The organism is Caulobacter sp. 05L422, from assembly GCF_056397765.1.
The window spans coordinates 111,754-169,424 of record NZ_JBFTOB010000008.1 but is presented as its reverse complement, the minus strand read 5'-3'; the positions used below and the strand labels follow the sequence as shown (position 1 = coordinate 169,424).

At 69.1% G+C, this 57,671-nt stretch carries 44 protein-coding genes (2 of these 44 only partly in view); 24 read left to right on the top strand and 20 right to left on the bottom strand.

Going from position 1 to position 57,671, the window contains the following annotated elements; genetic code table 11:
* Nucleotides 1-342 carry the 3' end of an alpha/beta hydrolase family protein gene (locus AC1DMQ_RS10000; protein WP_477033406.1) on the top strand. The gene continues 963 nt to the left of window position 1, outside the view, so only the last 342 of its 1,305 coding nucleotides appear in the window; its start codon lies beyond the left edge, outside the window; its stop codon occupies nucleotides 340-342.
* A gap of 18 nt (nucleotides 343-360) precedes the next feature.
* The gene (locus AC1DMQ_RS09995; RefSeq protein ID WP_477033405.1) at nucleotides 361-1,371 is read left to right on the top strand and encodes a cupin-like domain-containing protein; all 1,011 of its coding nucleotides are present in this window, start codon (nucleotides 361-363) and stop codon (nucleotides 1,369-1,371) included.
* A 9-nt stretch (nucleotides 1,372-1,380) separates the two neighbouring features.
* Here AC1DMQ_RS09995 and tpiA read toward each other — a convergent pair whose 3' ends face one another.
* The 9 genes from tpiA to AC1DMQ_RS09950 all read right to left on the bottom strand — a co-directional run bounded on the left by tpiA (nucleotide 1,381) and on the right by AC1DMQ_RS09950 (nucleotide 10,614).
* A complete protein-coding gene (tpiA, locus tag AC1DMQ_RS09990) occupies nucleotides 1,381-2,136 on the bottom strand; it encodes a triose-phosphate isomerase (protein ID WP_477033404.1) in 756 nt (251 codons plus the stop codon).
* Nucleotides 2,137-2,202: 66 nt separating this feature from the next.
* Nucleotides 2,203-4,053 (bottom strand): phosphoenolpyruvate carboxykinase (GTP), encoded by a 1,851-nt coding sequence (locus AC1DMQ_RS09985; protein ID WP_477033403.1) that lies wholly within the window; start codon nucleotides 4,051-4,053, stop codon nucleotides 2,203-2,205.
* A gap of 293 nt (nucleotides 4,054-4,346) precedes the next feature.
* A complete protein-coding gene (locus AC1DMQ_RS09980; RefSeq protein ID WP_477033402.1) occupies nucleotides 4,347-4,946 on the bottom strand; it encodes a flavin reductase family protein in 600 nt (199 codons plus the stop codon).
* Between the two features lie 4 nt (nucleotides 4,947-4,950).
* The gene (locus tag AC1DMQ_RS09975) at nucleotides 4,951-6,045 is read right to left on the bottom strand and encodes an LLM class flavin-dependent oxidoreductase (RefSeq protein WP_477033401.1); all 1,095 of its coding nucleotides are present in this window, start codon (nucleotides 6,043-6,045) and stop codon (nucleotides 4,951-4,953) included.
* Between the two features lie 91 nt (nucleotides 6,046-6,136).
* Complete coding sequence (locus AC1DMQ_RS09970) at nucleotides 6,137-6,778, bottom strand: glutathione S-transferase family protein (RefSeq protein WP_477033400.1); 642 nt, start codon at nucleotides 6,776-6,778, stop codon at nucleotides 6,137-6,139.
* A gap of 12 nt (nucleotides 6,779-6,790) precedes the next feature.
* Nucleotides 6,791-8,368: a rhodanese-like domain-containing protein gene (locus tag AC1DMQ_RS09965; RefSeq protein ID WP_477033399.1), complete on the bottom strand. Its 1,578-nt coding sequence runs from the start codon at nucleotides 8,366-8,368 to the stop codon at nucleotides 6,791-6,793.
* On the bottom strand, nucleotides 8,365-8,988 hold the full coding sequence (locus tag AC1DMQ_RS09960) for a cysteine dioxygenase family protein (RefSeq protein WP_477033398.1): 624 nt from the start codon (nucleotides 8,986-8,988) through the stop codon (nucleotides 8,365-8,367). Before AC1DMQ_RS09960 ends, AC1DMQ_RS09965 begins: the two co-directional genes overlap by 4 nt.
* A gap of 16 nt (nucleotides 8,989-9,004) precedes the next feature.
* Entirely contained in the window at nucleotides 9,005-9,808 is an 804-nt protein-coding gene (locus AC1DMQ_RS09955; protein WP_477033397.1) for an ABC transporter ATP-binding protein, read from the bottom strand.
* Entirely contained in the window at nucleotides 9,805-10,614 is an 810-nt protein-coding gene (locus AC1DMQ_RS09950) for an ABC transporter permease (RefSeq protein WP_477033396.1), read from the bottom strand. Before AC1DMQ_RS09950 ends, AC1DMQ_RS09955 begins: the two co-directional genes overlap by 4 nt.
* Nucleotides 10,615-10,743: 129 nt before the next feature.
* Here AC1DMQ_RS09950 and AC1DMQ_RS09945 point away from each other — a divergent pair, with 129 nt between their 5' ends.
* Nucleotides 10,744-11,577 (top strand): LysR substrate-binding domain-containing protein, encoded by an 834-nt coding sequence (locus tag AC1DMQ_RS09945; RefSeq protein ID WP_477033395.1) that lies wholly within the window; start codon nucleotides 10,744-10,746, stop codon nucleotides 11,575-11,577.
* 14 nt (nucleotides 11,578-11,591) lie between these two features.
* Here the strand turns inward: AC1DMQ_RS09945 and AC1DMQ_RS09940 are convergent, their stop codons facing one another.
* Nucleotides 11,592-12,929: an LLM class flavin-dependent oxidoreductase gene (locus AC1DMQ_RS09940; protein WP_477033394.1), complete on the bottom strand. Its 1,338-nt coding sequence runs from the start codon at nucleotides 12,927-12,929 to the stop codon at nucleotides 11,592-11,594.
* A gap of 272 nt (nucleotides 12,930-13,201) precedes the next feature.
* On the opposite strand from AC1DMQ_RS09940, the gene AC1DMQ_RS09935 reads away from it, so the two are divergent.
* The 6 genes from AC1DMQ_RS09935 (at nucleotide 13,202) to AC1DMQ_RS09910 (ending at nucleotide 20,392) form a co-directional block, all read left to right on the top strand.
* Nucleotides 13,202-14,047, top strand: coding sequence for a TauD/TfdA dioxygenase family protein (locus AC1DMQ_RS09935; RefSeq protein WP_477033393.1), 846 nt, complete (start codon nucleotides 13,202-13,204; stop codon nucleotides 14,045-14,047).
* A gap of 97 nt (nucleotides 14,048-14,144) precedes the next feature.
* The gene (locus AC1DMQ_RS09930) at nucleotides 14,145-16,808 is read left to right on the top strand and encodes a TonB-dependent receptor plug domain-containing protein (protein WP_477033392.1); all 2,664 of its coding nucleotides are present in this window, start codon (nucleotides 14,145-14,147) and stop codon (nucleotides 16,806-16,808) included.
* 11 nt (nucleotides 16,809-16,819) lie between these two features.
* Nucleotides 16,820-17,767, top strand: coding sequence for an ABC transporter substrate-binding protein (locus tag AC1DMQ_RS09925; RefSeq protein WP_477033391.1), 948 nt, complete (start codon nucleotides 16,820-16,822; stop codon nucleotides 17,765-17,767).
* A gap of 2 nt (nucleotides 17,768-17,769) precedes the next feature.
* Nucleotides 17,770-19,332: an FAD-dependent oxidoreductase gene (locus tag AC1DMQ_RS09920; protein ID WP_477033390.1), complete on the top strand. Its 1,563-nt coding sequence runs from the start codon at nucleotides 17,770-17,772 to the stop codon at nucleotides 19,330-19,332.
* Nucleotides 19,332-19,721: a 4Fe-4S dicluster domain-containing protein gene (locus tag AC1DMQ_RS09915; protein WP_477033389.1), complete on the top strand. Its 390-nt coding sequence runs from the start codon at nucleotides 19,332-19,334 to the stop codon at nucleotides 19,719-19,721. Before AC1DMQ_RS09920 ends, AC1DMQ_RS09915 begins: the two co-directional genes overlap by 1 nt.
* Nucleotides 19,718-20,392 carry a peroxiredoxin-like family protein gene (locus AC1DMQ_RS09910; RefSeq protein ID WP_477033388.1) on the top strand — a complete coding sequence of 225 codons (675 nt, stop codon included), beginning with the start codon at nucleotides 19,718-19,720 and terminating at the stop codon, nucleotides 20,390-20,392. The genes AC1DMQ_RS09915 and AC1DMQ_RS09910 overlap by 4 nt, the downstream gene beginning before the upstream one ends.
* Nucleotides 20,393-20,402: 10 nt before the next feature.
* On the opposite strand, the gene aceB is transcribed toward AC1DMQ_RS09910, so the two are convergent.
* From aceB to AC1DMQ_RS09895, 3 genes are all read right to left on the bottom strand, one after another.
* Entirely contained in the window at nucleotides 20,403-21,983 is a 1,581-nt protein-coding gene (gene aceB, locus AC1DMQ_RS09905; RefSeq protein ID WP_477033387.1) for a malate synthase A, read from the bottom strand.
* A gap of 48 nt (nucleotides 21,984-22,031) precedes the next feature.
* Entirely contained in the window at nucleotides 22,032-22,265 is a 234-nt protein-coding gene (locus AC1DMQ_RS09900; RefSeq protein WP_477033386.1) for a hypothetical protein, read from the bottom strand.
* Nucleotides 22,266-22,341: 76 nt separating this feature from the next.
* Nucleotides 22,342-23,961, bottom strand: a complete 1,620-nt coding sequence (locus AC1DMQ_RS09895; protein WP_477033385.1) for an isocitrate lyase — start codon at nucleotides 23,959-23,961, stop codon at nucleotides 22,342-22,344.
* 158 nt (nucleotides 23,962-24,119) lie between these two features.
* Here AC1DMQ_RS09895 and AC1DMQ_RS09890 point away from each other — a divergent pair, with 158 nt between their 5' ends.
* Complete coding sequence (locus AC1DMQ_RS09890; RefSeq protein WP_477033384.1) at nucleotides 24,120-25,544, top strand: helix-turn-helix domain-containing protein; 1,425 nt, start codon at nucleotides 24,120-24,122, stop codon at nucleotides 25,542-25,544.
* Between the two features lie 145 nt (nucleotides 25,545-25,689).
* A complete protein-coding gene (locus AC1DMQ_RS09885; RefSeq protein WP_477033383.1) occupies nucleotides 25,690-27,168 on the top strand; it encodes an AMP-binding protein in 1,479 nt (492 codons plus the stop codon).
* A gap of 22 nt (nucleotides 27,169-27,190) precedes the next feature.
* Here the strand turns inward: AC1DMQ_RS09885 and AC1DMQ_RS09880 are convergent, their stop codons facing one another.
* Nucleotides 27,191-27,883, bottom strand: a complete 693-nt coding sequence (locus tag AC1DMQ_RS09880) for a TetR/AcrR family transcriptional regulator (RefSeq protein ID WP_477033382.1) — start codon at nucleotides 27,881-27,883, stop codon at nucleotides 27,191-27,193.
* Nucleotides 27,884-28,166: 283 nt separating this feature from the next.
* Between AC1DMQ_RS09880 and AC1DMQ_RS09875 the strand changes: the two genes are divergently transcribed.
* From AC1DMQ_RS09875 to AC1DMQ_RS09845, 7 genes are all read left to right on the top strand, one after another.
* Nucleotides 28,167-30,710: a TonB-dependent receptor plug domain-containing protein gene (locus tag AC1DMQ_RS09875; protein WP_477033381.1), complete on the top strand. Its 2,544-nt coding sequence runs from the start codon at nucleotides 28,167-28,169 to the stop codon at nucleotides 30,708-30,710.
* A gap of 102 nt (nucleotides 30,711-30,812) precedes the next feature.
* Entirely contained in the window at nucleotides 30,813-32,084 is a 1,272-nt protein-coding gene (locus tag AC1DMQ_RS09870) for a serine hydrolase domain-containing protein (protein WP_477033380.1), read from the top strand.
* A complete protein-coding gene (locus AC1DMQ_RS09865; RefSeq protein ID WP_477033379.1) occupies nucleotides 32,084-33,409 on the top strand; it encodes a spinster family MFS transporter in 1,326 nt (441 codons plus the stop codon). Before AC1DMQ_RS09870 ends, AC1DMQ_RS09865 begins: the two co-directional genes overlap by 1 nt.
* Nucleotides 33,406-35,067, top strand: a complete 1,662-nt coding sequence (locus AC1DMQ_RS09860) for a carboxylesterase/lipase family protein (protein ID WP_477033378.1) — start codon at nucleotides 33,406-33,408, stop codon at nucleotides 35,065-35,067. The genes AC1DMQ_RS09865 and AC1DMQ_RS09860 overlap by 4 nt, the downstream gene beginning before the upstream one ends.
* Before the next feature lie 138 nt (nucleotides 35,068-35,205).
* Entirely contained in the window at nucleotides 35,206-37,464 is a 2,259-nt protein-coding gene (locus AC1DMQ_RS09855; RefSeq protein ID WP_477033377.1) for a TonB-dependent receptor, read from the top strand.
* 106 nt (nucleotides 37,465-37,570) lie between these two features.
* On the top strand, nucleotides 37,571-38,287 hold the full coding sequence (locus AC1DMQ_RS09850) for a TetR/AcrR family transcriptional regulator (protein WP_477033376.1): 717 nt from the start codon (nucleotides 37,571-37,573) through the stop codon (nucleotides 38,285-38,287).
* Between the two features lie 42 nt (nucleotides 38,288-38,329).
* A complete protein-coding gene (locus AC1DMQ_RS09845; RefSeq protein ID WP_477033375.1) occupies nucleotides 38,330-39,130 on the top strand; it encodes an SDR family oxidoreductase in 801 nt (266 codons plus the stop codon).
* Between the two features lie 6 nt (nucleotides 39,131-39,136).
* Here AC1DMQ_RS09845 and AC1DMQ_RS09840 read toward each other — a convergent pair whose 3' ends face one another.
* Both AC1DMQ_RS09840 and AC1DMQ_RS09835 read right to left on the bottom strand, forming a co-directional pair.
* Complete coding sequence (locus AC1DMQ_RS09840; RefSeq protein WP_477033374.1) at nucleotides 39,137-40,471, bottom strand: glycoside hydrolase family 1 protein; 1,335 nt, start codon at nucleotides 40,469-40,471, stop codon at nucleotides 39,137-39,139.
* Nucleotides 40,472-40,547: 76 nt separating this feature from the next.
* Nucleotides 40,548-43,595 carry a TonB-dependent receptor domain-containing protein gene (locus AC1DMQ_RS09835; RefSeq protein WP_477033373.1) on the bottom strand — a complete coding sequence of 1,016 codons (3,048 nt, stop codon included), beginning with the start codon at nucleotides 43,593-43,595 and terminating at the stop codon, nucleotides 40,548-40,550.
* Between the two features lie 218 nt (nucleotides 43,596-43,813).
* Here AC1DMQ_RS09835 and AC1DMQ_RS09830 point away from each other — a divergent pair, with 218 nt between their 5' ends.
* A complete protein-coding gene (locus AC1DMQ_RS09830; protein ID WP_477033372.1) occupies nucleotides 43,814-44,491 on the top strand; it encodes a TetR/AcrR family transcriptional regulator in 678 nt (225 codons plus the stop codon).
* A 13-nt stretch (nucleotides 44,492-44,504) separates the two neighbouring features.
* On the opposite strand, the gene AC1DMQ_RS09825 is transcribed toward AC1DMQ_RS09830, so the two are convergent.
* Nucleotides 44,505-45,830, bottom strand: coding sequence for a spinster family MFS transporter (locus AC1DMQ_RS09825; RefSeq protein WP_477033371.1), 1,326 nt, complete (start codon nucleotides 45,828-45,830; stop codon nucleotides 44,505-44,507).
* A 257-nt stretch (nucleotides 45,831-46,087) separates the two neighbouring features.
* Here AC1DMQ_RS09825 and AC1DMQ_RS09820 point away from each other — a divergent pair, with 257 nt between their 5' ends.
* The 5 genes from AC1DMQ_RS09820 to AC1DMQ_RS09800 all read left to right on the top strand — a co-directional run bounded on the left by AC1DMQ_RS09820 (nucleotide 46,088) and on the right by AC1DMQ_RS09800 (nucleotide 52,814).
* Nucleotides 46,088-47,752: a carboxylesterase/lipase family protein gene (locus tag AC1DMQ_RS09820; protein ID WP_477033370.1), complete on the top strand. Its 1,665-nt coding sequence runs from the start codon at nucleotides 46,088-46,090 to the stop codon at nucleotides 47,750-47,752.
* Between the two features lie 26 nt (nucleotides 47,753-47,778).
* A complete protein-coding gene (locus AC1DMQ_RS09815; RefSeq protein ID WP_477033369.1) occupies nucleotides 47,779-49,362 on the top strand; it encodes an AMP-binding protein in 1,584 nt (527 codons plus the stop codon).
* A 107-nt stretch (nucleotides 49,363-49,469) separates the two neighbouring features.
* Nucleotides 49,470-50,363 (top strand): SDR family NAD(P)-dependent oxidoreductase, encoded by an 894-nt coding sequence (locus tag AC1DMQ_RS09810; protein WP_477033368.1) that lies wholly within the window; start codon nucleotides 49,470-49,472, stop codon nucleotides 50,361-50,363.
* A complete protein-coding gene (locus tag AC1DMQ_RS09805; RefSeq protein WP_477033367.1) occupies nucleotides 50,363-51,535 on the top strand; it encodes an acetyl-CoA C-acyltransferase in 1,173 nt (390 codons plus the stop codon). Before AC1DMQ_RS09810 ends, AC1DMQ_RS09805 begins: the two co-directional genes overlap by 1 nt.
* A 73-nt stretch (nucleotides 51,536-51,608) precedes the next feature.
* Entirely contained in the window at nucleotides 51,609-52,814 is a 1,206-nt protein-coding gene (locus AC1DMQ_RS09800; RefSeq protein ID WP_477033366.1) for a DUF3089 domain-containing protein, read from the top strand.
* A 92-nt stretch (nucleotides 52,815-52,906) separates the two neighbouring features.
* On the opposite strand, the gene AC1DMQ_RS09795 is transcribed toward AC1DMQ_RS09800, so the two are convergent.
* The 3 genes from AC1DMQ_RS09795 to AC1DMQ_RS09785 form a co-directional block, all read right to left on the bottom strand.
* Nucleotides 52,907-53,470 (bottom strand): hypothetical protein, encoded by a 564-nt coding sequence (locus tag AC1DMQ_RS09795; protein ID WP_477033365.1) that lies wholly within the window; start codon nucleotides 53,468-53,470, stop codon nucleotides 52,907-52,909.
* A 98-nt stretch (nucleotides 53,471-53,568) separates the two neighbouring features.
* On the bottom strand, nucleotides 53,569-54,975 hold the full coding sequence (locus AC1DMQ_RS09790; RefSeq protein ID WP_477033364.1) for a M48 family metalloprotease: 1,407 nt from the start codon (nucleotides 54,973-54,975) through the stop codon (nucleotides 53,569-53,571).
* Between the two features lie 67 nt (nucleotides 54,976-55,042).
* On the bottom strand, nucleotides 55,043-57,671 hold the end of the coding sequence (locus tag AC1DMQ_RS09785) for a LamG-like jellyroll fold domain-containing protein (protein WP_477033363.1). It continues 3,455 nt past the right edge of the window; only the last 2,629 of its 6,084 coding nucleotides appear in the window; its start codon lies off the right edge, out of view; it ends in the stop codon at nucleotides 55,043-55,045.

The window sequence follows — 57,671 nt, the reverse complement described above, 5'->3', positions numbered from 1 at the left end:
AACTTCCTGCGCTACGCCGGGCCGCTGACCGTCGACGACCTGCCGGTCGACGCCCACGAATTGATCGCCCTCTGCGCGCCCCGGCCGCTGTTCATCAGCGTCGGCAACGACCAGGCCGACGGCTGGGTGGACTCGCGCGGCATGTTCATGGCCGCCGTCGCCGCCGGTCCTGTCTATCGGCTGCTGGGCGCGCGCGACCTGGGCGCCACGACTTTTCCGGAACCCCTGACCCTGGTCGCCGACGGCGAGCTGGCGTTCCGGCAGCACGAGGGTGGTCACACGCCCGGGCCGAACTGGCCCTACTTCCTCGACTTCGCTTCGCGCTATCTTGAGGGTCCGTAAGTCCTGTACGAGCGTCGCATGAGTTTGTCCTTTCCACCCCTCGAAGAGCGTTCGAACGTCACGCGGGAGATCCTGCGGACCGAGATCGTGCCGGCCTATCGGCCCGTGGTGCTGCGCGGCTTCGCGGCGGACTGGCCCGCGGCCCGCGCCGGCCTCGAGGGACCGGACGCCGCGGCGGCCTACATCAAGAGCTTCGACAACGGCGCGCCAGTCGAGGCCTTCGTCGGCGCGCCGGAAATCGGCGGCCGCTTCTTCTATGGCGACGCCGAGCGGGCGGTGAACTTCGAGCGGCGGCCGGGCGGGATCTCGGCCATCCTCGACGACATCCTGGCCCTGAGCACGCAGGCGCGGCCGCCGTCGGTCTATGTCGGCTCAGCCTCGACGCCGCAGGTGCTGCCAGGCTTCGCCGAGGCCAACCATCACGACATGCTGGCCGTGCCGGTCGATCCGCGCATCTGGTTCGGCAACGCGATCAGGGTGCAGACCCACTACGACATGGCCGACAACATCGCCGTCGTGGTGGCGGGGCGACGGCGCTTCACGCTGTTTCCGCCCGAGCAGACGGCCAACCTCTATGTCGGGCCGTTGGACTTCACCCTGGCCGGCCAGCCGATCAGCATGGTGCAGCTGGAGGCGCCCGATCTGGACCGCTATCCGCGCTTCGCCGAGGCGGCCAAGCACGGCCTGAGCGCCGAGCTCGGTCCCGGCGACGCGATCTACATCCCCACCGCCTGGTGGCACCACGTCCAGTCGCTCGACAGCCTGAACGTGCTGGTGAACTACTGGTGGCGCGACCTGCCGCCCGAGGCGGGCTCGCCGTTCGAGGTGCTGGTCCACGGCCTGCTGGCGGTGCGCCATCTGCCCAAGCCGCAGCGCGACGCCTGGCGGGCGATCTTCGATCATTACCTGTTCGAGGCGAACGGCGATCCCGCCGCTCACCTGCCGGAGGAGCGCAAGGGCGTGCTGGGGCCGCTGACGCCCCGCCTGGCGCAGAACATCCGCGGCTTCCTCAAGCGGACCTTCGGCTAGGACCCACGATCAGGCGTGGGCGATGATCGGCAGGAAGGTCTCGGCCGTCAGGCTGGCCCCGCCGACCAGCACTCCGTCGACGTTCGGCGTCGCCAGGATCTCGGCGGCGTTGGCCGGGGTGACCGAGCCGCCGTACAGCAGTCGCACGCGGTCGCCGGCCGGGCCCAGGACGGCGCGGCAGGTCTCTCGCAGCACCGCGTGCATGGCCGCGATGTCGTCGCCCGTGGCCGAGCGACCGGTGCCGATCGCCCAGATCGGCTCGTAGGCCACCGACAGCCACTCGCCGTCGGCGTCGGCCGGCAGGCAGTTCTCCAACTGGGCGCGAACCACCGTCTCGGCCTGGCCGGCCTCGCGGACGTCCAGCGCCTCGCCGACGCAGAGGATCACCGACAGGCCGTGCCGCCGTGCTGCCTCGACCTTGTCGCGCACCTCGGCGTCGCTCTCCTGGCGGCCCGCCCGGCACTCGCTGTGGCCGACGATCGTGAAGGCCGCGCCGGCGTCCTTGACCATCGGCGCCGACAGGCAGCCGGTGTGCGCGCCCTTGTCGGCGGCGTGGATGTCCTGCGCGCCCACGCTCATGGCGCCGGCGGCCTGCCAGGCGGCGGTGATCAGGGTCGCGGGCACCGCCACCCCGACGTCGACGGCCGGCGTCTGGCGCGCCGCCGCGTCGATGGCGTCCAGGACGGGCAGGGCGGCCAGGTTGCCGTGCATCTTCCAGTTGCCGACCACGAACTTCCGGGCGGGCTTATCCATAGCGACGTGCATTCGGTCTCCATGCGCCGGTCCAGTCCGGCGCTTGCGTCATTGAAAAGGGGAGGGAGGGGCCGATGATCAGGCCTGCTCCAGCACCTTGGCGGGATGGTCGAGGCGAGCCAGTCGCGCGCCCAGGGCCGCCAGCTGTTCCCACAGGGCCGGCGGCAGACGCGCGCCGAACTTGTCGTAGGCCTCGGGGATCAGGGCCGCTTCGGCGCGCCAGATCGCCGGATCGACGGTCAGCAGCAGATCGAGCTGGGCGTCGGTCAGGTCCAGGCCCGCCAGGTCCAGGCCGTCGCGCGTGGGCAGGCGGCCGATCGGGCTGTCGACGGCTTCGGCCTCGCCCTCCAGGCGGTCGACGATCCACTTCAGCACGCGGCTGTTCTCGCCATAGCCCGGCCAGACGAACTTGCCGCGCTCGTCCTTGCGGAACCAGTTGACGAAATAGATGCGGGGCAGCTTGGCCGGATCGGCCGAGGCGCCGACCTTCAGCCAGTGATCGAAATAGTCGCCCATGTTGTAGCCGCAGAACGGCAGCATGGCGAAGGGGTCGCGGCGCAGCTCGCCGATGCTGTTCTCGGCCGCCGCCGTGCCTTCCGAGGCGACGTTGGAGGCCAGGAACACCCCGTGCTCCCAGTCGAAGGCCTCGGTGACCAGCGGCACGGCCGAGGCGCGGCGGCCGCCGAACAGGATGGCCGAGATCGGCACGCCGGCCGGGTCTTCCCACTCGTCGGCGATCACCGGGCACTGGCCGGCCGGTACGGCGAAGCGGGCGTTGGGGTGAGCGGCGGGCTCGCCCGACTCCGGCGTCCAGGCGCGGCCCTTCCAGTCGGTCAGACCCTCGGGGGGCGTCTCGGTCAGGCCTTCCCACCAGACGTCGCCGTCGGCGGTCAGGGCCACGTTGGTGTAGACGCAGTTGGAATGCAGGGTGTCGACCGCGTTGCGGTTGGTCTTCACGCCCGTGCCCGGCGCCACGCCGAAGAAGCCGGCTTCCGGATTGATCGCGTACAGACGGCCGTCGGCCCCGAACCGCATCCAGCAGATGTCGTCGCCGATCGTCTCGGCCTTCCAGCCCGGCAGGGTGGGCTGCAGCATGGCCATGTTGGTCTTGCCGCAGGCGCTGGGGAAGGCGGCGGCCACGTAGCGGACCTTGCCGGCCGGCGAGGTCAGCTTGAGGATCAGCATGTGCTCGGCCAGCCAGCCCTCGTCGCGGGCCATCACCGAGGCGATGCGCAGGGCGTAGCACTTCTTGCCCAGCAGGGCGTTGCCGCCGTAGCCCGAGCCATAGGACCAGATCTCGCGGCTTTCGGGGAAGTGGACGATGTACTTGTCGTCGTTGCACGGCCAGGCGACGTCGGCCTGACCCTCGGCCAGCGGCGCGCCCAGGGTGTGCAGGGCCGGCACGAAGAAGCCGTCCTCGCCCAGGGCGTCCAGCGCCGCCTGCCCCATGCGGGTCATCACCCGCATCGAGACGGCGACATAGGCGCTGTCGGTGATCTCCACGCCCAGGGCGCTGATGGGCGAGCCCACCGGACCCATCGAGAAAGGCACGACATACATCGTTCGTCCCCGCATGCAGCCGTCGAACAGGCCGTTCAGCAGGCCGCGCATCTCGCCCGGGTCGCGCCAGTTGTTGGTTGGGCCGGCGTCGGCCTGGTCCTTCGAGCAGATGAAGGTGCGGCTCTCGACCCGGGCGACGTCGCGCGGGTCGGAGGCGGCGTGGAACGAGTTGGGGCGGAGGTCGGGATTGAGGCGCGTCAGCGTGCCCAGGGCGACCAGTTCGTCGGTCAGGGCCGTCCATTCCGCGTCGGAGCCGTCGCACCAATGAATGGCCTTCGGCTTGGTCAGCGCGGCGACCTCGTCCACCCAGGCCGATAGACGCGCGTGTTTCGTCGGGGGCGCGTTGGCGCCCAGCCCTTGGTTCTGCATTTCACGTCCTGCTGCAAGTTGGCGAAACTATTGCTCGCCTTGGCGCGCACCATAACGTGACGAACCGGCTGGAAAAGCCCAATGTTTTCAATGACAACGTTGTCGTTGAAAATCGGGGCGCGAGTTGCTCCGCAAGCGGCATGTTTTCGCGCGAGGCGCCTGTTTGTGAGGAAGTCGATCCAGGCGAGGCGGCGCTTCAAAGCCGCCAGATCGTCCGCCGCGCCGGGGGGCGGACACGAATCGACCGCACGGAGTGGGCTCCGCGCGGTCTCGGGTCGGTCGAGTTGGTGCGGCTAAGACGCCAGGCGCTGGAACGCCCTGGCGTAGGCGACCAGGGGTTGGCCCGGGGCGGTTCGCACGGCGTGGGCCGTGACGATGAACACCGTATGGCTGCCAGCGTCGGTCGCCTGGTCAATCCGGCAGGTCGCGACCGAAAGTCCGGCCTGGTAGGTGGGCGGCGCATCGTCGGTCAGCCGCCAGGAGCTTGGATGAAACCGCTCGTGGCTCAGGCTTGAGGACGAGAAGCGCAGGGCCTCGGCTTCGCAACCTTCCGCCAGCACCGCGACGCTGCAGTGGCCCGCCCGGACCAGGGCGTCGTGGCTGGAGGCTTCCTTGCGGACGCAGAACAGGAAGCGCGGCGGATCGACCGACAGGCCGGTGATCGAGCTGACCAGCAGGCCGCGCGGTGCGCCGTCATCCCAGCACGAGATGATCGCTACGCCGCTGGCCAGCCGGGCCAGGGCGTCCTTGAAGGCTTCCGGATCGATCGGCGGATCGACCCGCGGCGCATGGACGGCGTAGGGCGGCTCGGCGCCGGAGGAGGCGTCCACCGGCCAGGCTTCGACTGGCCAGGCCGCATCGCCCAGCCAGCGCGGATCGGCGTCGAAGGCCATGGTCCTAGCTCGCCGCGGCGGCGGGGTTGGCGTCGCGCTGGGCGACCAACTCGCGGACCAGCGGGATCAGGTCGCGGCCGTAGGCGACGGCGTCGTTCAGTGGGTCGAAGCCGCGGATCAGGAAGGTCGTGACGCCCAGGTCGTAATAGTCGAGCAGGGCCTCGGCCACCTGTTGCGGGGTGCCGACCAGGCCGGTGGAGTTGCCCGCCGCGCCGGTGACGGCGGCGACGCCGGTCCACAGGCGCTTGTCCAGGCGCGTACCCTGCTTGGCCGCGTCGAGCAGGCGCTGCGAGCCGGCGTTCGGCGGCGTATGCCCCGAGGTCGGCAGGCCGGCCTTCTCGCGCAGGGCCTTGGCCTGGGCGACGATGTTGTCGGCCTTGGCCCAGGCCGCCTCTTCGGTCTCGGCGATCACCGGCCGCAGCGACAGCGAGAACTTCACCTGGCGGCCGTGCTTGGCGGCGGCGTGGCGCACGCGGGCGATGGTCTCGGCGACCTGGGCCTGGGTCTCGCCCCACAGGGCGAAGATGTCGGCGTGCTTGCCGGCCACCGGGATGGCCGCGTCGGACGAGCCGCCGAAATAGACCGGGATCTGCGGCTTCTGCAGCGGCTTCACCCCGCCGAACGCCTGGACGACGTTGTAGTAGTCGCCCTTGTAGTCGAACGGCTTTTCGCTGGTCCATTCCTGGCGGACGATGTCGAGATACTCGCTGGTGCGGGCGTAGCGTTCGTCCTTGGTCAGGTGGTCGCCGTCCTTGGCCAACTCGTCGTCCGAGCCGCCGGTGATGATGTGCACGGCCACGCGGCCGCCGGTGAACTGATCCAGCGTCGCCAGTTGGCGGGCCGCGACGGTGGGGGCGGTGAAGCCCGGGCGATGGGCGATCATGAAGTTCAGGCGCTTGGTCACCGAGGCGGCGTGGGCGACGACCAGCTGGCTTTCCGGCGAGGTCGAGCCGAAGGCGACCAAGGCGCGGTCGAAGCCGCCTTCATCGTGGGCGATGGCGATGGCCTCGACATAGTCGCGATCGATGACCGGGCCGGCGGCCGGATGAATCTCGGACTGATGTTGAGTGCCGATGATGCCGATGAATTCGACGGGCATGGGAGGCTCCAATCTGGTTGAGGCGGAGTTTCGAAGATGAGCGGGCGCTAAAAAAGCGAGGCTTTCTCAAGGGGTTGATCAGGACAGCTCATCAGGCGGGAACCTTGGGAGCCGTCTCCTTGCGAAGGGCGCGGCGGACCGACGGACGAGCCAGGGCGCGGGCGGCCTTGGCGCTCCAGGCGGGATAGGCGGCGGTGTCGATCGCGCGGCGTTCGGCCCAGCGCCAGATCACCAGGGCGTAGGCGTCGACGGCGCTGAACTCCTCGCCCAGCAGCCAGGGGCCGGGCCCCTGGGCCAGGCGTTCGATGTCGGTCAGGGTGCGGTGGAAGCGGGCCTCGCCGGGCGTGGCCAGGGCGGCCTTGATCCCGTCGTCGTCGGCGAAGCGCTCGGGCCGGGCGATCTGCGAGAAGGCCACGTGCACCGTGCTGGCGAACCAGCTCATCACCTCGTAGGCGTGGGCCAGCTTCAGCGGGTCGGCCAGGGGCAGCAGCCCGCCGTGCGGATAGGCGTGGGCCAGATAGGTCAGGATGGCCAGCACCTCGGTGACCGGCTCGCCGTCGACCGCAAGGGTCGGCACGCGGCCGCGCGGATTGACCCGCAGATAGGCCGGCTGGCGCTGCTCGCCGGCCGCCAGGTCGACGGGGTGGAGGTCGTAGGCGACGCCCAGCTCCTCCAGCGCGATCAGCGGCGCGAAGGCCGAGGAGCCGGGAGCGAAATAGAGTTTCAGGGACATATGCGCCGGGCCTCAGATCACGAAGAAGCCGTGCGAGCCGTCGCGGGCCAGCTGGTCGACCAGGCCGAACTCCCAATCCAGATAGGCCTGCATGGCTTCGGCGGCGTTGTCGGTGCCTTCGTAGGGGCGCTTGTAGACGTCCTCGGGATCGGAGGCGGCGCGGACCAGGTCGGTGTCCAGTCGGCGGCCGGTCTTGGCCCAGGCCTCCGTGCCGCCGTCGAGCACCCGCACCGGGTGGTCGGAGATCTCCTCGACCTCGGCCGCCGCCAGCCGCGCCAGGCGTCCGTCGGGCGAGGTCAGGACGATCGGCAGGCCCTCGGGGATACGCTCGAAGGCCTCGGCCAGGCGGGCGCGGATCGTGAACCAGGCGCCGGGGATGTGGCCCTTGCGATGGACGGGACTGGGGGCGAGGTCCAGCACCACCACGGCGCCGTCGCCCAGCGCCACGGCCAGGTCCTCGGGGCTGATGGTCTCGACGGTCGGGATCGGCGGGGCGAACGGCCGCCAGGCGCCGGTCTCCAGCTCGCCGTCGAAGCCGCCGTCCAGCACGTAGACGTCCCAGCCCAGCTGGGCCAGCCACGAGGCGCTCATGTCGGCGCGCGGACCCAGGTCGTCGGCCAGCACGATGCGGCCGCCGCGCACCGGGGCGAAGACGTCGGTCTCCTGCACCAGCTGGCCGCCGGGCGCCGAGCGGAAGCCGAGCAGGTGGCCGGCGGCGTATTCCTCGGGCGTGCGCACGTCGAAGCGATAGAGGGTGCGCTTGCGGTCCTGGGCCAGGTCGGCCAGGCCCTCGGCGTCGATCCGCCGGACGCCGGCGCGGTAGGCCACGTCGCGGGCCTTGGCGCGGGCCTCGTCCAGGGTCTGGTCCGAGACGGCAGGGAAGCGGCGGCTCTGGCCGTGCTCCAACTGCTGCTGGGCCAGGGTCCAGCCGATCGTGCCGTTGCGTAGGGCGAAGACCGGATTGGGCACGCCGGCGTTCAGCAGCGACTGGGCGCCGATCAGGCTGCGGGTGCGGCCGGCGCAGTTGACGATGATGGTGGTCGCCGGGTCGGGGGCCAGCTCGCGGGCCCGCAGCACCAGCTCCGCGCCCGGGGTGCTGACGCCGCCCGGGATGCTCATCACCGCGTATTCCTCGAACCGTCGGGCGTCGAGGATCACCTGGTCGGCCTTGGCGTCGATCCGCGCCTGGACTTCCTGGGCGGGTAGGGAAGGCGTGTGCCGCCGCGCCTCGACCAGCTCGCCGAACGCCTTGCTGTAGGAATTGACGTCCTGGAAGAGCTCGTAGCCGGCGTCCTTCCAGGCCTGGAGCCCGCCCGCCAGCGCCCGGATTTGCGTGTAACCCAGGGCCGCCAAGCGTTTGCCGGCCGGCGAGACCAGGCCCTCGCCGTTGTCGTACAGCACGATCTTGGCGTCCTTGCGCGGGACCCGATCCAGGATTTCCAGCTCCAGCCGGCTGAGCGGCAGCTGCGAGGCGAACAGCGGGTGGGCGCGGGCGAAGGGGTCTTCCTCGCGCAGGTCCAGCAGGGCGATCTCGCGGCGGGCGATCCAGTCCTGGCGGACTTCGCGGGGCGTGACGGTAAGCAGGGTCATGCGGAAATCTCGGCCAGCACGGGTTTGGAGCGATCCCAAAGATTGGGCAGGGTGGTGTTGGCGTAGCCGGAGACGAACCGCTTGGGGCGGCCGGCGGCGTCGTAGGTCGAGCGCTCCACCGCGCCGATATTGGCGCCGTAGACGTGGATGCTGATCGAGACGCGGTCGTCGAAGGCGTTGGTCACCTGGTGCACGTCGCCGACCGTCGGCGAGACCGCCTCGACCTCGCCGCGCGCCAGCCGGTGGACGGGACCTACGGCGCCGAAGGCCTCGCCGCGCCGGGCGAAGCGCTGCGACAGCTCGGCCCCGCGCAGCACGCCGACCAGGCCCCAGACGGTGTGGTCGTGGACCGGCGTCGCCTGGCCCGGACCCCAGACGAAGCTGACGACGCTGAACCGCTCGCGGCTGTCGCAATGCAGCAGGTGCTGCTGGTAGCGGGTCGGATCGGGCTGGGCGTAGGCATCGGGCAACCAGTCGTCGCGGGCGATCAGCCCGGCCAGCAGCCGTCCGCCCTCGGCGAGGATCAGGTTCTCGTCATCCGTCTGGTCGACCAGGTTCCCAAGCGCGCCGACGAAATCGGCCAGCTTGTGAAGCCTGGGGGTAGGGCGGTGGGCGCTCATCGGATCACCGCGCGGCTCACAGAACGACCTCGCCGTGCGGGAAGGCGACCAGGGCGGGCGCCGGCGTCGGCTGCGGGGCGGGAGCCTCGACGCCCAGGCGGCTCAGCAGTCGGCGACGGACGGCGTGGAAGCGGGCGTCGGGCTGGCGGGGGCGCTCCAGGGCGATCCGCTCCTCGACGGCGATCTTGCCCTTGTCCAGCACCAGCACGCGGTCGGCCAGGGCGATGGCCTCGTCGACGTCGTGGGTGACCAGCAGCACCGAGGGCTTGTGCTCGCGCCACAGCGACAGCACCAGGTCATGCATCTTCAGCCGGGTCAGGGCGTCCAGCGCGGCGAAGGGCTCGTCCAGCAGCAGCAGGGCCGGCTCGCGGACCAGGGCGCGGGCCAGGGCGGTGCGCTGGGCCTCGCCGCCGGACAGGGTGGAGGGCCAGGCGTCGAGGCGGTGGCCCAGCCCGACCTCCTTCAGCGCGGCCTCGGCGCGGCTCCGGACATCACCGCCGGAGAGGCCCAGGGCGACGTTGCGCCAAACCTTCTTCCAGGGCAGCAGGCGGGCGTCCTGGAACACCACGGCGCGGGCGGCGGGCGTGGTCACGTCCTGGCCGCCGATCGGGTCCAGGCCCGCCAGGGTGCGCAGCAGGGTGGTCTTGCCCGAGCCGCTGGCGCCCAGCAGGGCGACGAACTCGCCGGGCGCGATGGTCAGGTCCAGGCCATCGATGACCACGTTGTCGCCGAACCGGCGGGTGAAGCCGCTCAGCCGTACGGTGGGGGTTTCCGGCGCGGTGTCCGGAACAGCGCGGATGCGGGGTTGGGCCATGGTCATTGCTCCACGAGGCTGGGGCGCCACGCCAGCGCCTTGCGCTCCAGCGTGCGGACGAGGGCGTCGGCGGCGAGGCCGAGCAGGGCGTAGACGAGCAGGCAGACGACGATGATGTCGGTGCGCATGAAGTCGCGGGCGTTGTTGATCAGGTGACCCAGGCCGGCCTGGGCGTTGATCTGCTCGGCGACCACCAGGATCAGCAGGCTGATGCCCAGGGCGTAGCGCAGGCCGACGAAGAACGAGGGCAGAGCGCCGGGCAGGATCACTTCGCGCACCAGCGCCCAGCGGGACAGGCCGAAGCTGCGCGCGGCCTCGACCAGGCGCACGTCTACGCCCCGGATGCCGGCGAACAGGTTCAGGTACAGCGGGAAGGTCGCCGCCACCGCGATCAGGGTGATCTTCGGCGTCTCGCCGATGCCGAACCAGACGATGAACAGCGGCGTGAGGGCCAGCGACGGGATCGTGCGCTTGATCTGCATCAGCGGGTCGACCAGGGTCTCGCCCCAGCGCGACAGGCCCGATACCAGGCCCAGGGTCACGGCCACCGTCAGGGCGATCGCCAGGCCGGCGGCGGCGCGACCCAGCGACACCAGCAGGTTGGACGGCAGCTCTCCGGAGACGGTCAGCGCCCAGAAGGTCTCGGCCACGGCCGAGGGCGCGGCCAGCACCCTGTCGGGGATCAGACCCGCCCGCGAGCCGGCTTCCCACAGCAGCAGCAGCGCCACGGGCGACAGCCAGCGGGCGTGCGACAGCCGCGGCCAGCGCCACGACCGGGCTTGAGAATTTCTAAGGGTGATCGCCAAAGACATGAGGGTGCGTCGTCCCGTGAACCGTTGCGGCGCGAACGCCAATGCTCCACAGAGAAAGGCGTTGAAACCCTACTGGATCAATAGACTTATCCTGAGGGGGCATATCAGACTTTCTTATGGACGTGCGCCATGGCCACCAATCTGCCGACCGAACTGCTGCGAAGCTTCGTGGCCATCGTCGACTCCGGATCGATGCTGAAGGCCACCGAGCGGGTGTTCGTCACCCAGTCGGCGCTCAGCCTGCAGATGAAGCGGCTGGAGGAGACCGTGCTGACGCCGGTGTTCCACCGCGACGGCCGTCGCCTGACCCTGACGCCGGCCGGTCGGACCCTGCTGGCCCTGGCGCGCGAGATCCTGGCGCTGAACGACCGGGCGGTGGTGGCCCTGACCGGCGACGCCCTGGTCGGGCCAGTGCGGGTGGGACTGGTCCAGGACTTCGCCGAGACGCTGCTGTCGGGCGTGCTGGCCCGGTTCAGCCAGCTCAATCCGGACGTCCAGCTGGAGGTGCGGGTGGCCGGCTCGCCGGAGCTGCTGGACCTGCTGAACGGCGACCGGCTGGACGTGGTGCTGTGCATGGGCGCGGCCGACGATCCGCACGCGGCCCGGGTGGCGCCCATGGTCTGGCACGGCGATCCGGACCTGACGCGGGCGCACGTCCTGCCGCTGGCCATCCTGGCCCCGCCCTGCCGGTTCCGGGACGCGGCCCTGGCGGCCCTGGAGCGCGAGGGGCGGCCGTACCGGGTCGCCCTCGAAACGCCCAGCCTCTCGGCCCTGCGGGCGGCGGTCGAGGCGGGGCTGGCGGTCACCTGCCGCACCGCGCTGTTCCGGCCCCAGGCCGCGCCGATCGAGACGGGCCTGCCGGCCATGCCCCAGGTCGCCTATGTGCGCCGCGTCGGCCCGTCGCCGCACCCGTCGATCGCCAAGCTCTCGGAGCTGATCCACCAGGCGGCGCTGGAGCTGTGACGGGCCGCTTGTCATCACGCGACCGCTCGGCTCGTCTTCTGGCGGGTGAACCGGTTGACCGGGACGTCGAGCCCCAAGCTCTGGCGGAACGTCGAACCTTCGTAGTCGTCGCGGAAGATCCCGCGCTTCTGCAGCAACGGGACCACTTCCTCGACCAGCAGCTGGAACTGACCGGGCAGGGACTCGCCGATCACGAAGCCGTCCGAGGCCCGGCTGTCCAGCCACAGCTGGAACTTGTCGGCGATCTGCTCGGGCGTGCCCACGAGGTCGCCGCGCGGGGTGGCGAAGCGCAGGGCCACCTGGCGCAGGGTCAGGTTCTCTTCCTCGACGGCCTGGGCGATCTTCAGGGTCGCCGACTGCGAGCTGTTGATCCCGCGGCTGAACACGTCGGGGAAGCGGGCGTCGAGGTCGTAGACGGTGAAGTCGTGGTCGTTGAAGCCGCGTCCCAGCATCGCCAGGGCCGACTCGATCGACACCAGCTCCGCGCGCTCCTGCCAGCGCGCTTCGGCCTCGGCCTCGGTCGAACCGATGATCGGGGCGGCGGCGGGCAGGATGAACAGGTCGTCCGGGTTGCGACCGAAGCCGGCGGCCCGCGCCTTGACGTCGGCGTAGTAGGCGCGGGCGTCTTCGATCCCGCCATGACCCACGAAGATCGCGTCGGCGCGCTTGGCGGCCAGGTTGCGGCCGTCCTCCGAGGCCCCGGCCTGGAAGATCACTGGCTGGCCCTGCGGCGAGCGGGCGATGTTCAACGGGCCCTTCACCGACAGGAACTCGCCCTTGTGGCCCAGGGCATTGAGCTTGTCGGGATCGAAGAACACGCCGCTGGTCTTGTCGTGGACCAGGGCGTCGTCTTCCCAGCTGTCCCAGAGGCCCTGGACGACGTCGAGATATTCGGCCGCCAGGCGATAGCGGGTGTCGTGCGCCAGGTGCTCGGCCTTGCCGAAGTTCTCGGCCGAGCCCTCGAGCCACGAGGTGACCACGTTCCAGCCGGCGCGGCCGCCGCTGATGTGGTCCAGCGAGGCGAACTGGCGGGCCACGTTGAACGGTTCGGAATAGGTGACGCTGAGCGTGGCCACCAGGCCGATGTGCTCGGTCACCGCCGCCAGGGCCGACAGGATGGTGATCGGCTCGAAGCGGTTCAGGTAGTGCGGGCTGGACTTGGCGTTGATCGACAGGCTGTCGGCGATGAACAGGAAGTCGAACTTGCCCTGTTCGGCCAGCTTGGCGGCGCGGCTGTAGTACTTGAAGTCGGTGCTGGCGCCGGGCTGGGCGTCCGGATGGCGCCAGTCGGTCCAGGTCCGCCCCGCGCCTTCGATCATGTGGCCGAGCTTGAGTTGTCTGCGCGTCGCCATGACGACCTCCGATGTAATGCTTCGGCGGCATGACTGTCATCGAGTATCGGCGTCGACAATGGAATTTGATAAATAGGCCTTATGAGTGCTCGTAAGGTCGAGTTGTCATTTGACGATTATGTACCATGAATACGCATATGAGCGTCGGAGATATACAAATCTCTATGAATGTTTGGAGGAATACTACCTCGCGTGACTTCTCTGGATTGCTCATGGTGCCGATGGTCGCGGCGTCGAACGCCGTGTCGAACCCATCAGGCGAGGAGAGGCCCATGAGCGCCACCATCACCGGCATTCGCGAAAAGGCGGGACTGAGCACGGTCCATCTGAACCCGACCATCGGCTCGGAAGTCAGCGGCGTCGATCTGCGCCAGCCGCTCGACCGGTCGCAGCGCGACGCGCTCAAGGCCCTGCTGCTGGAGCGCAAGGTGCTGTTCTTCCGCGACCAGGACATCACGCGCGACCAGCAATTGGCCTTCGCGGCCAACTTCGGCGAGGTCTACGCCCATCCGACCGGCGGCGTGGAGACCCACCGCGCGGTCCAGCCGATTTCGGCCGAGGCGTTCAAGGAATACGACATCCGCGAGAACCACTGGCACACCGACACCAGCTGGCGGATCAACCCGTCGTTCGGCGCGGTGCTGAAGGCCGTGCACATCCCCGAGGTGGGCGGCGACACGATCTGGGCCGACGGCGGCGCGATCTATCGCGGCCTGCCCGACGACCTGAAGGCGGCGGTCGACGACCTCTACGTGATCCACGACTACCAGTCGGCCCTGAACCGCTCCGGCGAGCGCTATCCGCTGGTGGCCCATCCCGCCATCCGCACCCACCCGGAGACCGGCGAAGACATCTTCTGGATCAATTTCAGCCTCAAGCCCCGGTTCGTCGACCTGGCGCCGGAGGAGAGCAAGGCGCTGCTGGCCCGCCTCTATGACGAGGTGAAGAAGCCTGAGCATCACGCCCGCTTCCGCTGGCGGCCCAACTCGGTGGCCTTGTGGGACAACCGCGCGGGCCTGCACTACGCCGTCCGCGACTACGGCGACTTCCCGCGCGTGATGGAGCGCGTGCTGATCGGCTCGGACGACATTCCGTATCGCGAGCGCCGCTCCACCTGACAATCCGGCGCGCCGCGGGGCCGGCGGCGCGCCGCTTCCACCTTCGAGACCAACAACACGACGCGGCGGCCACGGGCCCCGCGCGGGGGATAGACTCTTGCCTTACTCGACCCGGGCGCTGGCCCGACCTTCGCTTGAAACGACCTTGCGGACCGGCCTGCTGGCCTGCGCCTCGATCCTGACCGTCGCGGTCCTGGCCGCCCCGGCCCGAGCCGCCGACACGCTTGTAGACGTGCCGCTCGTCGACGCCGCGCCCGCCGACGTCGAGGGCGCCACCGCGCTGGACGGCGTGATCGTCACCGGCGTTCGCGGCGTGCGCCGCACCGTGGCCGACAGCCCGGCCCCGGTCGACGTGATCTCCAGCGAGCAGCTGACGGCCACCGGCAAGGTGGGCCTGAAGGAGGTGCTCAACACCCTGATCCCGTCGTTCAACCTGCCGGGCATCAACGGCGGCGGCACCTCGTGGACGGTGCGGGCCATCACCATGCGCGGCCTGAACGGCGACCAGGCCCTGTTCCTGGTCAACGGCAAGCGGCGGCACGGCACGGCGCTGATCAACAACCTGGCCCGAGTGGGACGTGGCGGCGCGCCGGTCGACCTGGACCTGATCCCGGCCTCGGCCATCGAGCGCATCGAGGTGCTGCGAGACGGCGCCTCGGCCCAGTACGGCTCGGACGCCATCGCCGGAGTGGTGAACATCATCCTGAAGCAGGACGCCGAAGGCGGCTCGTTCAGCTACACCGGCGGCCAGAACTATCTGGGCGACGGCGACACCCGCAGCGCCACCCTGAACTACGGCCTGCCTCTGGGCGACAAGGGCGGTTTCGTCCAGCTGGCCCTGAACTGGAAGAACAACGAGGCCGCCTCGCGCGCGGTCCCGTCGCGCGCCCAGTACATCTACCAGCCGACCGTGACGACCGTCGGCGGCGTCACGACCGTGACCCCTGACCCGCGCGACGCCACGGCCGACCGCTACTTCTGGGGCCAGAGCTACGGACCGGGCGAGGAGGACATCCTGTCTTCGTCCTACAACGCCGAACTGCCCTGGCGCGACCTGACGCTCTATTCGACCGGCACGCTGAGCCATCGCTCGGCCAAGAAGAACACCGGCAGCTTCCTGCCCAACCTGGCGCCGGTGGCGGGCGTGACCGCGGGCCGCCCCCAGAACCGCAACTCGCTGCCGGAGGTCTATCCCGACGGCTTCAACGCCCTGCGGCGGATCTTCGAGCTCGACTTCCAGACCACGGTCGGCGCGCGCGGCGTGGCCAAGGGCTGGGACTGGGACCTGTCGACCACCTTCGCCCAGGATCACGCCCAGCTGGACGGCCAGAACACCATCAACGCCACCCTGGGTCCCGACAGCCCGACCTACTTCCACCTGTCGACCCACCAGTTCCAGCAGTGGACCACGAACTTCGACTTCACCCGCGAGTTCGAGGGCGTGCTGCCCCGGCCAGTCCAGGTGTCGTGGGGGCTGGAGCAGCGCTACGAGCACTTCCTGATCGAGCCGGGCGACGAGGCTTCGTACATCGTCGGCGACTATGTGATCCCGGCCGGCCAGCCGTTCGCCGGGCTGCGACCCAATCCGGGCCTGGCCTCCTATGCCGGCACCGCTCCGGAAGACGCCGGCTCGGTCAGTCGCAACGTCTATGCGGCCTATGTCGAGGTCGGGACCAACCTGACCGAGAACTGGTACGTCGGCGTGGCGGGCCGCCACGAGCGCTACACCGGCGACGTCGGCGACACCACCAGCGGCAAGCTGACCACCCGCTGGGAGTTCCTGCCGGGCTACGCCGTGCGCGGCACGCTCAGCAACGGCTTCCGTGCGCCGTCCCTGGGCCAGCAGGTGTTCGCCAGCTCGACCATCAACGGCAGCCTCTGCGCCGCCGCGCCCAACAATGTCTTCCGGGGGCTGCCTTGCGTCCCCGGCGAGTACCTGACCTTCCCGACCAAGGTGCTGCGGGCCGACTCCACCGAAGCCCAGGCCCTGGGCGCGACGCCGCTGAAGCCCGAGACCTCGACCAACTACAGCGTCGGGATCACCGCCGAGCCCACCAGCCGCCTGCGGATCACGCTGGACGCCTACCAGATCGACATCGACGACCGCATCGTCGACACCAGCAACCTGGATCTCAGCGCCGCTCAACTGGCCTCGCAGCCCGCGCTGGCGCCGTTGCTGGCCCGCTTCCCGGCGGGCCTGGCGGCGACCTACTACACCAACGCCGTCTCGACCCGGACGACGGGCGTGGATCTGGTCGCCGAATACGCCTTCGATCTGGGCGACGCCGGCCGCCTCAACCTCAACGCCGCCTACGCCTTCAACAAGACCAAGATCACCAAGCAGATCGACACGCCCGCGGTGCTGAAGGCGGTCAATCCGAACCTGGTGCTGTTCGACCGCCAGAAGATCGCCGACCTGACCGTGGGCACGCCGCGCAAGAAGCTGATCCTCGGCGCGCTCTGGAACCGCGACACCGTCACGGCCAGCCTGCGGACCACGCGGTACGGCGAGTACACCGAGGCCGGGACGTCGGCCAATCTGGACCGGACCTACAGCGCCAAGTGGGTGACCGATCTCGACATCGCCTGGGACGTCCGGCCGACGACCAACGTGGCGATCGGGGCCAACAACCTGTTCGACGAGCACCCAGACAGGATCGGGATCATCAACGCCGACACGGGCCTGAACCAGTTCGGCATGTTCTCGCCCTACGGCATCACCGGCGGCTACTACTACGCCCGCCTGACCCAACGCTTCTGAGGGAGGGCGCCATGCAACGACGCAGCCTCATCGCCGTCCTGACCGCCGCCGTCCTGCTGGCCGGATGCGGGGCCAAGGGAGGGGACGGTCAGACCGTCCTCAAGGTCGGCAGCCAGAAGGGCGGCACCAAGGCGGTGCTGATCGCCTCCGGCGCCCTGGAAGGCGTTCCCTACAAGATCGAGTGGAGCGAGTTCGCCGCCGCCCAGCCGCTGCTCGAGGCGGTGGGGGCGGGGGCGGTCGACCTGGGCGAGGCGGGCGATGCGCCGTTCCTGTTCGCCTACGCCAGCGGGTCCAGGATCAAGGCGGTGCAGGCAGGCAAGAGCGGCGGGTCCTCGACGGCCCTGCTGGTGCGCAAGGGCTCGCCGATCCACGCCCTGGCCGACCTGCGCGGCAAGAAGATCGCCACCGGACGCGGCTCGATCGGCCACTATCTGCTGCTGCGGCTGCTGGAGGACGCGGGCCTGAAACCGACCGACGTCCAGGTCGTGTTCCTCAATCCCGGCGACGCCAAGGCGGCCTTCACCAGCGGCGCGATCGACGGCTGGGTGACCTGGGGCTCGTATGTCGCCCTGGCCAAGCTGCACGACGACGCCACGGTCCTGGCCGACGGCGCGGGGCGGCTCAGCGGCTACGGCTTCGAGGCGGCCAGCGAGGCGGCGATCGCCGGCAAGCGGCCTCAGGTCGAAGACTTCCTGCGCCGCCTGGCCAAGGCGCGGCGCTGGGCGGGCGAGCATCCCAAGGAGTTCGCGGCGGCGCTGTCGAAGGAGACGGGCTTGCAGCCGGACGTGGCGCTCTACACCGTCCAGCAGTATCGCATCGCTCCGAGCGCCATCGACGACAAGGCCGTGGCCGAGGCGACGGCCGTGCTCGACCGCTTCCGAGCGGCCGGGGCGGTGTCCTCGACTCGCGACCCGGCCGGCGCCTTCGACCGCTCGTTCAACGCCACGGTCGCGCCGTGACCATGACCTTGTCCACCGACGTGCTGGTGATCGGCGGAGGGCTGGCCGGGACCTGGGCCGCCATCGCCGCCGCCCGTGAAGGCGCGGACGTGGTTCTGGCCGACAAGGGCCATTGCGGGACCAGCGGCGTGACCGCCACGGCGGGGCCGGGTCACTGGTGGGTTCCGCCCGAAGGTCGCGAAGGGGCGGTGGCCGACCGGCTGAAGCGATCCCTGGGCCTGGGCGAGCCGGACTGGATGCGCCGCATCCTCGATCTGACCTGGACCAGCCTGCCGACCCTGCGCGGCTATTACGACTTCTCGACCGACGACCAGGGGCGGCCCTTCTATCGCGGCCTGCGCGGACCGGAATACATGCGGGCGATGCGGAACCTGACGCTGGACCAGGGCGTGCGCATTCTCGATCACCACCCGTCCCTGGAACTGCTGCGCCATGGCGATGGATCGATCGCCGGGGCGGCGGGCTTGGCCCTGCGCGGCGAACAACCTTGGACGATCCGGGCCGGGGCGGTGGTGCTGGCCACCGGCGGCTGCGCCTTCGCCTCGCGGCTGCTGGGCTCGGCCACCAACACCGGCGACGGCCTGCTGATGGGCGTCGAGGCCGGGGCGGACCTGTCGGGCATGGAGTTCACCAACTACTACACCGCCGCCATGGCCGGCACGAACATGGCCCGCTCGATGGCCTACAGCTTCGCCCGCTGGTTCGACGCCGACGACCGCGAGCTGGACATTCCCAACGGGCCGGATGTCACCCCGCATCTGGCGCGGGCCCTGATGGCCGGGCCGCTGTTCTGCCGCCTGGATCGCGTGCCCGAAGACATCCAGCGGGTCATGCCGCAGGTGCAGCCCAACTTCGTCCTGCCGTTCGACCGTAGAGGGATCGATCCTTATCGCGACCGCTTCGAGGTGACGCTGCACGCCGAAGGCACGGTGCGCGGGATCGGCGGCCTGCGGGTGGTCGACGAGGCTTGCCAGACCCAGGTCCCCGGCCTGTTCGCGGCCGGCGACGCGGCCAGCCGGGAACTGGTCACCGGCGCGATCTCGGGCGGCGGGGCGGTCAACTCATCCTGGGCGCTGTCGTCAGGCCAGTGGGCCGGCGCCGGCGCCGCGCGGCTTGCGCTGAGGCAGGGCGCCAGGGCGGACGCCCTGGTCGTGGCCGCGGGCCGTGCTGGCTTGCGGCCAAGCCGCGCCGAGCGTCCCGTCGACCTGCGCGCCGCGGTCCAGGCCGTGCGCGACGAACTCAACGACTACGAACGCAACATCTTCCGGCGCGGTCCGGCCCTGGCCGCTTCGATCGAGCGGCTGGACGGCGCCTGGGCTGAGCTCGCCGCCCATGCGCGAGGCGAGGGCAGGGCGGCCCTGCGAACGCGGGAGGCCGCCGCCCTGGTCGCCGCCGGCCGCTGGAGCAAGGCCTCGGCCCTGGCCCGGCGCGAGAGCCGGGGCATGCATCGCCGCGAAGACGCGACCGGCCTGGATCCGCGCTTCGCGTCGCGCCAGCGCGCGAGTGGGCTGGACGGTGTCCGGACCGCGTTCGAGGCCGCGCCCGCCCAGGCGGAGGTGGCCTGATGATCGAGGTCGTCATCGACGAGCGCTGCAGCGGTTGCGGGACCTGCGTCGACGCCTGTCCCAGCGACGTGCTGGAGATCGGCCCCGGCGGCAAGGCGGTGATCGCCCGCCAGGCCGACTGCCAGACCTGCTTGTTGTGCGAACTGCATTGCGCCGCCGACGCCCTGTTCGTCTGGCCCGACTGCGAGGCGCCGGTCGGGATCACCGCCGAACAGGCGCTGGCCTCGGGCCAACTGGGCACCTTCCGCCGGGACTCCGGCTGGGGTGAGCACGCGGCGACCCACACCAACCAGCACTGGCGCATGGGCTCGATCTTCGAGCGCGCCCGCCTGCAGGCGATGCAGATCGCCGCCCACAAGACCCTTCAAGCCGAGGAGACTGCCCGATGAGCCAAGAGAGCCTGGCCAAGCTGCTGGCCGACCTGCACGCCGAGCGCGTTCGGAGCTGGGATCCGGCCGCCCTGAAGATCAATGTCGATCAGCGCGCGACCCTGGTCGAGACCGCCGATCCGGCCAGCTGGATCAAGGTCGGCGACGTAGTCGAGCCCTTCGTCCTGAAGGACGTCGAGGGCGGCGAGCTGACCCTGAAGGGCCTGACCGCCAAGGGGCCCGCCGTGCTGGTGTTCTTCCGCTTTGCCGGCTGCCCGGCCTGCAACATCGCTCTGCCCTACTACGAGCGCGCGCTGCAGCCGACGTTGAAGGCCCTGGGCGTGCCGCTGGTCGCCGTCAGTCCGCAGATCCCCGAACGGCTGGGCGAGATCCGCACGCGCCACGACCTGTCGTTCAAGGTGGCCTCTGACACCGACAACGCGCTCGGCCGCCGGTTCGGGATCCTCTACACCGCCGACGAGGCCAGCCAGGCCGCGCAGCGGGCGCGGGGCGGCTCGATCGGCGACACCACGGGGACCGGGACCTGGGAACTGCCCCAGCCGACCGTGGTGGTGATCGGCCGCGATCAGCGCGTGAAGTTCGCCGACGTCAGCCCCGACTGGCTGGTCCGGACCGAGGCCGAGCCGGTGATCGCCGCGGTGCGGGCCCTGGCCGCCGTTCCCGCGCAATGACGCCGCGCGGCTAGGCGATCAGCTCGTACGCCGGCAGGGTCAGGAACTCTTCCAGCGTGTCGGACAGGATCATCCGCGAGAACAGCAGGGCGGCGTCCTCCAGGCGAGGCGAGGGGAAGTCGCGGCGCAGGTCGCCCATCTCCTCGGTCAGAAGGCTGACGAACAGCTGCGACGTCATCTGACGACCGTCGACCAGGTCGGCGCCCAGGCGGATCCACTGCCACAGCTGGGTGCGGCAGATCTCGGCCGTCGCCGCGTCTTCCATCAGGTTGTAGAGCGGCACCGCGCCCCGGCCCTCGATCCAGGCCTGGGTGTAGCGCACGCCCACCCGGATGTTCTCGCGCACGCCGGCTTCGGTGCGGCCGCCGTCGTGCAGCTCCAGCATCTGCGGCTGGGTGATGACCAGGTCGGCCAGGCGCTTGTCCAGCTGGTTGGGCGTCGGCATCAGGCGGTCGAAAACCTCCATGGCGACGGGCACCAGGTCGGGGTGGGCGACCCAGGTGCCGTCGTGGCCGGCCCCGGCCTCGCGCTCCTTGTCGACCCGCACCTTGGCGAAGGCGGCCTCGTTGGCGGCCTCGTCGCCCTTGATAGGAATCTGGGCGGCCATGCCGCCCATGGCGAAGGCACCGCGCCGGTGGCAGGTCTGGATCAGCTTCAACGAATAGGCGCCCAGGAAGGCCTTGCCCATGACCATGGCCGAGCGGTCCGGGGTGAGGAATTCGGCGCGACGGCCCAGGCGCTTGATGAACGAGAAGATGTAGTCCCAGCGGCCGCAGTTCAGGCCCGCCATGTGGTCGCGCAGTTCGAAGATGATCTCGTCCATCTCGAAGGCCGCCGGGATGGTCTCGATCAGCACCGTGGCCTTGATCGCACCGTTCGGAATGCCGAGCGCGGCCTGGGCATGGACGAACACCTCGTTCCAGAGGCGCGCCTCCAGGTGGCTCTCCAGCTTGGGCAGGTAGAAGTAGGGGCCCGAGCCTTGCTCCAACGTCGCCTTGGCGTTGTGGAAGAAGTACAGGCCGAAGTCGAACAAGGCCCCGCTGACGGGCAGGCCATCCACTTCCATGTGCTGTTCAGGCAGATGCCAGCCACGGGGGCGGATTTTCAGGACGGCCGGGTTGGCTCCCAGCGCGTAGCTCTTGCCGGACTTTGGGTCCGCATGGGTCAGGTCGCCGGCCCAGCGGTCCTTCAGATTGATCTGGCCCTCGATCACGTTGGACCAGGTGGGGGAGGTGGCGTCCTCGAAGTCGGCCATGAACACCTTGGCCCCGCAGTTGAGGGCGTTGATGATCATCTTCCGGTCGACCGGACCGGTGATCTCGACCCGACGGTCCCGCAGGTCGGCCGGGATCGGCGCGACCGTCCAGTCGTTCTCGCGGATGTCGGCGGTGTCGGGCAGGAAGTCGGGCAGCTCGCCGGCGTCGAAGCGGGCCTGGCGGGCGACCCGCGCCGCCAGCAGCTCGCGCCGACGGGCGTCGAACCGGCGGTGAAGATCGGCCACGAAGGCCAGGGCCTCGGGCGTCAGCACCTCTACGGCGCGGCCTTCGATCGGACCGGTGACCTGGATGTTGGCGGCGACGTCGAGGGGCATGGCGGATCCTGGGGTTCTGTAACGGCGTGTCGACTTAGGGGTTCTAGCTCAGGCGCTCTTGGCGGCGCCATTGGGACGAACGGTCGGGACGATCTGGTCGCCCCAGTTGCCCGCGCCGTCGTGGTGGCGCGAGGTGCGCACCAGTTCGACCGAATAGCCAGCCGCGATGGCCCGTTGCACGGCTTCGTTCAGGCGGTGGGCGGCCTCGGCCACCCGATCGACCGCCCGTTGCTGGTCGGTGGAGTTCGGCATGGCGGCGGGAGCGAATTGCGTGGCGGACATGGTCTGAATCCTCGATCGGTTGGCGGGGTGCGCCCCCCTCCACGGGGTGAGAGGAGGGCGCGGGGGATCGCCGGCTCTATTCGGCGGCGAACTGGTTCATGGTGTTGGCGTGGCCGCCGGCCTTCAGGGCGCGCTCGCCGGCGACCATCTCCTTGAAGGTGTCGCCCAGGTCCGAACCGACCTCGTGCTGGTGCTTCACCGCCGAGACGCCGCGGCGGATCTCCTCGCGCTGCACCGAATTGACGTAGGCCTTCATCCGGTCGTCGCCGAAGTAGCCGCGCGACAGCTCGTCCATGCTCTTGGCCGTCAGGTGGAAGGTCGGCAGGGTGATCAGGTTGTGGAACACCCCGGCCCGGGCCGAGATGTCGACCTGGAAGCGGGCCAGGCGCTCGTCGGTCTCGCGGCCCAGGTCGCTGGCGTCGAACTCGGCCGACATCAGGGCCGCTCCTTCGGGATAGCTGTCCTTGTGGATTTTGCCCTCGGCGATCCACTGGTCGCGGACCTGGCGGCGCAGGTTCAGGGTCCAGTTGAACGACGGCGAGTTGTTGTAGGTCAGCTTGGCGTTCGGAACGACCTTGCGGATCTCCGAGACCATCGAGGCGATCTCGTCGACGTTCGGGGTGTCGGTCTCGATCCACAGCAGGTCGGCGCCGCCCTGGGTCAGCGAGGCGATGCAGTCCTCGATGACGCGGGCCCGACCGGTGCCGTCCTGGAAGGCGAACAGACCGTTGGGCATGCGCACGGGCTTTTCGAACTGGCCGTCGCGGTACAGCGCCAGCTCGCCCGGCAGGATCGGGTTGTCGGGGGTGATGGCCTCTGTCTTCAGCCACTTGATGTAGTCGCTGGCCAGGTCGCCCGGCTCCTGGCTGACGGGCACCTTCTGGGTCAGGCCCGCGCCCAGGCTGTCGGTGCGGGCGACGATCACGCCCTCGTCGACGCCCAGTTCCTCGAAGGCCAGGCGGCAGGCGCGCAGCTTCTCGATGAAGTCCTCGCGCGGCACGGTGACCTTGCCGTCCTGGTGGCCGCACTGCTTGGCGTCCGAGACCTGGTTCTCGATCTGCAGGCAGCAGGCGCCGGCCTTGATCATCTCCTTGGCCAGCAGGTAGGTGGCGTTCTCGTTGCCGAAGCCGGCGTCGATGTCGGCGATGATCGGGACGACGTGGGTCTCGAAGCCGTCGATGGCCGCGATCGCCGCCTTTTCGGCCGCCTTGTCGCCGGCATCGCGCGCGGTTTTCAGCACCTTGAACAGGTCGTTGATCGCGACCTCGTCGGCCTGGCGCAGCGAGACGTAGATCTCCTCGATCAAGTCGACGACCGAGGTCTTCTCGTGCATCGACTGGTCGGGCAGGTGGCCGAAGCGGTTGCGCAGGCCCGCCACCATCCAGCCGGACAGGTAGACATAGGCGCCCTTGGTCGTGCCGCGCAGGCGCTTGACCGACTTGATCATCTGCTGGGCGTGGAAGCCCGACCAGCAGCCCAGCGACTGGGTGAACTTGCCGCTGTCGGCGTCGTAGGCGGCCATGTCGGCGCGCATGACGCCGGCCATTTCGCGGGCGATGTCCAGGTGGGTCGAGAAGGTGTTCTGCAGCTTCAGCTGGATGATGTCGTCGACCGCGACGCCGCCCGGCGTGACGCCGTCGGGATAGCGGGCCAGCAGGATCTGGCGGTGTTCGGCGTAGGTCTTGCGCAGCGTCATGGCTCTTCGGGTCCTATCGTCGGTCCGGCCATCGGTTGGCCGGGCGGAAAGTTCGTGAGGGGAGCTAGCGTCGCGGCGGTCGGCGCGTCGAACCTATTGAAGGCAATTTGTCACAAACCGACTTTGTATTTTCTGTAAAGTTGTGACAACGTGACCGAATGGCGACCCATGACAAGAAGCTGTTTCTCGGCGGCCGGCTCAAGCGGCTGCGGCGCGACCTGGGCGTCACCCAGAGCCGCATGGCCGAGAACCTGGGCGTCTCGGCCAGCTATCTGAACCTGCTGGAGCGCAACCAGCGGCCGGTCACCGCCCAGATCCTGCTGCGCCTGGCCGACGCCTACGACTTGGACCTGCGCAGCCTGTCGGCCGACGATCCGGGCGGCGGCGCGGGGCTGGACGAGGTGCTGGCCGACAAGATGTTCGCCGACCTGGGCGTCAGCCGGCACGAGGCCGCCGAGGTCGCCGAGCTGTCGCCGGGCATGGCCGAGGCCATGGCGCGGCTCTATCGCGCCTATCTGGATCGCGGCCGCCTGATCGACCTGGGTGCCTTCGAACGGCCGGACGGCGCCGCGCCGGTGTCGTCCAGTTCGCCGACAGACTGGGTGCGCGACCTCGTCGGCTCGCAGCGCAACCACTTCGCCGAACTGGAGACGGCCGCCGAGGCGATCGTCGCGGCGATGAAGGCCGATCCCCAGGACCTGGGTCCGGCCGTCCGGGCGCGGCTGCTCGAGCGTTTCGGGATCCAGACCCGGGTCATGCCGGTCGAGGTGATGGCCGACTCGCTGCGGCGCTACGACCATCACCGCAAGCGGCTGATGCTGTCGGAGACCCTGGCCCCGGCCAGCCGCATCTTCGCCATGTGCTACCAGCTGGGCCTGATGGAGACGGGCGAGACGCTGTCGGCCCTGACCGACCGCTTCCAGGCCCCCGACCGCGCCACGCGCCAGTTGCTCAAGGTCTTCCTCGACAACTACCTGGCCGCGGCGATCATGACGCCCTACGAGCCCTTCCTCGCGGCCATGGAGGCCAGCGGCTACGACATCGAGCGGGTGCGTTCGCGGTTCGGGATCAGCTACGAGCAGGCCGCCCAGCGCCTGACCACGCTCAGCCGGCCAGGGTCGCGCGGCGTGCCGTTCTTCATGATGCGGCTGGACGCGGCGGGGAACATCTCCAAGCGCTTCGCGGCCGGGCCATTCCCGTTCTCGCGCTTCGGCGGCGCCTGTCCGCGCTGGAACGTCCACGACAGCTTCAAGACCCCCGGCCGGATCATCACCCAGGTGATCGAGACGCCCGATCGCGAGCGCTACTTCACCCTGTCGCGCACCGTGCGGCGGGTGTCGGGACTGCAGGCGGGGCTGGAGGACGAACTGGTGATCGGGCTGGGCTGCGAGCTCAAGCACGCCGGCAAGCTGGTCTACGCCCGGGGTCTGGACATCGCCGCGCCCGTGGCGGTCGAGATCGGGCCGTCCTGCCGGATCTGCGAGCGGCCGGCCTGTCCGCAACGGGCCGCCGCGCCGATCAACCGCACCCTGCTGGTCGAGGAGAACAGCAAGGCCCTGTCGCCGTTCCCGTTCGCGGCCTGAGGCTGGCCTGGCCGGCGTTCTCGAACGAATCCTCTTTTCATTCATTCACTGCTAAATTAATGAGAGGCGGTTCTATGATCACCGCCCAGCTCGGACGCGCCACAGAAGACGTCGAGGGGAGGGCCGCCAGGGAGGCGTTACCGCCATGTCGAACGATGGTGTCGCACTAAGCTCCATTCTCACCCACCACGCCCGTCGATCCCCCGGCCGGACGGCGCTGATCGTGGACGATGTCCGCGTCGGCTATGACGAGCTGGACGCGCGCGCGAACCGGCGGGCCCGGATGATGGCGGCGCATGGCGTGGGCCAGGGCGACTTCGTCACGGTCGCGCTGCCCAACGGCCTGGAATTCTACGAGACCACCTTCGCGCTCTGGAAGCTGGGCGCGATCCCGAACATCGTCGCCGCCAAGCTCCCGCGCCCCGAGATGGAGGCGATCCTCGACATCGTTCGCCCCAAGCTGTTCGTCGGCGTCCCGCCCGGGGCCGGCGTGCCCGTCGTCACCGGCGACCGGAGCGCGCTCGACGGATATTCGGCCGATGCGCTGCCGGAAGCCGTCTCGCCGCATTGGAAGGCGATGACCAGCGGCGGCTCCACCGGGCGGCCGAAGGTGATCGTCGACGCCATGCCGGCGCGGTGGAACCCGCAGGAGGGCTTTCTGGGCCAGCAGCCCGGCGACGTGATCCTCAACCCCGGGCCGCTCTATCACAACGCCCCGTTCCACTGCATCCACATGGGCCTGTTCGTCGGCGCCACGATCGTCGAGATGGGCAAGTTCGATGCGCTTCGCGCGCTCGAACTGATCGAGGCTCACCAGGTGACCTGGGTGACCATGGTGCCCACGATGATGCACCGCATCTGGCGCCTGGAGCCCGACACGCTCGCGCGCTTCACCCTGCCCAGCCTGCGCATGATGCTGCACATGGCGGCTCCTTGCCCCGCCTGGCTCAAGGTGGCGTGGATCGGCTGGTTGGGGAGCGAGCGGGTCTGGGAATACTACGGCACGACCGAGGCGACCGGATCGACGATGATCTCGGGCACGGACTGGCTGGCCCACCGCGGTTCGGTGGGGCGCGTCCGCGAGGGCTATGAGCTGAAGATCCTCGACGAGGCGGGGCAGGAGCGCCCGGTCGGCGAGGTCGGCGAGGTCTATTTCCGTCCGCGGGGCGGCGCGGGATCGACCTACCACTATCTGGGCAGTACGCCGCGACGCGTCGGCGAATGGGAGTCGCCGGGCGACCTGGGGCGGGTGGACGAGGAGGGCTATCTCTATCTTTCCGACCGCCGCAACGACCTGATCATCTCGGGCGGCGCGAACATCTATCCGGCCGAGGTCGAGGCGGCGATCGACGCCCATCCGGCCGTCCGGACCAGCGCGGTGATCGGGCTGCCGGACGAGGAATGGGGCGCGCGCGTCCATGCGATCGTGCAGCCGGTCGAGGGGGAGGGACTGGAAGAGGCCGAGCTTCTCGAGTTCGTCGCCGATCGCCTGGCTCGGTTCAAGCTGCCCAAGAGCGTCGAGTTCACCAGCGAGCCGTTGCGGGACGAGGCCGGCAAGGTGCGCCGGGCCGCGCTTCGCGACGCGCGACTGGTCGTCGCGGCGGACGGTCTTGTCCCGTCGTGACCCGGGGTCGAGGCGGGCTGGCTCAGTCCGCCTTCGACTTCCTGTGCCTGTAGAGGGCGTCGAACCCGCCGGCCATGAAGGTCACGAACCGCTCGCGGACCGCCTCGAAGTCGTCGGACGCGCACAGGCCGCCCGACAGGCGGTCGATGCGGCCGGTCCGTGACAGGATCAGCGAATAGGCGCCCGAGGTGAACTGGAAGCTCCAGAAAAGATCCTCGGCCTGCGCGTCGGGCAAGGCCTGCTGCAGAAGGTCGATCAACCGCAGCACCAGGGGATCGAAATAGGTGTCCATCTTCTCCGCGCCGTAGCCGGGCGCGTTGTTCACCTGCGAGAAGATCCGGCCGAAGTTGCGCCAGCCCTCGTCGCCGTTGATGTAGACGTCGAACGCCTGGTCGTAATAGCAGCGCAACGCGCCCTCGACGGTGGGGTGGCCCCCCGCTTCGGCTGCGTACGCGTCCAGGCCGGCCGTCCGCGTGGTGACCGCGTACTCCACCCGGCGTTCGAAGACAGCGTCGAACAGCGCCTTCTTGCCGTCGAAGTAGTAGTGGATCAGCGCCGGATGGATGCCCATCCGGTCGGCGACGTCCTTGATGGTGACCCCGAAATAGCCGAGCTGGGCGAAGAGATCCTCGCTGGTGTCGAGGATCGTCTTGACGGTCGTAGCCCGCTGTTCGGCGCGCGTGCGGCGCCCCTCGGGTTTCGACGCTGCTGCCATAACCTGCGGCCTTCCAAATCGTACGCGTCCGGAGAAGACGCCATCCACTCAATCGTCGGGGGACGATGGGGCGGCGGACTCATCCGGTCAAGCGACCGCGTGCAGATATTTCATTTAGTGCTAAATGAATGAACTTGACGGATCGCTCCTCCCTGGGTACCGATTTGGACAAGCAAAAAACAAATGGGGAGGGTTCGAAATGGCTAAAGCCTGGAAAACTGCGCGGCAGGTCGCGCTGTCCGGTACGTCGCTCGTCGCTATGCTTTTCGTGGCCGGACACGGCGTGGCCCAGACGGCGAACCCGCCGGCCGGGTCGGCGACCGAAGCCTCGGACAACGTGCTCGAAGAGCTGATCGTCACGGGATCGAGCATCCGAGGGGTTCCCCCGATCGGCTCGAACCTGATCAGCGTCTCGCGCGAGGAGATCAAGGCCATCGGCGCGGCCACGACGCCCGATCTGCTGGCCACCGTGCCGCAACTGAACAGCTTCAACACCGCGCCGCGCGCCGCCAACGGCGGAGCCGGGGCGTTCGCGCCCGGACTGCGCAGCCTGCCGGCCGCCGCGACCCTGCCGCTTCTGAACGGCCACCGGGTCGTCGCCGGGGGCGCCAACGAGACGAACCCCGACTTCCCGTTCGTTCCGGACCTGGCGATCGAACGCGTCGAGATCGTCGCGGACGGCGCCTCGGCGATCTACGGTTCGGACGCCATCGCCGGCGTCGTGAACTTCATCACCCGGAAGCGCTATTCCGGCCTCGAGATGGCCGCGCGCTACGGCGTGGCCGACGACTATCACACGTTCAGCGCCAGCGCCCTGGCCGGCCGCGAGTGGACCGGCGGATCGATCCTGGCCGCCTACCAGTATTCGGAAAACGGCAATGTCATGGGCGGCGACCGCGACTATCGCACCGTGGACTTCCGGCCGTACGGCGGGGTCGACACCCGGGGAACCAGCTGCGCCTCGCCCAACGTGGTCGTCGGCGCCACGGTCTATGCGGCGCCCGCCCTGGCGCCGAACACGACCAACTATTGCGACCTCGGAGCCCCGGTCGATCTCGTCCCGGCCTCGCGCCTGCACAGCGGCTTCCTGAGCGCCCGGCAGGAGGTCGGCGACCGCGTGACGCTCTGGGGCGACGTGCTCTACTCGGACCGCAAGGACACGGTCCAGGCGGCGATCCCCGCCCAGGCGGTGCTGCTCACCGCCTTCAATCCGTTCTTCAAGGCGCCGCCAGGCAGCGGCGCGACGTTCGAGACCGTCTTCTTCCGTCCCGACAATCTGGTCGGCGCGGACCATTTCGAACAGACCTACCACGTGAAGGCCGCCAACTCGTCCGCCGGCGCCGATGTGCGGCTGCCGCGCGATTTCAGCCTGAGCGTCTACGGCACCTATGACGCGGCCGAGCATGTCGCCTTCCAGCCCATGATCAATCCCGTGGCGCTCGCGGCGGCGGCGGCCGGGACCACCCTCGCCACGGCTCTGGATCCGTTCGGCCAGGGCACCTCGCCGTCGGTCGTCACGGGCATCACCGACTACGCGACCAGCGTCACCATCAAGCAGCGCACCAAGCTCGCCGCGGTCAAGATCGACGGGCCGTTGCTGACCCTTCCGGGCGGGGACCTGAAGATCGCGGCCGGCGCCGAGTATCGGCGCGAGACGTTCGCCCAGCGCGGCGTCGTCGGAACGACTCCCGTTCCCGAAAACCTGGGGCGCAACATCAAGTCCGTCTACGGCGAACTGTTCGTGCCGATCTTCGGCGCCGGCAACGAGGCGCGCTTCATGCATCGCCTGTCGCTGTCGCTGTCGGCTCGCCACGACGACTACAGCGACTTCGGAACGACGACCAATCCCAAGGTCGGGCTCAACTGGGATCCGGTGGAGGGCGTCACCCTTCGCGGCACCTACGGCCAGTCGTTCAGGGCGCCCGGCCTGCGCGACGTGGGCGCGACCGTCGGTTCGTACTACCTGGACGCCGCGACCGCGGCCGTGGCCGCTCGCGACCCGACGCGCGGCGCCGCGCAGGTCAACACGGTCTACCTGCTCGGGGGCAATCGCGACCTCCAGCCGGAACAGGCCAGGACCTATTCGTTCGGCGTCGACCTCACGCCGCGTTTCCTGCCGGGCTTCCGGGCCAGCGCGACCTTCTACGACATCAACTTCACCGACGTGATCGGCACGCCGCCGACGAGCCTGGTGTTCACGGACCCGACCTTCGCGTCGGTCGTCTATCGCAATCCTTCCGCGACCCAGCTGGCCAGCCTGCTGTCGATCGCGGTGCCAGTCACCTTGCCGACGCCCTTGCCCGTGATCGGCAACGTGCTGGACCTGCGCCGCGGCAATTTCGGCGTCCGCAAGACCAACGGCCTGGACTTCGACGTCAGCTACCGGCGCTCGACTAGCTTCGGCGTCGTGTACGGAGGCCTGGCGGGCAACTACATCTTCAAGTTCGACACCCAGCTTTCGCCCACGGCGCCCGTGTCGGACGCCCTGAAGCTGGGCGTCCCTCAAATGACGCTTCGGGCGACGGGGGGGCTTACGGCCGGCCCGGTCAGCTTCGTAGGCTTCGTCAACTACCGGGATGGCGTCACGAACGCCTTCGCCACCCCGACGGGGACGAGCACGTACGAGGCCGATCCGTACACGACGGTCGATCTTCGTCTTGCCTGGACCCTGCCGAACGCCGGCCTGACGGAAGGCACGGAGCTGGCCCTGCAGGTCAACGACCTGTTCGACAAGACCCCGCCGTTCTTCCCGGCGACCGACGGCATCGGCGGCAACTACAACCCGATCGGGCGCTATGTGGCGCTCGGCCTGCGGAAGACCTTCTGATCAGGCCGCGGCGCCGGCGGCCGCGGGGACAATCCCCGCGGTGCGGCCGGCGCGTCTTGAACACCCGACACTGACCTGTGCCCGGCCGGAGCGCCCCGTTTGATGACCCGCAATGCCGTCCGCCGCGCCCAGGGGCTCGACCCCGACAAGCTTGCCGCGATCGGACCCGCGCTCCAGGCGTTCGTAGACCGTGGCGAGCTGGCGGGCGTCGTGACCCTCACGTCGCGAAGCGGCGAGATCGTCCAGTCCGAGGCGATCGGCTGGAGCGACATCGAAACCAGGACCCCGATGCGGTCCGACACACAGTTCCGTATCGCCTCCATGACCAAGCCGATCACCTCGGTGGCGGCCTTGATGCTGGTGGAGGAGGGCAAGATCGCGCTGACGGACCCGATCTCGCGCTGGGTTCCGGAGCTGGCCGATCCGCGCGTGCTGCGCGACGCCGCGGGGCCCCTCGACGACACGGTGGCGGCGGAGCGCGCGATCACCATCGAGGACCTGCTCACCCATCGCTCGGGCGTCGCCTACGGCTTTTCCTCGGAAGGGCCGCTGCAGCCGGCCTACGAGCGCGCCCTCGGCGATCCGGCGATGAACCACCTGACCCCCGACGAGTGGCTGGCCGCGCTCGGGGGTCTGCCATTGGCCCATCAGCCCGGCGAGCGGTTCCACTACGGCCATTCGACCGACGTGCTGGGCTTCCTGATCGGCCGGGTCGAGGGCAAGCCGCTGCGCCAGGTTCTGCAAGAACGGATTTTCGCGCCGCTCGGCATGGCGGACACCGACTTCTGGCTTCCGCGCGAAAAGCGAAGCCGCCTTGCCAGCCTGTACGGATACGACGAGGCGGCGGGCGGGCTCGCGAAGGTCGAACCGGAAATGTACGACGAGCCGCCGGCCTACACGCCGGGGGGCGGCGGGCTGATCTCGTCGGCGGCGGATTACCATCGGTTCGCGCGCATGCTGCTGGGGGAGGGGGCCCTGGACGGGGTCCGCCTGTTGCGGCCCGAGACGGTCCGGCTGATGCGGACCAATCGGCTGACCGACGCGCAACGCCAGATCCCGTTCGCCGGCATGCCCCTCTGGCGGAAGTCCGGCTTCGGGCTGGGGCTCTCGATCGCCGAGGATCCGGTCGACAATCCCTATGCCTGCGGCGCCCCGGGCTCGATGACCTGGCCGGGGATCTTCGGCACCTGGTGGCAGGCCGATCCCGTCCATGACCTGATCATGATCTATCTGATCCAGCACCAGGTGCCGGTGACCGCGCACTCCGGGGCGACGATCGCCACGGGTCGAGGCGCGGCCGGCCGCCGCGCCCTGCCTGAGTACCAGCGTGGCGTCTACGCCGCGTTGCAGCCCCAGCAATCCGAGGGACGATAATGAGCAATGCCGATGAAGCCTTGGCGCCGGCGTCGCCGTCGACCCTGGCCGAGACGCGCTCGCCCGACCGGCGGGCCTGGGTCGCCCTGGCGTGCCTCTGGTTCATCTACGTGCTGAACTTCCTGGACCGGCAGTTGCTGTCGATCCTGGCCAAGCCGATCCAGGACACGCTGCACATCACCGACAGCCAGCTTGGGCTGCTGGGCGGCCTCTATTTCGCGGCGTTCTACTGCTTCATCGCCATTCCCGTGGGCTGGCTCGCCGACCGGACCAACCGCGTGGCCGTGCTGGCCATCGCCTGCGGCGTCTGGAGCGTGGCGACCATGGCTTGCGGCATGGCCAAATCCTACGGCTCGTTCGCCGTCGCGCGGATGACGGTCGGCTTCGGAGAGGCCGGCGGCGTCCCGCCCTCCTATGCGATCATCAGCGACTATTTTCCGCCCGGACGGCGGGGAACGGCGCTGGGCCTCTACAATCTCGGTCCGCCGGTCGGCGCGGCCTTGGGCATCGCGTTCGGGGCCTCCGTGGCGGCGGCCTTCAGCTGGCGCGACGCCTTCCTGGTCACCGGCGCCGTCGGCGTCGTCGCGGCCCTGGCCCTGACGTTCATCGTGCGCGAGCCCAAGCGGGGCGGGCTTGATCGGGCGGTAGGCGAAGCGGCGCCGCCCCGAGCGGGGTTCGGCGAAACCCTGCGCATGTTCTTCTCCAATCCCTCGCTGCTGCTGGTCTCCCTGGGCAGCGGCTCGACCCAGTTCGTCACCTACGGCCTGGGCAATTTCGCCACCCTGTTCCTGATGCGCGAGAAGGGCATGACCCTTCGCGAGGTCGCCCTCTGGTACGCCGTGGTCGTCGGCGTGGGCATGAGCGTGGGCATCTTTGGGTCGGGCTGGCTGATCGATCGCTTCACCCGCCTGTCGAAGCGCGCCTTCGCCTTGGCGCCGGCCATCGCGCTGGTCGCCGCCGTGCCCTTCTACATTGGCTTCGTCTGGGCCCCGACCTGGCCGGTGGCGCTGACCTTCCTGCTTCCGGCGATGTGCCTGAACCACGTCTATCTGTCGTCGGCCGTGACCCTGGTCCAGACCGAGGTCAGGCCCAATCAGCGGGTGATGTCGGGCGCCTTGCTGCTGCTGGTGATGAACTTCATCGGCCTGGGTTTGGGCCCGACCTATGTCGGCGCCGCGAGCGATTTCTTCCGGGGGGCGTATCCCGGCAACTCGCTGCAGATGGCGCTCTACACCCTGGTCCCGTTCTACGGCCTGGCCATCGGGCTGTTCCTGTTGCTGGCGAGAGTGCTTGGCAAGTCCCCCAAGACCGGAGCTGTCCAATGATCAACCTCTCCAAGGCCTTGCGCGGTGCGGTGAGCGCGGCGGCCGTGCTGACCGCGACGCTCGGCTCCGCCMCGGCGTTCGCCGACGACGCGCGACCCGTGGTCGCCGCGCCCGCAGGTACGGTTGAAGGGGTTGCCGACGCCGGGACCTCGGCCTTCAAGGGCATCCCTTACGCCGCGCCGCCCGTCGGGGCCGGCCGCTGGCGGCCGCCCGCGCCGGCCGCGTCCTGGACCGGGGTCCGTGACGCCGGCCGATCCGGCGCCGCGTGCATCCAGCCCACGCCGGGCCCGCCCTCAATCTATTCGGCCGACATGGGCGTCACCAGCGAAGACTGTCTCACCCTGAACGTCTGGACGCCGTCGACCAAGGGGAAGGCCCCGGTGATCGTCTGGATTCACGGCGGCTCGCTGGTGTCGGGGAGGGGCGGCTCCGCCGTCTACAACGGCGCCAAGCTGGCGACGGCCGGGACGGTCGTGGTGTCGATCAACTACCGGCTGGGCGCACTGGGCTACCTGTCCCATCCCGAGCTCAGCAAGGAGTCGCCGGTCGGCGTTTCCGGCAACTACGGGCTGCTCGACCAGATCGCGGCCCTGACCTGGGTCCAGCGCAACATCGCCGCGTTCGGCGGCGATCCCGGCAACGTCACCATCGCCGGCGAGTCCGCAGGCGCGCTCAGCGTGATGTACCTGATGGCCTCGCCGCCGGCGCGCGGCCTGTTCCACAAGGCGATCGCCCAGAGCGCCTACATGATCTCCACGCCCGAGCTGAAGACCGCGCGCTATGGCTCGCCATCGGGCGAGGGCGCCGGCGTCTATGTGGCGGGCGCCCTGAAGGCCCCGAACCTGGCGGCGTTGCGGGCGATGGACCCGCAGGTCGTGACGGACGGCGCGGCGCAAGCCGGCTTCCTCCCCTTCGGCGTCGTCGACGGCGTCGTTCTTCCCGGGCAACTGGTCGACGTGTTCGATCGCGGCGAGCAGGCGTCCGTGCCGATCCTGGCCGGCTTCAACAGCGGGGAGATCCGCTCCTTGCGGTTCCTCGCGCCGCCGGCCCCGAAGACCGCCGCCGAATACGAACGGGTGATCCGCGAGCGCTACGGCGACCTCGCCGACGATTTCCTGGCGCTCTATCCCGCGTCGAACCTGGAAGAGAGCGTCCTGGCCACCACCCGCGACACCCTCTACGGCTGGACGTCCGAACGCCTGGTGCGGTCGCAAGCGAAGGCCGGCCAACCCTCGTTCCTCTATCTGTTCGATCACGGCTATCCCAGCGCGGACCAGGCGGGACTGCACGCCTTCCACGCCAGCGACGTGCCCTACATGTTCGGAACCATGGACCGGACCTCGCCGCGCTGGCCCAAGGCGCCGGCCACGACGGAGGAGGCGGCGCTGTCCGACGCCATGATCGGCTATTGGACCAGTTTCGCCAGGACTGGGCGTCCCCAGGCCAAGGGGGCGGCGGCCTGGCCGGCCTATGCGCCGCAAGGGTCCTACATGGCCTTCCGCGAACAGCCGACGCCCGCCTCGAACCTCATGCCGGGCATGTTCGCGCTCAATGAACGCGTCATGTGCCGACGTCGGGCGAGCGGCGAGCAAGCCTGGAACTGGAACGTGGGCCTTGTCTCCCCGGTCATGCCGGGCCCGACGCCGGCCTGCCCCTGACCCTCGGAGGGCGGGCTAGCTCACTGAATACTGACTTACTCGTTAGTCAGTATTGACTCTTCCGGAACGGCGGTGCGATGGTTCCGCCGTTCGTCGAACAGCGTCACCAAGGGCGCGGCGGCGACAGGGGAGGGAACCATGAGCCGTCTTGCCTATACGGTGTCGCTGCTCGCCTTGATGGCCGCCGCTACGCCGGCCGTCGCGCAAACCAGCGCCGCGCCGCGTGAAACCACCGCCGTCACCAACGTCGAGGAAGTCGTCGTCACCGCGACCCGGCGGAGCGAACGCCTCCAGGACGTGCCGCTCAGCATCACCGCCTTCTCGCAGGCCGAACTGACCCAGAAGGGCGTGGTCGGCTTCGAGGGGATCGCGCGGGAAACGCCCGGCGTCGTGCTGAACAGGGCCAGCGACAACAACGCCCGCTTCACCGTCCGGGGCATCTCGACCAACGGCTGGGGCGCCGGCCTGCAGACGACCACCACCATCTATATGGACGAGCTGCCGCTCAGCACGATCGGCAACACCGTGACGCTCGACCCTGCCCTGTACGACGTCGAGCGTGTCGAGTTCCTGCGCGGTCCGCAGGGCACGCTGTTCGGCTCGGGTTCGCTGTCGGGCGCGCTTCGCGTCCTGACCAAGAGCCCCGACCTGACGGGCTATGACGCCTCCGCCCTGGCCGACATCGGCTACACGCCGGACGGCGACGGCGTCCGCCAGCGCTACAACGGCATGGTCAACATCCCGCTGGTCGAGCACACCCTGGGCCTGCGCGTGGTCGGCTTCTATCGAAACGAGGACGGCTTCGTCGACAACGTCGGCACCGGGGTCAAGAACGCCAACGCCCTGACCGACTGGGGCGGCCGCGCGATCATGCTGTGGAAGCCGAACGACCGGCTCAGCGTCAGGCTGCTGGCCTCCTACGAGGACAGCGATCCCGAGGACGCCTCGCTGACGACGCCGTCGCTGGGCGACCGCAAGCGCTACAGCACCATTCCGGACCAGTACACGTCCAAGACCCAGATCTATAACGGCACGCTGGAGTACCAGTTCGACGGCGCGCGCCTGACCAGTTCGTCGACCTATTCGATCGCCGACAGCCTGTTCAATGTCGACCTGGGCGGCACCTTCAATCTGACCGTGCCGTTCTATCTGTACGACAGCTTCAAATCGAAGACCTTCGTCCAGGAGACGCGGCTGGCGTCCGACGCGGGCGGCCGGTTCGACTGGGTGGCGGGCGGCTTCTACCTGCACCGCGACACCGACCTGAACGGCGAGGACCGGTCGAGCCAGGCCTTCCTCACCGCCCGCGGCATCACCGGACTGCCGGGGACGACCTTCGCCAGGTTCGGCGCCGATACGAAGACCTACGAGCTGGCCGCTTTCGGCGAGCTGACCTACCACCTGACCGACAAGCTCTCGGCCACCGGCGGCCTCCGCTACGGCAAGTACGGCGGTGAGGTGGACACCTATCCGGGCTTCAACACGGCCTACTTCACCTACGCGCTGTTCGGCCTTTCAGGGCCGCTGGCGATCGTGCCCACCCCGGCGGCGACCACCAAGTATCCCTCGGCCGAGAAGGCGTCCTGGAAGGCCAGCCTGACCTACAAGCCGTCGCGCGACCTGACGACCTACGTCACCGCGTCCACGGGCTATCGGACCCCCGTCTACAACGCCCGCGCCGGCAGCGTCAGCACCGTGGATCCGACCGACCTGGTCATTCCCGCCGGGGCCGGTTCGGACAATCTGATCAACTACGAGGTCGGCCTGAAGGGGCGCTGGCTGGACGGCAAGCTGACCGCCAACCTGGCCGCCTACTACATCGACTGGAAGAACATCCAGGTTCAGGCCAACCGCCAGTCGGACTCGGTCCAGTTCGCGACCAATGTCGGCCGCGCCGCCAGCAAGGGGCTCGAGGCGGAGGTCACCTTCGCGCCGGCTACGGGCTGGGTGCTGGGCGTCAACGGCTCGCTGAACAAGGCCAACGTCACAGAACTCACCACCCAGGAGGCGACGATCTCCGGGGCCGTGGACGGGGCGCGCCTGGCCTCGCCGCATGTACAGGGGTCGCTGTTCGGAACCTACAGTTATGCTCTGGGAGGCCAGGCCACGGGCTTCACCAGCATCCAGGTCCAGCACGTCGGCTCGTTCCCGAACGGCTTCCCCAACACGCCGGGCAAGGCCGGTGTCGTCAGCCCGCTGTACGACAGCACCGACAGCTACACCTACGTCAACCTCCAGACCGGCGCGCGGTTCGGCAAGTGGAACGCCATGCTCTACGGCGAGAACCTCGGCAACAGCCGCGCGACGACCTACATCCATCCGGAGGCCTTCGTTTACAGCCGCTACGCGATCCTCCGTCCACGTACGTTCGGCCTGCGGCTCGGCTACGAGTTCTGAGCGGGATCGTGATCCCACGGGCGGCTCCTGGCGGGTCGCCCGTTCCCAGGCCCGGACTTCTGGGCCACGTTGACGCGTCCGTCGCAAAGCCGATACCCGAAGACCGATGAGCACCACCGATCAAGCCAAGCCGAAGACTGGGCCGAAGCCGCCTCGCCCTGGAAAGCACAAGGCGCGTGTCCGCGAGGAGTCGATCGAGCGCATCCTCGACGCCGCCGAGCAGCTGTTCGCCGAGTTCGGCTATCACGGCGTCACCCTGAAGGACGTGGCCGCGCGGGTCGGGGTCAGCTCGACGCTGATCCACTACCACTTCAACGGCAAGGAGAGCCTCTACGAGGCGGTCTGGGCCCGGCGGGCGCCCGTTTCGGCGCGCAACCGCCTCGAGGCGATGCGGCGCTACGCCCAGGAGGTGGGCGACAAGGTCACGGTGGAGGGCGCGCTGCACGCCTGGATCGACACCGACCTCAACGTCCAGATCCACGACACCGAACAGTGGATCGCCTTCGGCAAGATCAGCGCCCAGGCCAACAGCGCGGCCGGCTGGGGCGCCGAGAAGATGACCAAGTACTTCAACCCGGTCGTCCTGGCCCTGATCGACCTGCTCAAGAAGGCGATGCCCGACTGCGACGAGGCGACGATCTTCTGGGGCTACCACTTCGTGTCCGGCGCGATGACCCACAACATGGCCCGCACCGGGCGCCTGGACGAGCTGTCGCACGGGCTGTGCTCGTCCGACGACTTCATCTCGATCCGGCGGCACATGGCCAGGTTCATGGCCGCGGGCTTCGAGGCGATCTGCCGGAGCGGGACCGCCGACGCGTAGCAAACGCGCCCGTACGTCTTTGAAACAGCGAAAGAGCAAGTGATGAGCGCAGCTGTGCGGAGCTCCGGCGTGCTGGCCGGCCTGTTCGACCTCGCGGGCAGGGTGGCGATCGTCACCGGCGGATCGCGCGGACTGGGGCTGCAGATCGCCGGCGCCTTGGGCGAGTTCGGCGCCGCCGTCGTGCTGGTCGCCCGCAAGCAGGCCGAGCTCGAGGCCGCCGTCGCCGAACTGCGCGGCCAGGGCGTCTCGGCGTTCGGCTTCGCCGCCGATCTGGGCGCGCCGGACGGGGCTTCCGTCCTGACCGACTGGGTGCTCCAGCATTTCGGCCGGATCGACATCCTGGTGAACAACGCCGGCACGGTCTGGGGCGCTCCGGCCGAGGACTATCCGCTGGAGGGCTGGACCAAGGTCATCGACCTGAACGTGACCGGCCTCTTCCTGCTGACCCAGGCGGTGGCCAAGGCGGCCTTCCTCAAGCAGGGCAAGGGCGCGGTGGTCAATGTCGCCTCGATCGAGGGACTGCAGGGCCACCATCCCGACCGGCCGGGCACGATCGCCTACAACACCGCCAAGGGCGCGGTCATCAACATGACCCGGGCGCTGGCGGCCGAGTGGGGCCCGTGCAACATCCGCGTCAACGCCCTGGCCCCGGGGTATTTCCCCTCGAAGATGACCCTGGCCACCGTCGAGACGCACGGCGACGAGATGCTGCATTGGACGCCGCTGGGCAAGCTGGGCGGTCCGACCGACCTGATGGGCGCGGCGCTGCTGCTGGCCTCCGACGCCGGCGGCCACATCACCGGCCAGACCCTCGTGGTCGACGGCGGCGCGACCATCATCTGAAGGCCTTCAGATCAGGTTCGCGCGGGCGATCCGGCCCAGGTGTACGGCGCTGGGGCGTGGCGTGCGCTTGAACGTCTGGCGATCCACGGCGACCAGGCCGAAGGGCACGCCGTAGCCGGACGTCCATTCGAAATTGTCCAGCAGCGACCAGTAGAGATAGCTGTGGACCGGGATGCCCTCGTCCAGGCATTGCCGCACGCCGTCCAGCGCCTGGTCGATGAAGGCGATCCGACGGGCGTCGTCGTTCGTGGCGATGCCGCTTTCGGTGACGTAGATCGGCTTGCCGATCGCTCTGTGGGCCCAGCGGATCGTGTTGGCCAGGGCCTGCGGATAGAACTCGTATCCTGAGAGGGTGAGTTCGGCCCCTTTCGGCGGGGCCTTCACGCCGTTCTCGTCGACGATGAACCGGGTGTAGGTCTGGACGCCGAAGAAGTCGGCATGGGTCCGCGCCACCTCGACCCAGTCGCCATAGAGCCGACGCTGATAGACCTCGACCAGGCTAGGATCTCCGGCCGACTGGATGTCCTGGGTGGTCAGGGTCAGGCCGACGGGCAGGTTCGGGCGGACCGCCTTGATCGCGTCATAGGCCTGTCGGTGAGCCTCCTGCATGATCGGCGAGACCACTTGCGGATCCGCATAGGCCAGCCGCGAGAAGCGCGGGGAGTCCGTGGCCTTGGCCGCCGCGGCGATGGCCGCCTTGACGGCCTGGATCGCGGCCTGGATGCCCGGCATCAGGTCAACCAGCAGCCGGATGTTGGCCTCGTTGAAGGTGGTGACCCTGTCCATCAGACCGCCCAGGCGCTCGACCACCTTGGCGCAGTAGCGGGCGAACAGGGCCGGCGCGTCGGGGACCTCGAAGCCGCCGCGCTTGGCGAACCACAGCGGCGTCGTGAAATGGTTCAGCGTCACCATCGGCTTGAGGCCGCGCGCGCGGCACGCCTCCAGCATGCGGGCGTAGTGGTCGAGTTCGGCCTCGGAGAAATGGCCTTCGCTGGGCTCGATCCGCGCCCACTCCACGCCCATGCGGTAGCAGTTGAGGCCCAGGCCGCCGGCGATCGCGAAGTCCTCGGCGTAGCGATGATAGCTGTCGCAGGCGTCGCCCGAGCGGTCCTTGAACATGCTGGGCTTGATGTTCTCCATCAGCCAGGCGTCGCTGTTGGTGTTGCCGCCCTCGCTTTGATAGGCCGAGATCGCCGTCCCCCACAGGAAGCCGGGCGGGGCGGCGCGCTTGGGCTTGGCCTTGTCCGCCGGGTGGGCGAGGCTGGGTGAAAGGGCCAACGCCGCGCCCGCGCCGGCAAGGATGTCGCGACGCTCGACGGCCGACGGTTTCCGCGTGCTCATGGTCTTCTTCCTCTAGGCAGAGGTCGCAAAAAGAAGGGCGGACGACCAAGGCCGTCCGCCCGAGGCAGGAAGGAACCTAGAACGTCTTCTTGAGGCCGAACTCGATCGTCCGGCCGATCGGGTTGCCGGTCCACGGGTCGTAGCCGAACTCCTCCTGGGCGGGCGGCGGGTCGCGGTCGAACATGTTGGCCACCGTCGCCGTCAGGGCCAGGTCGCCGTCCAGTTCCAGGCGATAGGTGAAGTCGGTGGTGATCCAGTTCTCGCCGTCCTCGCCGTACTGCACGCCGGCCCGCTCGTCCTTGACTGCCGAGACGAAGTTGACGCCGAGGCGGAAGTTCTGGCGGCCCAGGCCGTAGTTGACGCCCAGGTTGGCGCGCCACTTGGGAGCCGCCTGCGCGAAGGTGGCGAAGTTCAGCGTGCCCAGGCGGTCGTCGCCGGTCGAGATCGTCACGCCGTCCAGGGTGGTCGGACCGGTCTTCAGCTCGGTCACCCGGGTGGCGGTGAGGCTGACGTCCAGATTGCCTGGGCCCAGCGGCAGGCCGTAGTTGGACTGGATGTCGAAGCCGTTGGTGGTCTGGCCGGGGCCGTTGCCGTAGCGGGTGGACACCGCCGAGAAGGTGCCGACGCCGTTCATGCCCACGGCGCAGGCGGCGTTGAAGGTGATGCGGCGCAGCAGCGGCTGGACGGCGGGATCGCAGGTGGTGATCGTGCCGCCGGCCCCGTTGAACACCAGGCTGGCGATCTGGTTGGGATCGGCGACCTGGCCGATCTGGTCCTTCGTCCGGATGTCGAAATAGTCGACGATCAGGCGGAAGTTATGATCGTCTGCGAAGCCGCGGCTCTGCCAGATCGCGCCGAAGTTGGCGGTCTTGGCGGTTTCCGGCTTGAGGTCGGCGTCGGTGACGAACTGGGCGGCCAGCCAGTTGTTGGCGGCCACCGTATAGGTGCGCGCGGCCACGGTGATCGCGCCGGGCGTCACGCCCAGGGGCGGGGTCTGGTAGTTGGTGCCGTACGAGCCGCGGAGGGTCAGCGGGCCCCAGACGTTCCACTTGCCCGACACCTTGTAGACGGTCGCGCCAAGGTCGTTGGAGAACCGCTCGCGGCGGGCGGCCAGCTGGAAGTTCAGGTTGGACAGCACCGGCACCTGCAGCTCGCCGAACAGCGAGTACTGGCTCTGATCGGCCTGGGCCGGGATGGTCGGGGCGAACAGGACGAACGGACCCGGCGCGTCGGGCGTACAGCCGCGGAAGTTCGGATTGTTGGTCGCGGTCGGATTGGCTTCCAGGTTCGGCGAGCCCGGGCCGTTGGCGCTGGTGGTGCCGTGCGGCCATTCGCACTGGACCGTCCCGTTGTTGAAGGGGCTGACAACGATCTGCCGGCTCTCGAACGTGCGGTACTGCGCGCCCACGGCCCAGCCGATCTCGCCGCCGGGCAGCTTCAGGCCCGACTGGCCGTTGAACACCAGGTCGGCGGTGAAGTTGTTGCTCTTGGTCTCGACGGCGCGCGGGTCGAACATCCAGAGGCTCAGGTCCTCGGGGTTCTCGTGGCCGGCGATGTAGTTGGGGTTGGCCAGGCCCCGGACCGGCTGGCCCTTGAACGAGCTGGAGAAGGGGTTCCACCACATGCAGCCGTTCTTGCCGGCCGCGCCCGGGTTCTGGGTGCCGAAGCGGGTCGGGTCCAGGTCGACGGCCTGGCAGCCGGCGCCGCCGAAGCCGTTCAGGGCCTCTTCCAGGCGATAGCCGATGGTGTCGGCGTGGGTGTTGTAGTTGTAGGCGTCGTTATAGGTCAGGGCGAAGTCGTAGCCGACGGCCTTGGCGAAGGGGGCGATGTCGCCCAGGTCGCCGGTGATCCCGCCCGACACGCGCCAGACCTTGTTGTCGATCTTGTCGGCCACGCCGAAGCCGTCGCCGCCCGAATAGTACGGATTGCCGCCGTGGCCGAACAGCCGGTAGGTGGTCGGGGTGAAGCCCTGGGCGCCGACGATGCCGTGCGCGGCGGCGAACTCGGCCGCGAACGGGTTGGCGATCGGCACGTAGAACTGATTGACCGCCCCGGTCGTCAGGGCCGGACCGCGCGACACCGGCTGGGCCGGCGAGCCCATCACCTGCGGCAGGGTCACGCGCCCATAGGACGCGTCGGCGTGGAACTTCATGTTGTCGGTGATGTCCGCCTTCAACTGGGCATAGAGGCGGTAGGTGTCCTGCTTTTCCACCAGCCGGTAGTACGAGATGTAGTTGTAGGCGCAGGTGAAGGCGTTGTCGTAGCGGCCGCCGACCGCGGCGCAGCTGGCGGGCGTGAAGTCCGAGACCAGGCCGCCGAGGGGCGCGCCCCATTCGCCGACGTCCGTCGCGGTGGGGACGGCGGGCAGGGCGCCGCGCGGCTGCCAGCCGGTCAGGTTGGTCAGGGTCGACCACGGCGCGGGATTGTAGCCGGCGCCCGGCGTCAGCGAGGCCTTGGTGAAGTCGCGCTCCATGGTGTTCAGGCGCGAGCGGTGCTCGTACTCGGCCGAGACCAGCAGGTTGACCCGGTCCTCGCCGATCCCGCCCATGACGCCGACCGAATAGTCGCCCTTGGAGCCGTCGATGTACTTGTACTGCGCCTGGGTCTGCAGGCCGACGAAGTGGTCCAGGGTGATGAAGTTGACGACGCCGCCGGTGGCGTCGGCGCCGTAGATCACGGCCGCGCCGTCCTTGAGGATCTCGGTGCGGGCCAGGGCGATCGAGGGCACGTTGGCGGTGTTCTGGTTCATCCGCCGGCCGTTCAGCAGGACCAGGGTCTTGTCCGCTCCGAGGCCGCGCAGATTGTAGTTCACCGAGCCGACCAGGGTCGGGCCGCCGAAATAGTAGGACTCGCCCGTGGTCGGGCCCGAGATGGTCAGGCTCTTGGCGAATTCGAGGGCGGTCGGCGAGCCCTGCTTCTCCAGCGCCTGCTGCGAATAGACCTCGACGGGGAGGGCGGCGTCGAGCGCCGAACCCCGGATGTTGGAGCCGGTGACGACGATCTCTTCGACCTGCGTGGCCTGGTCCGAAGATTTCTGCGTGGTCTGCGACCATGCCGGCGATGCGAGGCCGGCGACCCCGATCAAGAGCGCGACGCCCGATACGCTCGTAAGCCCGATTTTCATGTGGCGACCTCCCCGTCGAAATGAGTCTCTAAACGCTCATTCTCACAAGAGTGAATGTTGCCCACTCGTCGCGGCAGCGTCAATCGATCATTGTTCAGCGACCCCGGTTTGAGGCGCTGGCGAAGCGATTGCCGCTAGGGGAACGATTGACACGGGCGCGCCACGCCCCGACTACGCGCAGACCCGACTAAGCGCAGGGTTGGGACCAGGAGGACGGGTTGGCTGGAGCGACGGCTGAGGACATCAAGGCGGGGCGGCGCACCAAGGCCGAACAGCGCGCCCACAGCCTCGAGCAGATTCTGGACGCGGCCGAATACCTGTTCTCGCAGAACGGCCTCTACGGCGTGACCCTGCGCGACGTGGCCGAGCGGGTGGGCATCCACACGACGCTGCTGAACTACTACTTCAAGGACAAGGTGAACCTGTTCGAGGCCGTGTTCGCGCGCCGGGCCGGGGTGACGGCGGGGCGACGGATGGTGGCCTTGGAGCAGTACGAGCGGGCGGCGGGCGACGAGCCCACCGTCGAGGGCGCGCTGCACGCCTTCCTCGATACGGACCTCGACCTCTATTACGAGGGCGGCGAGCACTGGATGAACTACGCCGCCTTCTGCGCGCGGGTCAGCAACACGCCCGAGGGCGCGGCGCTGATGGACGAGCACTTCGACCCCGTCGTGCTGAAGCTGGTCGGCATCCTGAGAAGGGCCCTGCCGAACTACGCCGACGAGGAGATCTTCTGGGGCTATCACTTCGTCAGCGGCGCGCTGATGAACACCCTGGCGCGAACGGGTCGGATCGATCGGCTGTCGAGCGGCATCTGCCATTCCGACGACTTCCCGGCCGTGAAGAAGCGGATCGCCCGCTTCATGGCCGCGGGCTTCATCGCGCTGAAGGCGTGAAGCCCGCGAACCGTCAGGCGGCGCGTTCGGCCCTCTCCTTGCGTTCAGCTCGGGCGAAGGTCCGGGCCAGCCACAGGAACAGCCCCACCGCCAGCACGTAGAACGGCACCAGCGTATAGAGCGCCATCTGCAGGGAGTTGTGCGGATGGCTGGCGCGGAAGAAGTCGCTGGCCATGCCGACATAGGTCGGGCCCAGGCCAAGGCCGATGAAGTTCATGACCAGCAGCAGCAGCGCGCCGGACATTACCCGCTGCTCGGGCCGAACCTCCTGCTGCACCAGCGTCACCGCCGACGACAGATAGAAGTAGTTCAGGAACGTCGGGCCGATCAGGAAGGTCAGGGCCAACGGCCAGGTCGGGGCCCAGACGAAGCCGATATAGAACGGGATGGCCAGGGTCAGCGAGATGACGGGGGCCATGGCGTAGGCCATCTTGGACTTGCCGGTGAAGCGATCGATCACCCGGCCGGAGACGAAGATCCCGGCGCTCATGCCGATCCCCACCACCAGCGCGTACCACAGCGCGACGTCGCCCAGGGCCATGCCCTTCTCGCGCATCAGGAACAGGGTGGTGAAGTTGCCCAGGCCGTAGGTGACGAACTGGGTCGCACCGCTGCCCAGGGCCGCCAGCACCAGGGTCGGGCGCGAGAAGAACATCGTCAGCGTCGACCAGAAGCCGGCCTTGATGGGCGCGGCGCCGGCCAGGCCGTCCAGGCCGCCGCGCGGCGGTTCCTTGACGATGAACGGCAGGATGCCCGCCGTCACGACCCCGATCACGCCCAGCACGACAAAGGCGTGGCGCCAGTCGAAGGCCGCGGCGATCGCGGCGCCGAAGGCGATGCCCAGCGCCGCCCCGACCGGCGGGCCGAGGTTGTAGATGCCCAGCGCCGTGCCGCGCTTACCCGGCGGGAAGTAGTCGGAGATGATGGCGTAGGAGGGCGGCACGCCGCCGGCCTCGCCGAAGCCGACCGTCATCCGCGACACGGCGAACTGGGCGTAGTTGGCGGAAAACCCGCAGGCCGCCGTCGCCGCGCTCCAGATCCCGCAGGCCAGGGACAGCACCGCGACGCGGTTGGTGCGGTCGGCCAGCCAGCCGACCGGAATGGCGATGAAGCAGTAGAACATCGCGAAATAGAGGCCGCCGATCAGGCCCAGCTGGCCGTCGGTGACGTGCAGGCTGTCCTGGATCGGCTTGGCCAGGATCGACATCAACTGCCGGTCCAGGAAGTTCAGGACATAGACGAACCACAGCGTGGCCAGGACGATCCAGGCGCGGCCGCTCACGGCGGTCGGGGGCGCGGGCTGATCCGCCTGGAGAACAGGGGAGGGGGAAGCGGTCATCGGCGAGCCACCAGGGCGCCGCCGGGTTTCATCTGGCCGCGCGAACGGGTTCGCGGCGCTTTCGCACACGTGGTCTTCAAGGGTTTTCCTCCCAGCCGCCGTTTTCGAGCTTGGCTTTCCCCGAGCATGCGCTCAAACACGATCAAAGATCAAGTTCACGCGCACGAGAGTGAATGTTGACAGGCGCCGGCATCGTCGGCACGCTGTCTGTGCAACGTCGGCGCCCACGATCGACGCGGAGACGGGGAGGAAACATCATGAAGACTCGGACAGGTTCCTTGAGTTCGCTGACGTCCCGAGCCTTGGCCCTGGGGCTTTCGGTCCTGGCGTTCGCGCCGGCCGCGGCTTGGGCCGACCAGGCCGTCGTCAAGGCGCCGGCCGGCGCGCTTCGCGGCGTCGATCAGGACGGCCTGAAGGTCTTCAAGGGCGTGCCCTACGCCGCCGCCCCCGTGGGCGCGCAACGCTGGAAGCCGCCCGTCGCCGCGCCGGCCTGGAGCGGGGTGCGCGACGCGCTCGACTTCGGTCCGGCCTGCTATCAACCCAAGCCCCGTCCGGGCGGCATCTACAGCTCCACGCTGAAATCGATGAGCGAGGACTGCCTGTCGCTGAACATCTGGGCGCCCGACAAGATCAAGAAGGCCCCGGTGCTGGTCTGGATCCACGGCGGCTCGCTGATCGGCGGCGCCAGCAGCGAGGGGATGTACGACGGGACCGCCCTGGCCAAACAGGGACTGGTGGTCGTCTCGATCAACTATCGCCTGGGCGTCCTGGGCTACATGGCCCATCCGGAGCTCAGCGCCGAGTCGCCCGATCACGTCTCGGGCAACTACGGCCTGCTCGACCAGATCGCCGCCCTGCGCTGGGTCCAGAACAACATCGCCGCCTTCGGGGGCGATCCGAAGAACGTCACCATCGCCGGGGAGTCGGCCGGCGGGCTCAGCGTCATGTACCTGATGGCCTCGCCGCCGGCCCGCGGGCTGTTCCACAAGGCGATCGCCCAGAGCGCCTACATGGTCTCGACGCCGAGTCTGAGCGAGCCGAAGTTCGGCCATATCCCGGCCGAGGCCATGGGCGCGGCGACGGCCGCCAAGCTGGGGGCAAAGAGCCTGGCCGACCTGCGGGCCATGGACGCCGAGACCCTGACGACCTCGGCCCTGACGGCGGGCTTCCAGACCTTCGGGGCGATCGACGGCAAGGTGCTGCCGGCCCAGCTGGTCGATGCGTTCGATCGCGGCGAGCAGGCCCGCGTGCCGATCCTGGCCGGCTTCAACAGCGGCGAGATCCGCTCGCTGCGTTTCCTGGCCCCGCCGCCACCCGCCGACGCGGCCGCCTACGAGGCCGAGATCCGCAAGCGCTACGGCGACCTGGCCGACGACTTCCTGAAACTCTATCCGTCCAGCGACGTGCCCGAGAGCGTGCAGTTGGCGCCGCGCGACGCGCTCTACGGCTGGACCGCCGAACGGTTGGTCGTCAAGCAGACCGCCGCCGGCGCGCCGGGCTATCTCTACCTGTTCGACCACGGCTATCCGGCGGCGGATGCGGCGGGCCTGCACGCCTTCCACGCCAGCGAGATCCCGTACGTCTTCGGCACGGCCAAGACGACCCCGCCGGCCTGGCCGAAGAACCCGGACACGCCCGCCGAGGCCAGGCTGTCGGCGGCCATGATCGGCTACTGGGCCTCGTTCGCCCGCGACGGCGTCCCCAAGGCGGCCGGCGAGCCCGCCTGGAAGCCCTACGCGAGCGACCGCGCCTACATGCTCTTCGGCGAGGGGCCGCAGCCGGCCGCGCACGTGCGGCCCGGCATGTACGACCTGAACGAAACCGTCATGTGCCGCCGCCGGGCGCAGGGCGACACCCCGTGGAACTGGAACGTCGGCGTCATTGCGCCGCCGCTTCCGGCCGCGGTTCCCCAATGCCGGTGAGCAGAGCGCCGATGAGTAGAGTGCCGATGATTGACGGTGAGATGCAGACGTTCGCGTTGACGCTCGACAAGTTCCTGGAGCACGCGGCCAAATGGCGTCCCGACGCGCAGGTCGTGACCGCGCGCGAGGACGGCCAGATCGATCGGATCAGCTATGCGGACCTGATGGTCCGCAGCCGGCGGGCGTCGGCGGCCCTGATCGACCTGGGCGTCGGCGTCGGCGACCACGTGGCGACCCTGGCCTGGAACAGCCAGGCCCATGTCGAGGTCTGGTACGGGATCATGGGCATGGGCGCGGTCTGCCACACGCTCAATCCACGCCTGACCGCCGACCATCTGGCGGCGATGATCGTCCAGTCGCGGGCGCGCATCCTGATCGCCTCGGCCGACCTCGCGCCGCTGGCCGGCCAGATCCTGGAGCGCGTTCCCGGGGTCCAGCACCTGCTGATCATCGACGCCGTGGGCGAGGCGGTTCCGCAGGGCCCCGGCGGGCGCTCGGCCGTCCTGCTGGAAACGCTGCTGGCCCAGGCGACCGGCGAGGTGGTCTGGGGTGCGTTCGACGAGACCGCGCCTTGCGGCCTGTGCTTCACCTCCGGCACCACCGGCGCGCCCAAGGGGGTGACCTACACCCACCGCTCCAGCTTCCTGCACACCTTGCGGGCGCTGCAGGCCGACGTGATGGCGATCTCGGGCGCGGACAGCGTCCTGGCGGTGGTGCCGATGTTCCACGCCAACGCCTGGGGCCTGCCGTTCGCCGCCCCGGCTGTCGGCGCGAAGCTGGTCTTGCCAGGGCGCCTGGCCGACGGCGCCAGCCTGGCCCGCCTGATCGCCGCCGAGGACGTCACGATCGGCGTCGGCGTGCCGACCGTCTGGCTGGGCCTGGTCGAGCACCTGGAGGCGACCGGCGGCGAGCTGCCGTCGCTCAAGCGCATCATCGTCGGCGGCGCGCCGATGCCGCCGGCCCTGATGGAGCGCATCGAGCAGCGCCTGGGCGTGCGGGTGCAGACCAGCTGGGGCATGACCGAGCTGTCGCCGTCCGGAACGGTGGCCCCGCTCAGCGCGCCGTCCCACGCCGCGCTCTCGGGCCGTCCGGCCATCGGCGTGGACCTGTTGCTGACCGACGCCGACGGGACGCCCCTGCCGGAGCAGCGCGACGTCGAGGGCCATCTGCGGGTGCGCGGGGCGGCGGTGGTCGAGCGCTATTTCGGCCACGACACGTCGGCGACCGACGCCGACGGCTGGTTCCCGACCGGCGACCTGGCGCGCATCGACGCCGAGGGCAACCTGATGATCACGGGCCGGGCCAAGGACCTGATCAAGTCCGGCGGCGAATGGATCAATCCCGCCGAGATCGAGGCGGTGGTCGGGGCGCTGCCCGAGGTCTCCCTCGCCGCCGTCATCGGCCGGTCCGATCCCAAATGGGGCGAGCGGCCGATCCTGCTGGTCGAGACGCAAGCCGAGGTCAGCGACGAGATCCTGCTGGCCTGCCTGCGCGGCCGCGTGGCCCCGTGGTGGATCCCGGACGCCGTCTATCGCCTGCCGCGCATGCCTTTGGCGGCCACCGGCAAGATCGACAAGATCCGGCTGCGCTCGGAGTACGGCGGTGGGTGACGACACGGCCTTCGCACTTGCGAAGGCGTCTCGCCAAAGATATTCACTAACGTTAGAATAAATGAATGCGAACGCGAGTTCGCCAAGTCGGGGTCAGGAGAAATTCGATGTTGCTGCAAGGACGCGTCGCGATCGTCACCGGGGCTGGCGGAGGGCTGGGCCGCGCCCATGCGCTGTACCTGGCCGGCCAGGGCGCCAAGGTGGTGGTCAACGACCTGACCCAGGAGGCCGCCGATCGCGTGGCCGCCGAGATCGTCGCCGCCGGGGGCGAGGCGATTGCCGCCGCCGCCTCGGTGACCGACGAAGCCGCGGTCGGCGCGATGGTCGCGCGGGCCAAGGACCACTGGGGTCGGATCGACATCCTGATCAGCAACGCCGGCATCCTGCGCGACAAGAGCTTCGCCAAGATGAGCCTGGACGACTTCCGCCTGGTGGTCGACGTCCACCTGATGGGCGCGGCGGTCTGCGCCAAGGCCGTCTGGGAGACGATGCGCGAGCAGGGCTACGGCCGCATCGTGATGACGACCTCGTCCTCGGGCCTCTACGGCAATTTCGGCCAGGCTAACTACGGCGCGGCCAAGATGGCCCTGGTCGGTCTGATGCAGACCCTGGCCATCGAGGGCGAGAAGTACAACGTGCGGGTCAACTGCCTGGCCCCGACGGCGGCGACCGGCATGACCGAGGGCGTGCTGTCCGAGGAGAGCCTGCAACGCCTGAACCCGGCCTTCGTCAGTCCCGGCCTGCTGGCCCTGGTCCATGACGACGCCCCGACCCGCGCTATCCTGTGCGCCGGGGCCGGCCACTTCGCGACGGCCTACGTGACCCTGACCGACGGCCGCTACATCGGCGCCGCCGACGACGCCGGCGAGCAGGTCATCCGCCAGTGGGACGCGCTCTCCGACCGCGCCGGCGAGATCGTCCCGGCCTACGGCTTCACCCAGGCCGAACGCGAAGTCGCCAGCGCCGGGCTGATGGTCAAGGCGGTGGGGGCGCGCTCGTGATGCGCGACGCCGTCATCGTCTCCACGGCGCGCACCCCGATCGGCCGCGCCTATCGCGGGGCCTTCAACGACACCCCGTCGCCGACCCTGGCGGCCCACGCCCTGACCGCCGCCGTCGAGCGGGCCGGCGTGGCGCCCGAGGAGATCGAGGACTGCATCCTGGGCTGCTCGCTGCCCCAGGGCGTGCAGCACACCATCGGCCGCATGGCGGCCCTGCGCGCGGGCTTTCCGGTCACCGTGCCGGGCATGACCATGGACCGCCAGTGCTCTTCGGGCCTGATGACCATCGCCACGGCCGCCAAGCAGGTGATCGTCGACCGGATGGACGTCATCGTGGCCGGCGGCGTCGAGTCGATCTCGATGGTCCAGACGCCGCAGATGCGGGTCGATCCGGACCCGGGCCTCGTGGCCCTGCAGCCCGACGCCTACATGCCGATGCTGGACACCGCCGAGGTGCTCGCCGCCCGCTACGGGATCTCCCGGGAGGCCTGCGATCTCTACGCCCTGGCCTCGCAGTATCGCGCCGCCGCCGCCCAGGCCACGGGCCGCCTCGACGCCGAGATCATCCCGGTGACGGCGACCATGAAGGTCGTCGACAAGGCGACCCAGGCCGTCTCGTTCCGCGAGGTGACCCTGGATCGCGACGAAGGCGTGCGGCCCGAGACCACCCTGGAGGGCCTGGCCGCCCTGAAGGTCGTGCGGGCGGACGGCGTGGTCACGGCCGGCAACGCCAGCCAGCTTTCCGACGGCGCCTCGGCCTGCGTGGTGATGGAGGCTGGCCTCGCCGCCAAGCGCGGCCTGGAGCCGCTGGGCCGCTATGTCGGCATGTCGGTCGCCGGAACCCGGCCCGACGAGATGGGCATCGGCCCGGTCTTCGCCATCCCGCGCCTGCTGGAGCGCTTCGACCTGTCGATCGACGAGATCGGCCTGTGGGAGCTGAACGAGGCCTTCGCCTGCCAGGTGCTCTATTGCCGCGACCGTCTGGGCATCCCGGACGAGCGGCTGAACGTCAACGGCGGCGCCATCGCCATGGGCCACCCCTACGGCATGTCGGGCGCCCGCATGGTCGGCCACGCCCTGCTGGAGGGCAAGCGTCGCGGCGCGCGGCACGTGGTCGTCACCATGTGCGTCGGCGGCGGCATGGGCGCGGCGGGATTGTTCGAAGTGCTGTGATCAAAGGGGCGCTTCGGCGCCCCTTCCTTTTTCAAGAGCGCGACACGACGCTCGTTCGGGGGAGACGCTACCGATGAAGGCTCTGTCCAATGTGGTCCGGGGGCTGTTGGGTCTGACGGCTCTGGTCGCCGCCCACGGCGTCGCGCTGGCCCAGGCGCCGGACCCGACCGTCCAGCATCCCGACTACGCCGACCCCGCGCTGTGGCTGTGCCGTCCCGATCTCCAGGACAACCGCTGCAAGGTCGATCTCGACGCCACGGTGATCGCGCCCAGCGGCAGGATGACGCTCGAGCGCTATGTCGCGGCCAAGGATCCGAAGATCGACTGCTTCTTCGTTTATCCCACCGTCTCCCACGACGCCGGCTGGATCTCGGACTTCTCGCCCGACGCGGCCGAGTGGGACGACGTCAAGGTGCAGTTCGCCCGGTTCGGTTCGGTCTGCCGCCAGTTCGCGCCGATGTACCGCCAAGGCACGCTTCGCCGCCTGCGCTATCCCGGCGGCGGGCCAAAGCCGGTGGGCGATCAGCCGCCTCCCGGCTTCGGCGGCTATTCGGACGTGGTCGACGCCTGGAACTGGTACCTCGCCCACGAGAACAAGGGGCGCGGCGTCGTCCTGATCGGCCACAGCCAGGGCACGGTCATGCTGACCAAGCTGATCGCCGAGGAAATCGACGGAAAGCCCGCCCAGCAGAAGTTGGTCTCTGCCCTGCTGATGGGCGGACTGGTCATGGTCCCCCCAGGCAAGGACGTCGGCGGCACGTTCAAGTCGGTCCCGCTGTGCCGCGCCGCGGCCCAGGTCGGCTGCGTGATCAGCTACGTCACTTTCCGAGACCGCGTGCCGCCGCCGGCGACGTCGCGCTTCGGCAAGGCCCGCGACGGCCTGCGCGCCGCCTGCGTCAACCCGGCCAACCTGTCCGGCGGCAAGGGCGAGCCGGAGTCCTACTTCATCACCAAGGGCTTCCTGAACGGCTCGGGCGGCGACATCCCGCCGGAGTGGGTGCGGCCCATGCGTCCGATCGGGACCTTCTTCGTCAAGACGCCCGGCCTGATCTCCACCGAATGCGTCGAGAACGGCGACTTCGACTACCTGGCCCTGCACGTGAACGCGGTCCCGAGCGATCCGCGCACCGACGAACTGGGCGGCCAGATCATCCGCCGCACGGGCGTGGACGTCTCTTGGGGGCTGCACCTGCTGGACGTCGACCACTCGATCGGCACGCTGATCCGCGTCGTCCGCAAACAGGGCGAGGCCTATCTGACCCATCCGGCCAAGGACTGACCCCATGCGACGACCAGCGACTGGCCAGTCCATCATCAAGATCGCCGTGACGGCCTCGGCCGGCGCGGCGATCGACCTGGGCGTGACCGGGCCTAGGCGAGCGCCGCGGCGGACAGGGGCTGACCCCAGCGATTGACCGAAGCGTCGTCAGGCGCCGCGCCGGGGCAGCGCTCGGTGCTCATCCGCGCCTTGCGCGCGACGTTGCAGCCGCACAGGCCGCAGACCCGGCCGTCCGCCGCGGCCAGGCCGGCCAACTTCTGCAGCATCGAGCGGGGCGCCGAGAGATTGGGGCAGGCCAGGCAGGCGTCCAGGCGCCGCTCGATCTCGTCCTCGGCGAGAACGGAGAAAGCGGCTCCAGCCCAGCGGGCCAGGGCGGTGGAGGCCGTGGCGATCAGCTCCACCGCGGACTGAACGCGGGCCGGCGCCGGCGGGTTCTGCAGCATCAGGGTCATCATCTGCGGCGCCGAACGGCAGGCGAACAGACGGCGCGCATAGCTGGGGTCCTCGGCGATGGCCCATAGGGCGGCCTCGGAGATGGGTTCCTCGACGCCCAGCAGTTGGGCGTAGTCGCGGCGCAGGGTTTCGGGATCGGCCTCGCCGCGGGATTCGGACGGCGTTTCGAAAGGCGCTTCCAGAGTCATTTCGGCGGTCGTCATGACGGCGATCCTCGGGTGTGGCGGCCGTGCGGCCGGGGTTGCGTCACGCGTCGAGCGCCCCGGGGAAGTCCCCCGGGGCGCCCTTCGGCCAGGACGGTCTAGGCTTTGATAGTCACGCAGTCGGCGCAAGCCGGCTTGGGATCCAGCGCCAGGGCGGCCTTGTAGGTGTCGAGCCGGCACGAGGTCGACGGGTAGGCGTTGCCGCGCCGGTCGTTTTCCGTGGCCGGCGGGCGATCGGTCGTCTTGCCGAACAACAGGTAGCCGAACAGGGTCTTGATCTGCTCGATCGCCTTGGTGGTGTTGTCGAGGTAGTACTCGCCGAACCACACCTTGCGCAGCACGATCTTGGCGCCCCAGTAGTCAGCTTCGCCCTCGCAGGTGACGCCGTGGTTGGAGCCGTCCGGCTCGCCGTAGAGGTGGCCAAGCTCGTGGGCGATGGCCAGGGCCACGCCCTCGAAGTCGAAGCCGACGATCCGCAGCAGGCCGCCGACCAGCAGCACGTTCTTGGTGCCGTCGGCCGCCACCCAGGAGTGCGCGTTGACCTCGTCGCTGTACCAGTCGAGCTGGTAATTCACCTCCGGGTACCAGGTCGAGAAGAAGGTCTCCAGGTACTGGCCCATCTGCTCGTAATAGGGGTCATTGTAGTCACGCTTGGGCGCGAACAGCTCCAGGAACGCGGCCTGCAGCGGCGGCAGGAACGAGCTGGCGTGGGCCGGAACCTCGACCTTCTTGGTCGGCGCGTGGATGAACTCGCCCGAATTGACCTGCTTGGGCTCGGCCGAAGGCACCGGGGCGTGCAGCGCACGCCATTCGGCGCAGCCGACGATCGGACGCGGCGGGGCCACGTTCAGGGCGGTGGTTCGCGCGGCGGAAGGCGAGTGGGCCGGAACCGTCATGTTGACGAAGGCCTGGACCGCGAAGTCGCCCGAGACCACGCCGTTGGTCAGCACCAGGTGACCGGTCAGGTTGGCGTCCGGCGGCTCCATCTTGGTGGCGAATTCGTAGAAGATGCCGTCATAGCTTCCCCACAGAATCTCCAGCAGCTGGACGGGATTGGCTTGCGCGTCGACCAACTGGTCGGTGAGCTGCAGCATGTCGGCCCGCACCAGTTCGCCCGTGCTCAGGATGAACACGTGGTCGCGGCTGACCACCAGCTCCTGCTCGGTTTTGTCGCTCAGCGCGTAGTGCAGGTAGATGGTGTGCTCCGTCACCCCCGGCGCCKATTTCGAGGCCTGGGTGACGAGGTACTCGGTGAATTTCATATCCCGACCGGCCGCGTAGATCTTGGTCTGGTCGGCGACGATGTCCTGCACCTTGATCGGACCGCCGGGCGCGCCGATCGGCGTGTCCACCGCCAGGCACGAACAGACGCAGTAGCAGCGCGGCATGCCGTCCTTCTGGATGACGATCTTATTGCCGGCCTGGTAGTCCAGGTCATGGCAATCGCCATCGATTAGGTTCTTGTTGTTGCCGCAGTAGTTGTTTGGACAAAGTTCCAAGGTCATTTGACCACCCTTTTCTAAAGCGGCCGCGGCGGGATGTCGGGGCCGATATCCATGCGGGCGACAGTATTCATCGCGGAACTTGGTAGACGCCGCGCATGTATTCCATGATGTCCGAGGCGACCGTGACTTGCTGAGCGGTCAGCAGGCTTCCCCAAAGCGGATTGGCTTCCAGGCCGGTCAGGAAGGGCTGCAGTTCCTGGTAGATCGTCCCCAGGGGCGTCGGGTCCTCGACGGGCACGGGCAGGCTGTCGATCAGCCAGATGTTCTGGCTGATGCTCTGGTCGTCGGGGCGCCGCACGTTCGGCGGCAGGGTCTCGGCGTCGCCCGACAGGCCGGGCACCCGGTTGACATAGGTGACGCGGTGCAGCACCCGCCAGACGGCGTTGGGATTGGCCTTGGCCTGGCGCAGGGCGAAGGCGTCCGGATCGTCGGTGCCGACATAGGCGCCCTGGCGGTTCAGCCAGTTGGGATCGACCACCTTGCTCCAGAAGGTCTCGAAGTTCGACTTCTTGGGCGCCAGGTAGAAGGTCATGAAGCGATACTGGTTGACCTTGCCGGGGCAGGAGGCGTCCGCGTAGGTCACCGGATATTCGCCGGGGGCCATGGCGACCTGGGGCGCGCGCTTGTTGAGGAAGCCTTCGCCCGGCATGGTCACCGACAGGCCGAAGGACTGGCCCTCGGTCTTCTGCTTCATCGCCTTGGTGCGGACGATCGAGCCGCTCAGCGCGTCCAGGCTGACCTGGGGACCCGTGCTCACATTGACCTCGGCGTAGCCGCCCAGCAAGCTGGTCATCTGGTACGAGCCGCCCAGACTCTCTTCATGCACGGCCGAGAACTGTTCTTCCTCGCTATAAAGGCCGCCGTCCGAGTTCCAGACATAGGTGTTGACCATGTCTCGCCGGGCCAGGCGTTCCTTCCAGGCGTTGGAGTCGGTCGGCGCGCCCTTCTTCACCTGCAGCAAGGCCGCGGTCAGATCGGTGGACGAGTCGCCGATGTCGTACCCACCCGAGGGAATGGGCGAGGAGAAGTTGAGCAGATGTTCCTGGAAGCGCCGGCCCAGGCTCGTGGCGTCGAACTGGTCGTAGGCGGCCAGGGCCTGGTGCTGCGCGCGCTCGATCTGCTGCTTGAGGGCGTAGGCCTCGATCGGCTTGAAATAGCTGCCCCGCTCGCCGCCGGTCAGGAACGAGTAGTCCTTGTCCGTCTGGAAACCGACGTAGCCGTCCAGGGTCCCGTTCTTCACATAGAGCGGGTTGATCTTGAACATGATGATGTTGGTGTCTTCCGGGATGTCCGGATTGGGCCGCAGCGAGTAGTTGACCACCGCGCCGGTGGTTTTCAGTCGCAGGGCGTAGTTGTCGGCCGTCCCCGACTTGACCAGGGCGTAGCCCATGTTGTTGGGGATGTAGATGCGGGTGACCAGCGTGTCGAAATCGTAGGTGTTGGTTTGCCAGGCGCCGAACACCTCGATGGTCTTGGCCATCACCGCGTTGGTCGAGGTCGAGAGGTTGGCCTGGGTCAGGGTCGACAGCGCCTTGTCATCGGTGCCGTGGACACCGGCCTTGATGGCGCCGCGGACGAGCAGCGTCTGGACCATGACACCGGCGCGGAAGTCCCACTCGATCCCCAGTCCGGCCTTGAAATCCATGACGAAGTTCTGGCCAAGGTCGCGCTCGGCTGAGTACGACACGGTGGTGTTGTCGGACTCGGTCAGGGTGATCGTGCTGGCCGCCAGGTACTTGTAGGGCGAGATCGGGCTGTCGACCGTCAGGTTCTCGCTGGGCAGCGGGGGCGCGCCTTCGATGTAGCCGATCAGGGTGGGCTTGGTCTGAACCTGACCCACGTACTGCATCACCAGGTCGCCGACCTTGTAGCCGGTCACGGCATTGAGCGTCCCGCTGGAGACCCAGGCGTAGGCGCGCTTCATCACCGCGACATCGACGCCTTCCGCGTCGAGCTCGACGTCCGAATAATCGGCGGCGGCCGGGGTGTAGTCCGTGGTCGCCTGGTAGGCGGTCCGCGACACGCCGCCGGGGATGCTGAGCACCTGGGGCGCCTCGATGCCGATCGGGGCGGCGGAGTTGATCCAAACCGCGTCGTCTAGGCCGAGCCAGAGCCCGTCGCCGCCGCCGCCCGTGCGGTCGGCGATCACCTGGCCCGAGCCGTCGTTCATCGGCCAATAGCCGGTGAGTCGATCCTCGGAGCCGGTCAGAGGCTCATACATCGTGTCGCGGATCTGCTCGGCGGTCCGCGCCTGGCTCCATAGGCGCGCCTCGGCGATCGAGCCGGTGTAGAAGGCCCCGACCCCGACATTGATCTGGGTCGCGCCGATCTGGCACTGGCCGGCGACGAACGGGACGGGCGGAGCGAACGCTTGACTGGCGGTCTCCTGGCCGTTGATGAACAACCGCCAGCCGGCTCGGAAGGTGGTCGGGGTCCACAGCAGGTCGGCGACCGCGTCGGTCATCTTGCTGCGGGCGTCCAGGAAGATGGCGTTGTTGTCGCTCTTGGAGTCGAAGCCGACCCGGCCCGAGCCGGTCGAAAACTCCCATTCGCTGATCAGCCCCTCGGAATCGCGCGGTACGGGCAGCTGGCGATACTCGTCGATCTGCCAGTCCAGCCGGCCCACCTTCCACAGGCGCACGTCGTCGATCGTGGCCTGCAGGAAGTCGGCCTTGTTGTTGGCCCCCAGGCTGAGC

Coding starts and splice junctions, on each gene's coding strand:
- AC1DMQ_RS09810 (WP_477033368.1), top strand. CDS start 49,470: ATGTTGCTGCAAGGACGCGTCGCGATCGTCACCGGGGCTGGCGGAGGG.
- AC1DMQ_RS09840 (WP_477033374.1), bottom strand. CDS start 40,471: ATGAGCACGCGGAAACCGTCGGCCGTCGAGCGTCGCGACATCCTTGCC.
- AC1DMQ_RS09890 (WP_477033384.1), top strand. CDS start 24,120: ATGGCGACCCATGACAAGAAGCTGTTTCTCGGCGGCCGGCTCAAGCGG.
- AC1DMQ_RS09955 (WP_477033397.1), bottom strand. CDS start 9,808: ATGACCATGGCCCAACCCCGCATCCGCGCTGTTCCGGACACCGCGCCG.
- AC1DMQ_RS09880 (WP_477033382.1), bottom strand. CDS start 27,883: ATGGCAGCAGCGTCGAAACCCGAGGGGCGCCGCACGCGCGCCGAACAG.
- AC1DMQ_RS09900 (WP_477033386.1), bottom strand. CDS start 22,265: ATGTCCGCCACGCAATTCGCTCCCGCCGCCATGCCGAACTCCACCGAC.
- AC1DMQ_RS09945 (WP_477033395.1), top strand. CDS start 10,744: ATGGCCACCAATCTGCCGACCGAACTGCTGCGAAGCTTCGTGGCCATC.
- AC1DMQ_RS09910 (WP_477033388.1), top strand. CDS start 19,718: ATGAGCCAAGAGAGCCTGGCCAAGCTGCTGGCCGACCTGCACGCCGAG.
- AC1DMQ_RS09855 (WP_477033377.1), top strand. CDS start 35,206: ATGAGCCGTCTTGCCTATACGGTGTCGCTGCTCGCCTTGATGGCCGCC.
- AC1DMQ_RS09950 (WP_477033396.1), bottom strand. CDS start 10,614: ATGTCTTTGGCGATCACCCTTAGAAATTCTCAAGCCCGGTCGTGGCGC.
- AC1DMQ_RS09985 (WP_477033403.1), bottom strand. CDS start 4,053: ATGCAGAACCAAGGGCTGGGCGCCAACGCGCCCCCGACGAAACACGCG.
- AC1DMQ_RS09795 (WP_477033365.1), bottom strand. CDS start 53,470: ATGACGACCGCCGAAATGACTCTGGAAGCGCCTTTCGAAACGCCGTCC.
- AC1DMQ_RS09915 (WP_477033389.1), top strand. CDS start 19,332: ATGATCGAGGTCGTCATCGACGAGCGCTGCAGCGGTTGCGGGACCTGC.
- AC1DMQ_RS09980 (WP_477033402.1), bottom strand. CDS start 4,946: ATGGCCTTCGACGCCGATCCGCGCTGGCTGGGCGATGCGGCCTGGCCA.
- AC1DMQ_RS09835 (WP_477033373.1), bottom strand. CDS start 43,595: ATGAAAATCGGGCTTACGAGCGTATCGGGCGTCGCGCTCTTGATCGGG.
- AC1DMQ_RS09885 (WP_477033383.1), top strand. CDS start 25,690: ATGTCGAACGATGGTGTCGCACTAAGCTCCATTCTCACCCACCACGCC.
- AC1DMQ_RS09870 (WP_477033380.1), top strand. CDS start 30,813: ATGACCCGCAATGCCGTCCGCCGCGCCCAGGGGCTCGACCCCGACAAG.
- AC1DMQ_RS09815 (WP_477033369.1), top strand. CDS start 47,779: ATGATTGACGGTGAGATGCAGACGTTCGCGTTGACGCTCGACAAGTTC.
- AC1DMQ_RS09935 (WP_477033393.1), top strand. CDS start 13,202: ATGAGCGCCACCATCACCGGCATTCGCGAAAAGGCGGGACTGAGCACG.
- AC1DMQ_RS09995 (WP_477033405.1), top strand. CDS start 361: ATGAGTTTGTCCTTTCCACCCCTCGAAGAGCGTTCGAACGTCACGCGG.
- AC1DMQ_RS09805 (WP_477033367.1), top strand. CDS start 50,363: ATGCGCGACGCCGTCATCGTCTCCACGGCGCGCACCCCGATCGGCCGC.
- AC1DMQ_RS09940 (WP_477033394.1), bottom strand. CDS start 12,929: ATGGCGACGCGCAGACAACTCAAGCTCGGCCACATGATCGAAGGCGCG.
- aceB (WP_477033387.1), bottom strand. CDS start 21,983: ATGCCCCTCGACGTCGCCGCCAACATCCAGGTCACCGGTCCGATCGAA.
- AC1DMQ_RS09960 (WP_477033398.1), bottom strand. CDS start 8,988: ATGAGCGCCCACCGCCCTACCCCCAGGCTTCACAAGCTGGCCGATTTC.
- AC1DMQ_RS09920 (WP_477033390.1), top strand. CDS start 17,770: ATGACCTTGTCCACCGACGTGCTGGTGATCGGCGGAGGGCTGGCCGGG.
- AC1DMQ_RS09850 (WP_477033376.1), top strand. CDS start 37,571: ATGAGCACCACCGATCAAGCCAAGCCGAAGACTGGGCCGAAGCCGCCT.
- AC1DMQ_RS09965 (WP_477033399.1), bottom strand. CDS start 8,368: ATGACCCTGCTTACCGTCACGCCCCGCGAAGTCCGCCAGGACTGGATC.
- tpiA (WP_477033404.1), bottom strand. CDS start 2,136: ATGCACGTCGCTATGGATAAGCCCGCCCGGAAGTTCGTGGTCGGCAAC.
- AC1DMQ_RS09925 (WP_477033391.1), top strand. CDS start 16,820: ATGCAACGACGCAGCCTCATCGCCGTCCTGACCGCCGCCGTCCTGCTG.
- AC1DMQ_RS09975 (WP_477033401.1), bottom strand. CDS start 6,045: ATGCCCGTCGAATTCATCGGCATCATCGGCACTCAACATCAGTCCGAG.
- AC1DMQ_RS09845 (WP_477033375.1), top strand. CDS start 38,330: ATGAGCGCAGCTGTGCGGAGCTCCGGCGTGCTGGCCGGCCTGTTCGAC.
- AC1DMQ_RS09820 (WP_477033370.1), top strand. CDS start 46,088: ATGAAGACTCGGACAGGTTCCTTGAGTTCGCTGACGTCCCGAGCCTTG.
- AC1DMQ_RS09895 (WP_477033385.1), bottom strand. CDS start 23,961: ATGACGCTGCGCAAGACCTACGCCGAACACCGCCAGATCCTGCTGGCC.
- AC1DMQ_RS09825 (WP_477033371.1), bottom strand. CDS start 45,830: ATGACCGCTTCCCCCTCCCCTGTTCTCCAGGCGGATCAGCCCGCGCCC.
- AC1DMQ_RS09970 (WP_477033400.1), bottom strand. CDS start 6,778: ATGTCCCTGAAACTCTATTTCGCTCCCGGCTCCTCGGCCTTCGCGCCG.
- AC1DMQ_RS09865 (WP_477033379.1), top strand. CDS start 32,084: ATGAGCAATGCCGATGAAGCCTTGGCGCCGGCGTCGCCGTCGACCCTG.
- AC1DMQ_RS09800 (WP_477033366.1), top strand. CDS start 51,609: ATGAAGGCTCTGTCCAATGTGGTCCGGGGGCTGTTGGGTCTGACGGCT.